At 55.5% G+C, this 57671-nt stretch carries 49 protein-coding genes (1 of these 49 running past the window's edge); 20 read left to right on the plus strand and 29 right to left on the minus strand.

Going from position 1 to position 57671, the window contains the following annotated elements; translation table 11 throughout:
* Nucleotides 1-465 precede the first annotated feature (465 nt).
* The 6 genes from LZ634_RS02180 to LZ634_RS02205 all read left to right on the plus strand — a co-directional run bounded on the left by LZ634_RS02180 (nucleotide 466) and on the right by LZ634_RS02205 (nucleotide 8349).
* On the plus strand, nucleotides 466-741 hold the full coding sequence (locus LZ634_RS02180; RefSeq protein ID WP_234502095.1) for a YtcA family lipoprotein: 276 nt from the start codon (nucleotides 466-468) through the stop codon (nucleotides 739-741).
* 19 nt (nucleotides 742-760) lie between these two features.
* Complete coding sequence (gene mdtN, locus LZ634_RS02185) at nucleotides 761-1792, plus strand: multidrug transporter subunit MdtN (RefSeq protein WP_234502096.1); 1032 nt, start codon at nucleotides 761-763, stop codon at nucleotides 1790-1792.
* Nucleotides 1792-3774, plus strand: a complete 1983-nt coding sequence (gene mdtO, locus LZ634_RS02190) for a multidrug efflux transporter permease subunit MdtO (protein ID WP_234502097.1) — start codon at nucleotides 1792-1794, stop codon at nucleotides 3772-3774. The genes mdtN and mdtO overlap by 1 nt, the downstream gene beginning before the upstream one ends.
* Complete coding sequence (locus tag LZ634_RS02195) at nucleotides 3771-5228, plus strand: MdtP family multidrug efflux transporter outer membrane subunit (protein ID WP_234502098.1); 1458 nt, start codon at nucleotides 3771-3773, stop codon at nucleotides 5226-5228. Before mdtO ends, LZ634_RS02195 begins: the two co-directional genes overlap by 4 nt.
* Nucleotides 5229-5425: 197 nt before the next feature.
* Nucleotides 5426-7573: a formate dehydrogenase subunit alpha gene (gene fdhF / locus LZ634_RS02200; protein ID WP_234502099.1), complete on the plus strand. Its 2148-nt coding sequence runs from the start codon at nucleotides 5426-5428 to the stop codon at nucleotides 7571-7573.
* 92 nt (nucleotides 7574-7665) lie between these two features.
* Entirely contained in the window at nucleotides 7666-8349 is a 684-nt protein-coding gene (locus LZ634_RS02205; protein ID WP_234502100.1) for a tetratricopeptide repeat protein, read from the plus strand.
* A gap of 232 nt (nucleotides 8350-8581) precedes the next feature.
* Here the strand turns inward: LZ634_RS02205 and gltP are convergent, their stop codons facing one another.
* Nucleotides 8582-9895, minus strand: coding sequence for a glutamate/aspartate:proton symporter GltP (gene gltP / locus LZ634_RS02210; RefSeq protein WP_234502101.1), 1314 nt, complete (start codon nucleotides 9893-9895; stop codon nucleotides 8582-8584).
* Between the two features lie 414 nt (nucleotides 9896-10309).
* Here gltP and acs point away from each other — a divergent pair, with 414 nt between their 5' ends.
* The 3 genes from acs (at nucleotide 10310) to actP (ending at nucleotide 14393) form a co-directional block, all read left to right on the plus strand.
* A complete protein-coding gene (gene acs, locus LZ634_RS02215; protein WP_234502102.1) occupies nucleotides 10310-12268 on the plus strand; it encodes an acetate--CoA ligase in 1959 nt (652 codons plus the stop codon).
* Between the two features lie 164 nt (nucleotides 12269-12432).
* Nucleotides 12433-12747 carry a DUF485 domain-containing protein gene (locus LZ634_RS02220; RefSeq protein ID WP_234502103.1) on the plus strand — a complete coding sequence of 105 codons (315 nt, stop codon included), beginning with the start codon at nucleotides 12433-12435 and terminating at the stop codon, nucleotides 12745-12747.
* Nucleotides 12744-14393 (plus strand): cation/acetate symporter ActP, encoded by a 1650-nt coding sequence (gene actP, locus LZ634_RS02225; protein ID WP_234502104.1) that lies wholly within the window; start codon nucleotides 12744-12746, stop codon nucleotides 14391-14393. Before LZ634_RS02220 ends, actP begins: the two co-directional genes overlap by 4 nt.
* A 210-nt stretch (nucleotides 14394-14603) precedes the next feature.
* On the opposite strand, the gene LZ634_RS02230 is transcribed toward actP, so the two are convergent.
* On the minus strand, nucleotides 14604-16181 hold the full coding sequence (locus LZ634_RS02230; protein WP_234502105.1) for a hypothetical protein: 1578 nt from the start codon (nucleotides 16179-16181) through the stop codon (nucleotides 14604-14606).
* Nucleotides 16182-16228: 47 nt separating this feature from the next.
* Between LZ634_RS02230 and LZ634_RS02235 the strand changes: the two genes are divergently transcribed.
* The gene (locus tag LZ634_RS02235; protein WP_234502106.1) at nucleotides 16229-17524 is read left to right on the plus strand and encodes a Gfo/Idh/MocA family protein; all 1296 of its coding nucleotides are present in this window, start codon (nucleotides 16229-16231) and stop codon (nucleotides 17522-17524) included.
* A gap of 108 nt (nucleotides 17525-17632) precedes the next feature.
* Complete coding sequence (locus LZ634_RS02240) at nucleotides 17633-18910, plus strand: ABC transporter substrate-binding protein (protein WP_234502107.1); 1278 nt, start codon at nucleotides 17633-17635, stop codon at nucleotides 18908-18910.
* Between the two features lie 42 nt (nucleotides 18911-18952).
* Here the strand turns inward: LZ634_RS02240 and LZ634_RS02245 are convergent, their stop codons facing one another.
* A complete protein-coding gene (locus tag LZ634_RS02245; protein WP_052281851.1) occupies nucleotides 18953-19642 on the minus strand; it encodes an LrgB family protein in 690 nt (229 codons plus the stop codon).
* The gene (locus LZ634_RS02250) at nucleotides 19635-20045 is read right to left on the minus strand and encodes a CidA/LrgA family protein (RefSeq protein ID WP_234502108.1); all 411 of its coding nucleotides are present in this window, start codon (nucleotides 20043-20045) and stop codon (nucleotides 19635-19637) included. The genes LZ634_RS02245 and LZ634_RS02250 overlap by 8 nt, the downstream gene beginning before the upstream one ends.
* Before the next feature lie 101 nt (nucleotides 20046-20146).
* Between LZ634_RS02250 and LZ634_RS02255 the strand changes: the two genes are divergently transcribed.
* Entirely contained in the window at nucleotides 20147-21028 is an 882-nt protein-coding gene (locus LZ634_RS02255) for a LysR family transcriptional regulator (RefSeq protein ID WP_234502109.1), read from the plus strand.
* A gap of 102 nt (nucleotides 21029-21130) precedes the next feature.
* On the opposite strand, the gene LZ634_RS02260 is transcribed toward LZ634_RS02255, so the two are convergent.
* The 3 genes from LZ634_RS02260 to soxR form a co-directional block, all read right to left on the minus strand.
* The gene (locus tag LZ634_RS02260) at nucleotides 21131-22777 is read right to left on the minus strand and encodes a Na+/H+ antiporter (RefSeq protein WP_234502110.1); all 1647 of its coding nucleotides are present in this window, start codon (nucleotides 22775-22777) and stop codon (nucleotides 21131-21133) included.
* A gap of 189 nt (nucleotides 22778-22966) precedes the next feature.
* Nucleotides 22967-24316 carry an NCS2 family permease gene (locus LZ634_RS02265; RefSeq protein ID WP_234502111.1) on the minus strand — a complete coding sequence of 450 codons (1350 nt, stop codon included), beginning with the start codon at nucleotides 24314-24316 and terminating at the stop codon, nucleotides 22967-22969.
* A 407-nt stretch (nucleotides 24317-24723) separates the two neighbouring features.
* The gene (gene soxR / locus LZ634_RS02270) at nucleotides 24724-25182 is read right to left on the minus strand and encodes a redox-sensitive transcriptional activator SoxR (RefSeq protein WP_234502112.1); all 459 of its coding nucleotides are present in this window, start codon (nucleotides 25180-25182) and stop codon (nucleotides 24724-24726) included.
* Nucleotides 25183-25269: 87 nt separating this feature from the next.
* On the opposite strand from soxR, the gene soxS reads away from it, so the two are divergent.
* The 3 genes from soxS (at nucleotide 25270) to LZ634_RS02285 (ending at nucleotide 27787) form a co-directional block, all read left to right on the plus strand.
* Nucleotides 25270-25599, plus strand: coding sequence for a superoxide response transcriptional regulator SoxS (soxS, locus tag LZ634_RS02275; protein WP_052281845.1), 330 nt, complete (start codon nucleotides 25270-25272; stop codon nucleotides 25597-25599).
* A gap of 258 nt (nucleotides 25600-25857) precedes the next feature.
* Complete coding sequence (locus LZ634_RS02280) at nucleotides 25858-26139, plus strand: YjcB family protein (protein ID WP_052281844.1); 282 nt, start codon at nucleotides 25858-25860, stop codon at nucleotides 26137-26139.
* A 139-nt stretch (nucleotides 26140-26278) separates the two neighbouring features.
* Nucleotides 26279-27787, plus strand: coding sequence for a lytic transglycosylase F (locus tag LZ634_RS02285; RefSeq protein WP_234502113.1), 1509 nt, complete (start codon nucleotides 26279-26281; stop codon nucleotides 27785-27787).
* Between the two features lie 79 nt (nucleotides 27788-27866).
* Here the strand turns inward: LZ634_RS02285 and LZ634_RS02290 are convergent, their stop codons facing one another.
* The 4 genes from LZ634_RS02290 to ssb1 form a co-directional block, all read right to left on the minus strand.
* The gene (locus LZ634_RS02290; RefSeq protein ID WP_234502114.1) at nucleotides 27867-28574 is read right to left on the minus strand and encodes a GntR family transcriptional regulator; all 708 of its coding nucleotides are present in this window, start codon (nucleotides 28572-28574) and stop codon (nucleotides 27867-27869) included.
* A gap of 14 nt (nucleotides 28575-28588) precedes the next feature.
* Complete coding sequence (gene oxlT, locus LZ634_RS02295) at nucleotides 28589-29893, minus strand: oxalate/formate MFS antiporter (RefSeq protein WP_234502115.1); 1305 nt, start codon at nucleotides 29891-29893, stop codon at nucleotides 28589-28591.
* A 47-nt stretch (nucleotides 29894-29940) separates the two neighbouring features.
* The gene (locus LZ634_RS02300; protein ID WP_234502116.1) at nucleotides 29941-31548 is read right to left on the minus strand and encodes a gamma-glutamyltransferase family protein; all 1608 of its coding nucleotides are present in this window, start codon (nucleotides 31546-31548) and stop codon (nucleotides 29941-29943) included.
* A gap of 242 nt (nucleotides 31549-31790) precedes the next feature.
* Nucleotides 31791-32321, minus strand: coding sequence for a single-stranded DNA-binding protein SSB1 (gene ssb1, locus LZ634_RS02305; RefSeq protein ID WP_234502117.1), 531 nt, complete (start codon nucleotides 32319-32321; stop codon nucleotides 31791-31793).
* 252 nt (nucleotides 32322-32573) lie between these two features.
* Here ssb1 and uvrA point away from each other — a divergent pair, with 252 nt between their 5' ends.
* A complete protein-coding gene (uvrA, locus tag LZ634_RS02310) occupies nucleotides 32574-35399 on the plus strand; it encodes an excinuclease ABC subunit UvrA (protein ID WP_234502118.1) in 2826 nt (941 codons plus the stop codon).
* On the opposite strand, the gene LZ634_RS02315 is transcribed toward uvrA, so the two are convergent.
* The 5 genes from LZ634_RS02315 to dnaB form a co-directional block, all read right to left on the minus strand.
* Nucleotides 35400-35753, minus strand: coding sequence for an MmcQ/YjbR family DNA-binding protein (locus tag LZ634_RS02315; RefSeq protein WP_234502119.1), 354 nt, complete (start codon nucleotides 35751-35753; stop codon nucleotides 35400-35402).
* A 130-nt stretch (nucleotides 35754-35883) separates the two neighbouring features.
* Entirely contained in the window at nucleotides 35884-36597 is a 714-nt protein-coding gene (aphA, locus tag LZ634_RS02320) for an acid phosphatase AphA (protein ID WP_234502120.1), read from the minus strand.
* 198 nt (nucleotides 36598-36795) lie between these two features.
* On the minus strand, nucleotides 36796-37989 hold the full coding sequence (tyrB, locus tag LZ634_RS02325; RefSeq protein ID WP_061283359.1) for an aromatic amino acid transaminase: 1194 nt from the start codon (nucleotides 37987-37989) through the stop codon (nucleotides 36796-36798).
* 129 nt (nucleotides 37990-38118) lie between these two features.
* Nucleotides 38119-39198, minus strand: coding sequence for an alanine racemase (gene alr, locus LZ634_RS02330; RefSeq protein ID WP_234502121.1), 1080 nt, complete (start codon nucleotides 39196-39198; stop codon nucleotides 38119-38121).
* 47 nt (nucleotides 39199-39245) lie between these two features.
* Entirely contained in the window at nucleotides 39246-40661 is a 1416-nt protein-coding gene (gene dnaB, locus LZ634_RS02335; protein ID WP_234502122.1) for a replicative DNA helicase, read from the minus strand.
* 63 nt (nucleotides 40662-40724) lie between these two features.
* Here dnaB and LZ634_RS02340 point away from each other — a divergent pair, with 63 nt between their 5' ends.
* Nucleotides 40725-41708: a quinone oxidoreductase gene (locus tag LZ634_RS02340; RefSeq protein WP_234502123.1), complete on the plus strand. Its 984-nt coding sequence runs from the start codon at nucleotides 40725-40727 to the stop codon at nucleotides 41706-41708.
* 172 nt (nucleotides 41709-41880) lie between these two features.
* Here the strand turns inward: LZ634_RS02340 and pspG are convergent, their stop codons facing one another.
* From pspG to LZ634_RS02360, 4 genes are all read right to left on the minus strand, one after another.
* Nucleotides 41881-42120 (minus strand): envelope stress response protein PspG, encoded by a 240-nt coding sequence (gene pspG, locus LZ634_RS02345; protein WP_052281835.1) that lies wholly within the window; start codon nucleotides 42118-42120, stop codon nucleotides 41881-41883.
* Between the two features lie 139 nt (nucleotides 42121-42259).
* Nucleotides 42260-43258: a tRNA dihydrouridine(20/20a) synthase DusA gene (gene dusA, locus LZ634_RS02350; protein WP_234502124.1), complete on the minus strand. Its 999-nt coding sequence runs from the start codon at nucleotides 43256-43258 to the stop codon at nucleotides 42260-42262.
* A 122-nt stretch (nucleotides 43259-43380) separates the two neighbouring features.
* Nucleotides 43381-44628 carry a conjugal transfer protein TraF gene (locus LZ634_RS02355; RefSeq protein ID WP_234502125.1) on the minus strand — a complete coding sequence of 416 codons (1248 nt, stop codon included), beginning with the start codon at nucleotides 44626-44628 and terminating at the stop codon, nucleotides 43381-43383.
* Nucleotides 44629-44801: 173 nt separating this feature from the next.
* On the minus strand, nucleotides 44802-45290 hold the full coding sequence (locus LZ634_RS02360) for a cupin domain-containing protein (protein ID WP_234502126.1): 489 nt from the start codon (nucleotides 45288-45290) through the stop codon (nucleotides 44802-44804).
* Between the two features lie 126 nt (nucleotides 45291-45416).
* On the opposite strand from LZ634_RS02360, the gene zur reads away from it, so the two are divergent.
* Nucleotides 45417-45932 (plus strand): zinc uptake transcriptional repressor Zur, encoded by a 516-nt coding sequence (gene zur / locus LZ634_RS02365; RefSeq protein ID WP_052281831.1) that lies wholly within the window; start codon nucleotides 45417-45419, stop codon nucleotides 45930-45932.
* A gap of 47 nt (nucleotides 45933-45979) precedes the next feature.
* Here the strand turns inward: zur and LZ634_RS02370 are convergent, their stop codons facing one another.
* The 4 genes from LZ634_RS02370 to LZ634_RS02385 all read right to left on the minus strand — a co-directional run bounded on the left by LZ634_RS02370 (nucleotide 45980) and on the right by LZ634_RS02385 (nucleotide 48790).
* Nucleotides 45980-46189 carry a CsbD family protein gene (locus tag LZ634_RS02370; protein ID WP_234502158.1) on the minus strand — a complete coding sequence of 70 codons (210 nt, stop codon included), beginning with the start codon at nucleotides 46187-46189 and terminating at the stop codon, nucleotides 45980-45982.
* 136 nt (nucleotides 46190-46325) lie between these two features.
* Nucleotides 46326-47645, minus strand: coding sequence for an MATE family efflux transporter DinF (gene dinF / locus LZ634_RS02375; RefSeq protein ID WP_234502127.1), 1320 nt, complete (start codon nucleotides 47643-47645; stop codon nucleotides 46326-46328).
* 68 nt (nucleotides 47646-47713) lie between these two features.
* Complete coding sequence (gene lexA / locus LZ634_RS02380) at nucleotides 47714-48322, minus strand: transcriptional repressor LexA (RefSeq protein WP_234502128.1); 609 nt, start codon at nucleotides 48320-48322, stop codon at nucleotides 47714-47716.
* Between the two features lie 99 nt (nucleotides 48323-48421).
* Nucleotides 48422-48790 (minus strand): diacylglycerol kinase, encoded by a 369-nt coding sequence (locus LZ634_RS02385; RefSeq protein WP_234502129.1) that lies wholly within the window; start codon nucleotides 48788-48790, stop codon nucleotides 48422-48424.
* Between the two features lie 185 nt (nucleotides 48791-48975).
* Between LZ634_RS02385 and plsB the strand changes: the two genes are divergently transcribed.
* The gene (gene plsB, locus LZ634_RS02390; protein ID WP_234502130.1) at nucleotides 48976-51417 is read left to right on the plus strand and encodes a glycerol-3-phosphate 1-O-acyltransferase PlsB; all 2442 of its coding nucleotides are present in this window, start codon (nucleotides 48976-48978) and stop codon (nucleotides 51415-51417) included.
* Between the two features lie 91 nt (nucleotides 51418-51508).
* Here the strand turns inward: plsB and ubiA are convergent, their stop codons facing one another.
* From ubiA to malK, 5 genes are all read right to left on the minus strand, one after another.
* Nucleotides 51509-52381 (minus strand): 4-hydroxybenzoate octaprenyltransferase, encoded by an 873-nt coding sequence (ubiA, locus tag LZ634_RS02395; protein ID WP_234502131.1) that lies wholly within the window; start codon nucleotides 52379-52381, stop codon nucleotides 51509-51511.
* Between the two features lie 14 nt (nucleotides 52382-52395).
* Nucleotides 52396-52893, minus strand: coding sequence for a chorismate lyase (gene ubiC, locus LZ634_RS02400; protein WP_234502132.1), 498 nt, complete (start codon nucleotides 52891-52893; stop codon nucleotides 52396-52398).
* Nucleotides 52894-53138: 245 nt separating this feature from the next.
* The gene (gene malM, locus LZ634_RS02405; RefSeq protein ID WP_234502133.1) at nucleotides 53139-54077 is read right to left on the minus strand and encodes a maltose operon protein MalM; all 939 of its coding nucleotides are present in this window, start codon (nucleotides 54075-54077) and stop codon (nucleotides 53139-53141) included.
* A gap of 114 nt (nucleotides 54078-54191) precedes the next feature.
* Nucleotides 54192-55514, minus strand: a complete 1323-nt coding sequence (locus LZ634_RS02410; RefSeq protein WP_234502134.1) for a maltoporin — start codon at nucleotides 55512-55514, stop codon at nucleotides 54192-54194.
* 102 nt (nucleotides 55515-55616) lie between these two features.
* A complete protein-coding gene (gene malK, locus LZ634_RS02415) occupies nucleotides 55617-56726 on the minus strand; it encodes a maltose/maltodextrin ABC transporter ATP-binding protein MalK (protein WP_234502135.1) in 1110 nt (369 codons plus the stop codon).
* Between the two features lie 372 nt (nucleotides 56727-57098).
* Here malK and malE point away from each other — a divergent pair, with 372 nt between their 5' ends.
* Nucleotides 57099-57671, plus strand: the 5' end (the start) of a protein-coding gene (malE, locus tag LZ634_RS02420; RefSeq protein WP_234502136.1) for a maltose/maltodextrin ABC transporter substrate-binding protein MalE. 618 nt of this gene lie beyond the right edge of the window; the window shows 573 of its 1191 coding nt (coding positions 1-573); the start codon lies at nucleotides 57099-57101; the stop codon falls past the right edge of the window.

Below are 57671 nucleotides of genomic sequence, written 5' to 3' on the forward strand. Positions count from 1 at the left end.
ACCATTCCCCATAGAGAATTTTATTTCACACATTTATTACTAACAAAATAAATTCACAACATCAATATCAAGTAAGGATTCATATGTATAACTCTACCTCATTCCATTTAATCCGGGTTTTTATTGCGATTAGTGCAACATTTTTTCTTCCCAAGTCGAAACAAATGTATGTCTCATGACAATAAAAACCATATAAAACAGAGCCATAACAAACCAATGAATAAATGAAACGTATTGCCATCAAAACAATCATTGTTGACAAAAAGAGATACCATTCACTGCAGTATGTCTCTCATTCATATTAAAAATAATTCACAATGAAAAATATAACAAATAAATAAGTTATGAATGCTGTGGCGTAATAAAGTTATATTTCTTAAATTAAAAAATCGCCATACTGGGCTTTCTGTTTTTATTTCACATTCACTCCGGATATTGTTAGCAATACACAGGATGTCCTTCTTTATGCCAATAGTTAAATCCAGAATAGTGAGGCGGCTGAAAAAATGCGGCTGGCTCACGCTCGCGACGCTCTTGTCAGGATGCTCGCTTCCCCCGGCCATTCCCGTTATAGGCGCTTATTATCCCGGCTGGCTTTTTTGCATGATTGCCGGCGTCATTCTTGTGCTCATCACCCGGCGGCTCATGCTGCAAAAATATAACGTGATTTCATTCGCGGGCGTTATTTATACCGCCCTCTTTGCCCTGTACTCCATGCTGTTCTGGCTGGTGTTTTTTTAACTCAAATTGAGATGCGCCCATGGAAAGCTCGCAGAAAAAAGTTTCTCATAACAAAATCCCGGCTCTGTTTCTGGTCATACTCGCCCTGGTGGTGATGGTTTATGTCATCTGGCGTTTGGATAGCTCACCTTCGACCAACGATGCCTACGCCTCTGCCGACACAATAGATGTGGTCCCGGAAGTCAGCGGACGTATCATCGAACTGGCCGTTAAGGATAATCAGTCGGTTAAGCAGGGCGACCTGCTATTTCGCATCGACCCTCGGCCGTATGAAGCCAATCTGGCGAAAGCACAGGCCATGTTGCATGCCCTTGATGAACAGATCATGTTGACACAGCGCAGCGTTGACGCGCAGAAGCTGGCCGCCAACTCTGTTCAGGCGATGGTCGCCAAAGCACGGGCGGCAGAAAAACAGGCCAGCAGTACGCTTAACCGCACGGCACCGCTGCTGTCGCAGGGATTTGTCTCGGCGGAAGATGTTGATCGCGCGCGCACCGCGCAGCGCGCCAGCGCAGCCGATCTCAATGCCGCGCTGTTACAGGCTCAGCAGGCCGCTACCGCCGTGAGCGGCGTTGATGCGCTGGTCGCTCAACGTGTTGCGATTCAGGCAGATATCGCCCTCACCCAGCTGCATCTGGAAATGGCCACCGTCCGTGCGCCGTTTGATGGTCGCGTGGTGTCACTAAAAACCTCGATCGGTCAGTTCGCTTCGGCAATGCGCCCTATCTTTACCCTGATCGATACGCGCCACTGGTACGTCATCGCCAACTTCCGCGAAACCGAGCTGAAAAATATCCACTCCGGCTCGCCAACCACCCTGTACCTGATGAGCGACAGCGGTAAAACCTTTAGCGGCAAAGTGGACTCCATTGGCTACGGCGTGATGCCTGAAGACGGCGGCCTGGTACTGGGCGGCCTGCCGCATGTCGCGCGTTCAATTAACTGGGTACACGTCGCCCAGCGCTTCCCGGTCAAAATTATGGTCGATAAACCGGACCCGGAGATGTTCCGTATCGGTGCCTCGGCGGTTGCCACCCTTGAGTCACAATAATGAACGCACTCAATTATCTGCCGCTGCCGGTGGTTCGACTCCTGGCATTTTTCCATAGAGAACTGAGCGAAAAGCGTCCCGGACGACAGTCGCAAATGCTTCAGCTGTGGGTGGGTTGCCTGCTGGTGACGCTGATTTCCATGACCTTTGAGGTCCCTTTTTTGGGCATCTCGCTGACGGTACTGTTTTACGGCGTACAGTCGAATGCGTTTTACACCAAATTTGTGGCAATCCTGTTTATCGCCGCGACGATAATGGAAATTGGCTTTCTGTTTATGATCTACAAGTGGTCATACAGCTATCCCTTGCTCCGCATGATCATCGCCAGCCTGATTGTCTTTGGCAGCATGTTTTTGATGCGCACCTATAAGCTGGGGCTAATATTTTTTGCCCTCGCGATTGTTGGCATATACGGCCAGACCTTTCCCGGCATGATTGATTATCCCGAGGTGGTCGCGCGCCTTACCCTGTGGTGTATCGTCGTTGGACTTTACCCCACGCTGTTGATGGTCCTGCTGGGCGTCCTCTGGTTCCCGAGCCGAGCCGGGCAGCAAATACAGGAGTCATTGTGCGCGAGGTTGGATGATGCACTGAGCCATCTGGCGGTACCGACGCCAGCGCTGGCGGAAAAGTACGTTGAGCGCGAAGTGCTGGCGCTGCAAAAACTCAGCGCCTTCTGCATGCTCGACGATGCCGACTGGAAAGCGCATAGCGCCTGGTGGAAAAATTGTGTCGCCACCGTCAGCTATCTGTATACCACTCTCAACCGCTACAGCGACGAAGCCGCCAGACATCCGGCCCTGACGTATAAGCTAGAGTATGAAATCACGGCACTACAGAGCGCTATCGCACAAGGGGAGCCCTGGCAAACTCAATGGCAGCTGAGCGCCGAAGACCGCATTATTGCCCGGGAATGTGGACTGGAAGGTCTCTGTGAACGTCTGCTCCAGCTTGGTCATATGGATCCAAAAACGCCGCCAGCCCCCGCGGTGAAAGAGTCGTCGATGGTACCGGACGCCTTCAGCAATCCGGCCTACGTCCGCTACGCGCTGAAAACACTGCTGGCCTGCATGATCTGTTACATCTTCTACTCCGGCGCCGATTGGGAAGGTATCCATACCAGCATGCTGACCTGCATCATCGTCGCCAACCCCAGCATTGGCTCAACCGGCCAGAAAATGGCGCTCCGTTTTGGTGGCGCGTTCATGGGCGCAGTCCTGGCGCTGTTGGTGACCATTTGTATCATGCCGTGGCTGGATAATATCGTTGAGCTGCTGTGCGTGCTGTCGCCTGTTTTCCTGCTCGGCGCATGGATAGCCACCGGATCGGAGCGATCCTCCTATATTGGAACGCAGATCATCGTGACCTTCTCACTGGCAACCCTCGAAAACGTATTTGGCCCGGTTTACGATTTAGTCGAGATCCGCGATCGTGCGGTTGGCATCCTGATCGGTACGGCCGTCTCGGCGGTGATCTTCACCTTTATCTGGCCGGAAAGTGAAGCCAATACTCTGCCGCGTAAGCTGGCGAGTACGCTGAACATGCTGGGTAAGCTGCTGCGCATTCCGCAGCAGGATCCTGTCGATCGGCGAGCCTATCTCCAGCTGCGTGTCGGCTGCCATACCGCCTTTAACGCTTGCGAAGAGATGTGTGCACGCGTGGCGCTGGAACGGCAGCTTGATGATGATAAACGCGAGCATCTTCTCGCACTCAGCCGCGACACGCTTCAACACAGCCGGGAGATCCTCTACGGCTGCGACAGCGCCACGGCGCCACTTCCTGCCTTCGCACAAGCGTTGGAACAATACGCCGCAGGGCTGGAAAACGGCGAGGCTACGCCCGTATCGCTATCCAGTGAAATATCCCCCACCTTACCCGCACAAACGCAGCGCGTTATACAGCAGATAGTCAGTTTACCCGACTGGACCCGTCCAGCGACCACCGTCGCTGAGGCCCAGGCGCAAGGAGCCACATTACAATGACCCGTAACTTTTTCCGCATTCTCCTGTGCGGCCTTATCGGCAGCGCCACGACGCTTTCCGGCTGCGCATTGATCCGCAACGACTCTGCTGCCCATTCCCAGCTACAGCCCACGCAAATCAAGCTGGCGGACGATATTCACCTGGCGAGCCAGGGGTGGCCCCAGGCGCAGTGGTGGCGGCAGCTTAACGACCCTCAACTCAGTTCGCTTATCGACAAAGCGCTGTCCGGCTCCCATACCCTTGCCGAAGCAAAAATGCGTGAAGAGAAAGCCCAGTCGCAGGCCGATCTGCTGGAAGCAGGATCGCAGCTCCAGATGGCGGCGCTCGGAATGATTAACCGGCAGCGTGCATCCGCCAACGGTTTCCTCGGCCCTTACGCGCTGGACGCTCCCAGACTCGGAATGGACGGCCCTTACTACACCGAAGCGACCGTCGGTCTGGTTGCTGGGTTGGATCTCGATCTGTGGGGCGCTCATCGCTCCGCCGTTGCGGCAGCGATCGGCGCACAAAACGCGGCACTCGCTGAAACGGCGGCGGTGGAACTGGCTCTCTCAACCGGCGTGGCGCAGCTCTATTACAGCATGCAGGCAAACTATCAGATGCTCGACCTGCTTGAGCAAACCCGTAGCGTAATTGATTACGCGGTTCAGGCGCACCTGAGCAAAGAGTCTCGTGGATTAGAAGCGAAGATCCCTTACCACGGCACGCGGGCGCAGTTGCTGGCGGTAGATAAACAAATTGCCGCAGCGCAAGGGCAAATTAAAGAGACGCGCGAATCGCTGCGCGCGCTCATCGGAGCCAACGGCAACGAACTGGCAGAGATCAAACCGGTCGCGCTGCCGCAGGTACAGACGGGCATTCCTTCAACGCTTTCCTACGATCTGCTCGCCCGCCGCCCGGATCTGCAGGCGATGCGCTGGTATGTGCAGGCTTCGCTCGATCAGGTCGATGCCGCGAAAGCGCTGTTTTATCCAAGCTTCGATATCAAAGCATTCTTCGGCCTGGATGCCATTCACATTGACGATCTGTTCAAAGCCCCCAGCAAGCAGATTAACTTTATCCCCGGCCTGCGCCTGCCGCTGTTCGACGGTGGTCGTCTGAACGCCAACCTGAAAAATACCCGCGCCACCAGCAACATGCTGATTGAACACTATAACCAGTCGGTGCTGAACGCCGTACGCGATGTGGCGATTAACGGTACGCGTTTGCAAACCCTGAACGAAGAACGCGAACTGCAGCTTGAGCGCGTCGATGCGAGCCGCTTTAGCCAAAGCGCCGCCGAAGCCGCGTTTAATCGCGGACTCGGTAGTCGGCTACAGGCCACAGAATCCAGCCTGCCGGTGCTTTCCGAGCAGATGTCGCTGCTGGTGCTGGACACTCAGCGCGTCATTCAAAGCATTCAACTCATCAAAACGCTCGGCGGCGGTTATCAGGCGCCGGTGTCCTCTCACTAATCTTCTCGCCGCGTGATAAATGTCACGCGGCTTATCATTTCGACACGTCAAATATGACGATGGCCTGTTTTTCGTCAGGGTTTTGACCAAATTTTGCCCGTAACATCAGGGAATGCCCACAATAAAAAAGTGGCATAAAAGATGCATACTGAGGGCGACAGCGCGTATGCGCGATTTGATTAACTGGAGCGAGACCGATGAAAAAAGTCGTCACGGTTTGCCCGTATTGCGCATCAGGTTGCAAAATCAACCTGGTGGTCGATAACGGTAAAATCGTCCGGGCTGAGGCGGCGCAGGGGAAAACCAACCAGGGTACTCTGTGTCTGAAGGGCTATTATGGCTGGGACTTCATTAACGATACCCAGATCCTGACCCCGCGCCTGAAGACCCCAATGATCCGTCGCCAGCGCGGCGGCAAACTGGAATCCGTTTCCTGGGATGAAGCGCTAAATTACGTTGCTGACCGCCTGAGCGCGATCAAAGCGAAATACGGCCCGGATGCTATTCAGACTACCGGTTCCTCACGCGGGACGGGTAATGAAACCAACTATGTAATGCAGAAATTTGCGCGCGCCGTTATTGGTACCAATAACGTTGACTGCTGCGCTCGCGTCTGACACGGCCCTTCGGTTGCAGGTCTGCACCAATCGGTCGGTAACGGCGCAATGAGTAATGCGATTAACGAAATTGATAACACCGATTTAGTGTTTATCTTCGGGTACAACCCGGCGGATTCCCACCCTATCGTGGCGAATCACGTGATTAACGCTAAACGTAACGGGGCGAAAATCATCGTCTGCGATCCGCGCAAAATTGAAACCGCGCGCATTGCTGACATGCACATCGCGTTGAAAAACGGCTCAAACATCGCGCTGCTCAACGCCATGGGGCACGTCATTATTGAAGAAAACCTGTACGACAAAGCGTTCGTCGCTGCCCGTACCGAAGGTTATGAAGAGTACCGTAAGATTGTCGAAGGCTATACGCCGGAGTCCGTTGAAGCGATTACCGGCGTTAGCGCGCAGGAAATTCGCCAGGCCGCCCGTATGTATGCCTCGGCAAACAACGCCGCCATCCTGTGGGGCATGGGTGTCACCCAGTTCTATCAGGGCGTGGAAACCGTGCGTTCACTGACCAGCCTCGCGATGCTCACCGGCAACCTCGGTAAGCCAAGCGTTGGCGTTAACCCAGTCCGCGGCCAGAACAACGTTCAGGGCGCCTGTGATATGGGTGCGCTGCCGGATACCTATCCGGGCTATCAGTACGTGAAGTTCCCGGAAAACCGCGAGAAATTCGCCAAAGCCTGGGGCGTAGACAGTCTGCCTGAGCATACCGGCTATCGCATCAGCGAGCTGCCGCACCGCGCGGCGCATGGCGAAGTGCGCGCGGCGTATATCATGGGTGAAGATCCGTTACAGACCGATGCCGAACTCTCTGCGGTTCGTAAAGGCTTCGAAGATCTGGAACTGGTTATCGTCCAGGATATCTTCATGACCAAAACCGCTGCGGCCGCAGACGTTATTTTACCGTCTACGTCATGGGGCGAACATGAAGGCGTCTTTACCGCCGCTGACCGTGGCTTCCAGCGCTTCTTTAAAGCCGTTGAGCCGAAGTGGGACCTGAAAACGGACTGGCAGATCATCAGTGAAATCGCCACCCGTATGGGCTACAAAATGCACTACAACAACACTCAGGAAATCTGGGATGAGTTGCGCAGCCTGTGCCCTGATTTCTACGGTGCCACCTACGACAAAATGGGCGAGCTGGGCTATGTGATGTGGCCATGCCGCGATGAGTCTGACGCAGACCAGGGGACGTCTTACCTCTTTAAAGAGAAGTTCGACACGCCAAACGGTCTGGCGCAGTTCTTCACCTGCGACTGGGTTGCGCCTATCGACAAACTCACCGAAGAGTACCCGATGGTACTGTCAACGGTGCGTGAAGTCGGCCACTACTCTTGCCGTTCGATGACCGGCAACTGTGCGGCGCTGGCCGCGCTGGCGGACGAGCCGGGCTATGCCCAGATCAACACCGCCGATGCCGCCCGTTTAGGCATTGAAGATGAAGCGCTGGTGTGGGTGAACTCCCGTAAAGGTAAAGTCATTACCCGCGCCGCCGTCAGCGATCGCCCGAACAAAGGTGCAATTTACATGACCTATCAATGGTGGATTGGGGCATGTAATGAGCTGGTAACCGAGAACCTGAGCCCGATTACCAAAACGCCTGAGTACAAGTACTGCGCCGTGAACGTTGAGCCGATTGCCGACCAACGCGCCGCCGAGCAGTATGTGATTGATGAGTATACGAAGCTGAAGGCCAGTCTGCGCGAAAGCGCGATGGGCTAAGCGGACTCGTTTCAACGCCCCCATTCGGGGGCGTTTTTTTATCCTCGCTTTATCTTTATACTGCCCACTTCCTCGGTCACCTACACAATAAAATGAAACACATTTTTGCATTGCTATGGCTGGTTGCGCTGTTCGCCCATGCGGATGAGCCGGGTAGCCAATATTTGAAAGCCGCAGAGGCCGGAGACGCCCGCGCGCAATACTATCTGGCGGATACCTGGTTTAGCTCACGCGATTTGAGCAAAGCCGAGTTCTGGGCGCAGAAATCCGCTGACGGCGGTGATGCAGATGCCTATGCCCTTCTGGCGCAGATTAAAATTACCAACCCGGTGGATCTGGATTATCCTGCCGCCAAAGCGCTGGCGGAAAAAGCCGTGAAGGCGGGAAGCCGGGCGGGTGAAGTGATCCTCGCGCGCGTGCTTATCAACAGCCAGTCGGGGCAAACCGACTACCCACGCGCGGTGACGCTGCTTGAGCAGGCATCTGCCAACGCAGAAAGCGATTTTGCCGTCGATGCGCAGATGCTGCTAGGGCTGATTTACGCCAACGGCACCGGTGTGAAAGAAGACGATGAAAAGGCGACGGACTACTTTAAAAACAGTTCAGCGCTGTCGCGTACCGGCTATGCCGAACACTGGGCCGGCATGATGTTCCTGAACGGTGAGAAAGGCTTTATTACGCCGAATAAACAGAAGGCGCTGCAGTGGCTGAACCTGAGCTGTACCGAAGGGTTTGATACCGGCTGCGAAGAGTTTGATAAGGTGAGCGCGGAGTAACAGCTCGCTGCTCCACCCTCACCCCAACCCTCTCCCTCAAAGGGAGAGGGTTGGGGTGAGCTATATGTATGGCTGGGTGCCAAAGCGGTTAGCCAGGCCAGCGCTAAACCGCCGCGAATCGCACCATTCGGTCCCCTCGCCCCTTTGGGGAGAGGGCTAGGGTGAGGGGAAAATCAGTTCGGTGCCCCAAAAACAACAACGCCGGGAAATCCCGGCGTTGTTTTTCTTTCTATTATTGGTCGGCTGTTTTATCAAACTTGCCGAGCATCTCACGCTCATAGGCTCGCGCTTTTTTAACGTCGAACTTGTGTTCCCACTTAGCGATGACCAGCACCGCCAGCGCGTTACCCACCACGTTCAGCGCGGTACGCGCCATATCGAGGATACGATCGACACCGGCAATAAACGCCAGACCTTCCAGCGGTATCCCCACGCTACCTAATGTCGCCAGCAGAACCACGAAGGAGACGCCAGGTACGCCCGCGATACCTTTCGAGGTCACCATCAGCGTCAGTACCAGCACGATTTCCTGCCAGAGAGACAGGTCGATACCGTACAGCTGGGCAATAAAGATAGCGGCAATACTCTGGTACAGCGTTGAACCATCGAGGTTAAAGGAGTAGCCGGTCGGCACCACGAAGCTGGTGATCGACGCCGGTGCGCCGTAGGCTTCCATCTTCTCGATAATACGCGGCAGCACGCTCTCGGAGCTGGCGGTGGAGTACGCCAGAATCAGCTCGTCTTTAAGGATGCGAATCAGGATCCAGATGCTCAGCCCGCAGATGCGCGCCACAATCCCCAGCACCACCAGCGCGAAGAACAGAATCGCGAAGTGCACCAGCAGCACCAGCTTCGCCAGCGGCCATAGGGAGGCAAAACCAAAGTTCGCCACCGTCACCGCAATCAGCGCGAACACCCCAACCGGCGCGTAGCGCATCACCATGTGGGTCACTTTAAACATGGTTTCGGAGATAGAGCGGAACACTGTCACCAGCGGTTCACGATGCGTAGCGGGCAGCGAGGAGAGGCCGAGGCCGAACAGTACCGAGAAGAAGATAATCGGCAGCATTTCGCCTTTTGCCATCGACGCCACGATATTGGTCGGCACCAGAGATAGGATTGTCCCCATCAGCCCATGGGCGTGACTTTGTACTTCCGCAGTGGTGCTTTGGTATTTCGAAATGTCCGCCGTCGCCAGCTGAGACATGTCGATCCCAGCCCCTGGCTGGAAGACATTCGCCATGGTGATACCGATAATTATCGCTATCGTGGTGATCACTTCGAAATAAAGAATGGTTTTAGCGCCAATTCGCCCAAGCTGTTTTGCGTCACCGACGCCGGCTATTCCCACGACCAGCGTAGAAATAACAATCGGCACGACGATCATTTTAATCAGATGGATGAAAATATCGCCAGCAGGAGACAGAAGATTCATAACCAGCCATTCGCGGCTATCGCTATGATAATGAAGATAACTACCCAGAATAATACCTAGCACCAGGGCAATGAGAATTTGCCACGCCAGGCTGATTCGTGTTTTTTTCATAACTGCAGACTTCCTCAATGAAAAATACCATACCGAACGGGAATGATATCCACTTGAAAGGGGGTGATTTGTGTTGCGTTTACTTTTAGAGGTTTTTAACGCGCAATATCAGTATCATCTGTACGGTGTCCCGCGCAACCCTTTCAGTTCAGGGCTTTTCACCACAGAAATCGATATTACTACTAATTTCTACCAGTAATTATTTATAAGTTTTTGTTATAAAAACAAAAAATTTCCGCCATTTTCTATAAATCCCCTTCCGCAATTATTTCTGTTCAAAGAATCAAATGAACGTTATTTGAACAATTCCACTAATGCGTGATCTGCCGCGCAAATAGTAAACAAAGCTTCCCCTCCCTCTGTTATTAACTTTTGTGCGACATATTATTAACATCCTACATGGAGAAAAAAAGCATGAGCCAAATTCACAAACATTCTATTCCTGCAAATATTGCAGAACGCTGCCTGATTAATCCGGAACAATACAAGACCAAATACCAGCAGTCCGTCACCAGTCCTGATACGTTTTGGGCGGAAGAGGGTAAAATCCTCGACTGGATGCGGCCTTACAGCAAAGTCAAAAACACCTCTTTTGCCCCTGGCAACGTCTCCATTAAGTGGTACGAAGACGGCACCCTGAACCTGGCCGCCAACTGTCTTGACCGCCACCTGCAGGAACGCGGCGATCAGACCGCCATCATCTGGGAAGGCGACGACGCCACTCAAAGCAAACACATTACCTATCGCGAACTGCATCGCGACGTTTGCCGTTTCGCAAACACCCTGCTCTCTTTAGGCGTGAAGAAAGGCGACGTGGTGGCTATCTATATGCCGATGGTACCGGAAGCGGCCGTGGCGATGCTGGCCTGCGCCCGCATTGGCGCTATCCATTCCGTTATCTTCGGCGGTTTCTCGCCGGAAGCCGTTGCTGGCCGTATCATCGACTCCAGCGCGCGTCTGGTAATCACATCTGATGAAGGCGTTCGCGCCGGACGTAACGTGCCGCTGAAGAAAAACGTCGACGATGCGCTGAAAAATCCGAACGTTAAAACCATTGAAAACGTGGTAGTACTCAAGCGCACCGGCGGCAAAATTGACTGGCAGGAAGGCCGCGACCTGTGGTGGCACGACCTGCAAGAAAACGCCAGCGACCAGCATCAGCCGGAAGAGATGAACGCAGAAGACCCGCTGTTTATCCTCTATACCTCCGGTTCCACCGGCAAGCCAAAGGGTGTATTGCACACCACCGGCGGCTATCTGGTGTATGCCGCGACCACCTTTAAATATGTCTTCGACTACCATCCGGGCGACATCTACTGGTGTACCGCCGATGTCGGCTGGGTTACTGGTCACAGCTATTTGCTGTACGGTCCGCTGGCCTGCGGCGCGACCACGCTGATGTTCGAAGGCGTGCCAAACTGGCCAACGCCAGCACGCATGTGTCAGGTGGTTGATAAACATAAAGTTAACATTCTGTATACCGCACCGACGGCGATTCGCGCATTGATGGCTGAAGGCGACAAAGCCACGACCGGAACCGATCGTTCCTCCCTGCGCATTCTTGGCTCCGTGGGCGAACCTATCAACCCGGAAGCCTGGGAGTGGTACTGGCAGAAAATTGGCAACGAGAAATGTCCGGTGATGGACACCTGGTGGCAAACGGAAACCGGTGGTTTCATGATTACTCCACTGCCGGGCGCCATCGAGCTGAAAGCAGGCTCTGCCAGCCGTCCATTCTTCGGCGTTCAGCCCGCGCTGGTCGATAACGAAGGCCATCCGCAGGAAGGCGCCACCGAGGGCAACCTGGTGATCACCGACTCCTGGCCGGGCCAGGCGCGTACGCTGTTTGGCGATCACGAACGCTTTGAGCAGACCTACTTCTCGACCTTCAAAAACATGTACTTCAGCGGTGATGGCGCGCGTCGTGACGAAGACGGCTATTACTGGATAACCGGTCGCGTTGATGACGTGCTGAACGTCTCCGGCCACCGTTTAGGCACCGCGGAAATTGAATCGGCGCTGGTTTCCCATCCGAAGATTGCCGAAGCTGCGGTTGTCGGCATCCCGCACAGCATTAAAGGCCAGGCAATTTACGCCTACGTCACGCTGAACCACGGTGAAGAGCCAACGCCTGCGCTCTATACCGAGGTGCGTAACTGGGTGCGTAAAGAGATTGGCCCGCTGGCGACACCGGACGTGCTGCACTGGACAGATTCGCTGCCAAAAACCCGTTCAGGCAAGATCATGCGCCGCATTCTGCGCAAGATCGCCGCTGGCGACACCAGCAACCTGGGCGATACCTCGACCCTCGCCGATCCGGGCGTGGTGGAGAAACTGCTGGAAGAGAAGCAGTCCATCGCGATGCCGTCATAAGCGAAGACTTCCCCCTCTCCTGTTACCGGGAGAGGGCCGGGGTGAGGGTGTCACTACCGTACACCGCCCCTCGCCCTATCCTTCTACCCTCGGAAGAAGGAAGCGTACGGTGTTCTGATTTGCACAAAAAACACTACCAATAAAAAACCTCTGGAGACTCTGTGATGAATGATCAAATTTGTCAGCAGATAGAAGATAGTGCGCATTTCAGGGAGCTGGTTGAAAAACGGCAACGGCTTGCCACCTTCTTATCGCTGATCATGTTAGTGGTTTACGTCGGTTTTATTTTACTCATCGCTTTTGCCCCGGGCTGGCTGGGCACGCCGCTGCATGCGGGCACTAGCGTTACGCGCGGTATCCCAATCGGGATCGGCATTATCGTTATTTCTTTTGTCCTGACCGGCATTTATGTCTGGCGGGCTAACAGCGAATTTGATCGCCTGAACAAGGCCGTACTGCGCGAGGTAAAAGCATCATGAAGAAAGTCCTGACGGCGCTCGCCGCCACACTTCCTTTAGCCGCCAACGCGGCAGACGCTATCAGCGGCCACGTTGAGCGCCAGCCAACCAACTGGCAGGCGATTATCATGTTCCTGATTTTCGTCCTCTTGACGCTGTACATCACCTACTGGGCCTCAAAGCGGGTGCGCTCGCGCAGCGACTACTACACCGCAGGCGGCAACATTACCGGTTTCCAGAACGGGCTGGCGATTGCCGGTGACTTTATGTCGGCGGCGTCGTTCCTCGGCATCTCTGCGCTGGTGTACACATCGGGCTACGATGGGCTGATTTACTCGCTCGGCTTCCTCGTCGGCTGGCCGATTATTCTGTTCCTGATTGCCGAACGCTTGCGTAACCTCGGCCGCTATACCTTTGCCGACGTGGCGTCCTATCGCCTCAAGCAGGGGCCAATTCGTCTGCTCTCCGCCTGCGGTTCACTGGTGGTGGTGGCGCTTTACCTGATTGCGCAGATGGTGGGTGCCGGTAAGCTTATCGAGCTGCTGTTCGGTCTCAACTACCACGTCGCCGTGGTGCTGGTTGGCGTACTGATGGTGATGTACGTGCTGTTTGGCGGCATGCTCGCCACCACGTGGGTACAGATTATCAAAGCGGTTCTGCTGCTGTTCGGCGCCAGCTTTATGGCCTTCATGGTAATGAAGCACGTCGGCTTTAGCTTCAACAACCTGTTCACCGAAGCGATGGCGGTACACCCGAAAGGCGCGGCCATCATGAGCCCTGGTGGGCTAGTGAAAGACCCAATATCCGCGCTGTCGCTCGGTCTTGGCTTGATGTTTGGTACTGCCGGTCTGCCGCACATTCTGATGCGTTTCTTCACCGTAAGTGACGCCAAAGAAGCGCGTAAAAGCGTGTTCTACGCCACCGGGTTTATGGGTTACTTCTACATCCTGACCTTCATCATCGGCTTTGGTGCCATCATGCTGGTCGGCGCAAATCCGCAGTTTAAAGATGCGGCGGGTGCGCTTATTGGTGGTAACAACATGGCGGCGGTACATCTGGCCGATGCGGTCGGCGGCAACCTGTTCCTCGGCTTTATCTCTGCGGTCGCCTTCGCCACCATTCTGGCGGTGGTCGCGGGTCTGACGCTGGCAGGGGCTTCGGCGGTCTCTCACGATCTCTACGCTAACGTGTTTAAGAAAGGCGCCACCGAACGTCAGGAGCTGAAGGTTTCCAAAATCACCGTACTGGTGCTGGGCGTGGTGGCTATTCTGCTGGGCATCCTGTTTGAGAATCAGAACATCGCCTTCATGGTGGGTCTGGCGTTCTCGATCGCGGCCAGCTGTAACTTCCCGATTATTCTGCTCTCCATGTACTGGTCGAAATTGACCACGCGTGGCGCAATGGTCGGCGGCTGGCTGGGCCTGCTGACGGCGGTGGTGCTGATGATCCTTGGCCCAACCATCTGGGTCACCATCCTCGGCCACGAAAAGGCGATTTTCCCGTATGAGTATCCGGCACTGTTCTCTATCGCCGTCGCCTTTATCGGTATCTGGTTCTTCTCCGCCACCGATAACTCTGAAGCAGGCAACCTCGAACGTGACCAGTTCCGCGCGCAGTTTATCCGCTCGCAGACCGGTCTGGGCATCGACCAGGGCCGTGCGCACTAAAATCCCCTCCCCGGCCGCTGGTCGGGGATCACATTTTTTGCCCCTTCAGGTGATGTTTATCACGTCATTTAAATGAAAAAAGCCAACGCGCATCACAAGTTTTATCTGTGATTCGCGTTGGCTGTCACGCTTTTCCGCTTTCCACGCCAATCCTCGGTTTTACCTCTACGACGTTTGCAGACAATCCCCGCCGCAGTTTTTATTCTTTACTCACAGCGAGTGATTCAGGCTGCTGGCAAAACGAGCCAAACGCTCTGGGCTTAGCAGCAACGGCAGAAACAGCGGGCCGCTAGCTGGCGGATTGACCAACCAACGCTCCAGGGTGTCGGTATAGCGCAGCAGATGCTGTTGGTGCTTTTGCAGCACGTCTGCCGGCAGACTTTGCGGGCCGTAGCGATCGATCCACAGAACATCGGTCATCGCGGCGGCCACCCGGGAAAACATCTGGCTGTAGATTTCCGCGCTACGCCAGGCGGCCAGCAGGATCTCCAGCGAATCGTTGGGGCAAGTGATACGCGGCATCAGCTCACGCAGGTTTTGTACCGTGCGTGAAGCTAAAAAGCAGGCGGCCTCTTTTTCCAGCGCCACCCGCTCGCGCTGCTCTTTGCCCAAACCCGGATCGTCGGTGGGCATCAGCGGTTGCCAGGCATGCATCCAGTTTGCGCTGCGGGTATCCATGTGCAGAAGCTGCTGCGCCTGAGCCACGCTTTCCGGGATCTGGCTTTGATAGTGCAGGCGGCGGCCCAGAAAGTTCGGCGTTTTGCACAGCCAGTCGTAGCTGGCATGCATGATTGCCGACAGCTGGTGTTTGTCCTGCATTGAGCGAAAGCCAATCTGCTGATTCTCCGCCCAGCGCTCAAAGGCGGAAGGCTGAGATTCCTCCGCAGTCTGGTTGGCCGCGGAGAGGCCGAACAGGTTAACGGCATTGGCGGAGTCCATCACCCGGCTATCGGGCAGCCACTGCCAGCTGACGCGCGAAGTGACGGCTTCAATCTCGTTTTCGGCGGCACTCAACGCCCAGCTTAACCGGCCGCTGATTTCATCGGCCAGATAGCACGGCAGCGCGGTCCAGCCGTAGCCGGTGCCAAAAAGATCGTACTCGATCCACTTTTTATGCCCCGGCAACGTAGCAATGTGCGGGTGGTTGGCAAACCCGGGGTGATAGTCCAGCTCGGTGGCTTTTATCGAGGCACGCACATCGTCGGGAAGCGTCGCCAGCAGGTTGGAAAGCTGCTGCCGGGGCCAGCTGTCATCAATGTAGTCGCGCAGCACCAGCTTTTTACCCTGGGCGCGCAACAGGCTCCAGACATCATGCAGGCTTTGCTGCCAGCGGGTGGTCTGAAATTCCGGGGTGGTCAGGCTCAAAATGAGGCCGCTGAGATGCGGCAGCGCATGAAGTAGTGGATGCAATATTGCGGCATAAAAATGCTGCCAGAAATCCGGTGAGCTTTTTTCATCGAACGTCAGTTCGGGAAATTTACGCTTAATTATATCGTCGCTCGGCGCGGCTTCGCCCTGCAGCCAAAACGATAAATTATTTTCCGCCAGATATTGGTCGACGCGTTTTAAATATTGCAGGGCGTAATTTTGTTGATGAATCAGGTTCTCGACGTTGAGCTTTTGGCTTAACGGCGAGGGCGTAGCAAGAAAAGAAAGCAGTTCCTGTTGGTGCAGGATGATGCCGGTGAAACCGTGCTGTTTCGCGCTTTTAACGCCCTGAATAAACCAGGGCCAGTGCCAAATAAAAGTGCTATTCAGCTCCATCAATTGATGCGGAATACGTTTCATTGCGTCGCCTTGCTGATATTTGAATTTATATCTTAATCGAGGATGCCATGAAAAAATATGCTCTGGTCGGTACCGGGGGTCGTGCGGGTTTATATATTTCCGCGATTGGTGGAACCTGGCGTGATAATGCCAAAATGGTCGCGTTTTGCGATACCAATCAGACCCGAATGAATTACGCCAACACGTTATTGCAGAAAGAAGGCGCAGAGCCGGTATCCACCTGGAAAGCGGCACAGTTCGAAGAGATGATCCGCGAAACACACCCGGATATCGTCATCGTCACCACCATGGACCGCACCCACGATGATTACATCGTCCGGGCGCTGCAGGCGGGCTGCGATGTGATCACCGAAAAACCGATGACCATTGATGAAAAACGCGCGCTGCGTATTCTCGATGCCATCGAAGAGACCGGCCATACCGTGCGCGTGGCGTTTAACTATCGCTACGCGCCGCACCACAGCAAAGTGCGCGAACTGCTGATGCAGGGCGTGATTGGCAACGTCACTTCCGTTCACTTTGAGTGGCTGCTCAACACCGAGCATGGCGCGGATTACTTCCGTCGCTGGCACCGTGAAAAACGCAACAGCGGCGGCCTGCTGGTGCACAAATCCACCCACCACTTCGACCTGATGAACTTCTGGCTGGCCAGCTATCCAGAGCGCGTTTACGCCGAAGGCAGCCTGCAATTCTACGGCAAAGAAAATGCAGAAAAGCGCGGTGTCTCGCAGTTCTACCCGCGCACCCATGGCTATGCCGAAGCCAAAAACGATCCCTTCGCGCTGAATATGGCGGACAACGAACAGCTTAAAGCGCTGTACCTCGACGCCGAGCATGAAGACAACTATTTCCGCGACCAGAGCGTGTTTAGCGACGGCATCACCATCGAAGACACCCTGTCGGTGCTGGTGAAATACCAAAACCAAGTTCAGCTCACCTACTCACTCAATGCCTATCTGCCGTGGGAAGGACTGAACGTGGTGTTTAACGGCACCGAAGGCCGTCTGGAGATGAAAATCATCGAGAAATCCTACGTCAATGCCGGCGGTGAACGCGAAAACGAAGGCAGCCTGGAGCAGTGTGATATCACCGTCTTCCCGATGTTTGCCGAGCCGTGGAAAGCGGAGTTCAACTTGGGTGAAGGCGGACACGGCGGCGGTGACAACGCCATGCTGGCGGATTTGTTCGGCGAACCGGGCAACGACCCACTGCAGCGTGCAGCCGACCACCGTGCCGGCGCGATGTCTATTCTCACCGGGATTGCGGGCAATATCTCCATGCAGCAGCAGCGCCCGGTGAATTTTAAGGAGTTCGAGCTGGTTTCCCGCCTGGCGAAACGCTAAGCCCCTCGTTCCGGCGCGGCAGGAGGCTGCGCCGGGAAAGACGGTCAGTATTATGCTGTTACTCACCTGTTTAATAACAATATTTCTGCCTCTCCCCGGAGACAAGTAATGAACAAAATCGCATCAGGTGTCATCGCATCACTGTTACTTTCCTGTACCACTGCCTGGGCGCAGCAGCCCGTTGAATTACGCATGTCATGGTGGGGTGGCAACAGCCGCCACCAGTCAACGCTCAAGGCGCTGGAAGCCTTTGAGAAAACGTATCCCGAGATCAAAGTGAAGGCGGAATATACCGGCTGGGATGGGCATCTTTCACGCCTGACCACCCAAATGGCCAGCGGCACCGAGCCGGACGTAATGCAAACCAACTGGCCGTGGCTGATTATTTTTTCCAAAAATGGCGAGGGATATTACGACCTGAATAAGCTCAAAAATGAGCTGGATTTGAACCAGTATCAGGCCAAAGATTTACAGTCCACCACCATCAACGGCAAGCTCAACGGCCTGCCTATCTCGGTCAACGCGCCGGTGTTCTATTACAACGACGTCACCTGGAAAAAGGCCGGGCTGGCGTACCCGAAAACCTGGGATGAACTTTTTGCAGCCGGGAAAAGCTTCCAGCAGAAACTGGGCAAAAACTACTATCCGTACAGCATGGTCGATCAGGATGTCATCCTGCTGCTCAACGCCTACATGATGCAGAAATATCAGAAACCGATGTTCGACAGCCGCGGTAAATTTACCTGGAACGATGCGCAGTGGCAGGAAGCGTTCCGCTTTGTGAAACGCCTTAGCGATGACCACGTGGTGCCGTCGCCAAAAACGCTCTCTTCTTACGGCAAGGGCAATCTGTATGAAATGAAGCCGTGGATCAACGGTGAATGGGGCGGGACTTTTACCTGGAATATTTCCATTCGCATGTACATCAACAACCTCACGCCACCGGCCAAACTGGTGCTGGGCGATTACGTGATGCTGCCGGGCGTGACGGAGTCCGGCGTGTACTTCAAGACCGCGCAGATGTTCTCGGTGGCGAAGTCGAGCAAACACCCCAAAGAAGCGGCCATGCTGGTGAACTTCTTACTCAACGATCCGCAGGCTATTGAGGCGCTGGGCCTTGAGCGCGGCATTCCATTGAGTAAAACCGCCGAGACGCTGTTAACGCAAAAAGGCGTGATTGACCCTAACGATCCGGTTGTTGCCGGTTTACGACAGGCGCAATCGCTGCCCACCACCGTGGTCGCGACGCCCTATATTGAAGATTTGCAGGTGGTCGATCAATTTATGTCCGCGCGTGAAAAGCTCGATCAGGGTAAGCCTATCGCCCAGGTTGTCAGCGATTTTCGCCAGCAGGTTGAACGTATTGTTCGTCGTTTGAATCGTTAAGCCGTTCGTTGCTGGGTCGCGTTGCGCTGACCCAGCAGCAACCTAAAACATCAGCCAGCCAACCATCGGCGCGACCAGCACCATCACCACGCCAGACAACATCATCACCAGGCTCGCCACCACACCTTCCTGCGGGCCGAGTTCATACGAGCGCGCCGTCCCGGCACCGTGCGAGGCGGCACCAAAACCGGCGCCTTTTGCCATCCCTTCACGAATCGACAAACGCAGGAACAACACATCACCAATCGCCATGCCGAACACCCCGGTCACCACCACGAACAGCGCCACCAGCTCCGGTTGCCCACCGAGTGATTTTGCCGCCGCCAGCGCAAACGGCGTGGTGATGGAACGAACCGCCAGGCTGCGCTGAATCTCATCAGGCAGAGTAAACAACCGCGCTAGCCACACTGAGCTCGTTACCGCCACCACCGTGGCGGTAATCACGCCGGCGGAAAGTGACATCCAGTGGCGTTTAATAATCGCCAGGTTATCGTAAACCGGCACGGCAAACGCGATGGTCGCAGGGCCCAGCAGCCACAGCAGCCAGTGCGCCTCGCCCATATAGTTCTGATAGGAGATATGACCAAATACCAGCAGCAATACCAGCAGCACCGGGGTCAGTACCAGCGGCATTAGCGGCAGTTTACGAAAGCGGCGATACAGACGTTTATTGGCGAAATAGAGCACTAGCGTGATAACCAGACATGCCACGCTCAGCTGAAAGTTAGTCATGGTGCATCCGTTTCATCTCATAGCGATACACCTTGTCGACGACCCAGGCGGTCGCGCCCAACACCATCATCGTGCTCAACGCGATCACCAGGAAAATCCGCCAGCCGTCAATCATCAGCAGCTGCGCGTAATTCACCACCGCCACCACTGCCGGAACGAAAAACAACAGCATTTCCGCCAGCAGCCAGCGCGACCCGGCGCGAACCCATTTTAGCGGCACGATATGGCAGACAATCAGCGCCAGCAGCAGGATCATCCCCACGAGGTTGGCAGGCAGCGGCAGATTCCACCAGCTCACCAGATATTCAGCAAACACAAACAGTCCGGCGTACAGCAATACCTGCACCGGAATCTGAAGACGGTTTAAAACGGAGGGCACAACGCGCCCTAAGGCCTCAGCCATGGAGGGATGTCCAAAAAAATCACAGGCGCACAGTATAGTGAGACAACGATGATGACAGAAATGAATTAAACTCATCGGTAGCATAGTTTAGAGGCATAATCATGGACATAAGAACGCTACGCTACTTTGTCGAAGTCGTTCGTCAGCAGAGCTTTACCCGCGCCGCGGAGAAGCTGTTTGTGACGCAACCGACCATCAGCAAGATGCTCAAAAATCTGGAAGATGAGCTGAACTGCACCCTGCTCATTCGCGACGGCCGTAAGCTGTTAATGACCGATACCGGGCAGGTGGTGTTCGAGCGCGGGTTGGCGATTCTGGGCGAATTCCGGCAGCTGGAAGCTGAACTCAGCGATATCAATCACCTCAATAAAGGCGTGCTGCGGCTGGGTATTCCGCCGATGGTCGGTATGCTGATGGCGGGGCCCATTGGCCTGTTTCGCCAGCGCTACCCTGGCGTAGAGCTCAAGATTTCCGAATTTGGCGGCCTGACCGTGCAGCAGGCGGTAATCAACGGCGAGCTGGATTTAGCCATCACCGCGCTGCCGGTGGAAGAAGAGAGCGCCCTCACCACTCAGCCGCTGTTCAGCCATCCGCTGTGCGTGCTGGTACCGCGTTCCGGCGATTGGCTGGAGCAAACCTCGGTGTCACCGCAGCAGTTAGCGGCCCATCCGCTCCTGATTTATAACGAAGATTTCGCCCTTAGCCGCCAGCTCATGCAGCTGTTTACGCGGCACGACGTGAAGCCGCGGATTGCGGTACGCAGCGGACAATGGGATTTTCTCGCCGCCATGGTGCAGGCCGGCGTCGGTGTTGCCATTTTGCCGGAGCCTATTTGCCGCCGTTTGGATGCGAAAACCCTGCTTTGGCTGCCGCTGGAAAGCAAGCTGCGCTGGCAGTTAGGGATGATTTGGCGGGAAGGGGTGTATATGTCGCACAGCGCCCAGGCGTGGCTGAAGTGCTGCGAGGGATTTACGCTACCGTAATGCCCATTACCTGAGGGTTCTGGGCTTACCCGGCCAACGGAGAATGAACGATGGGCGGGTAAGGTGCAGCCGCTATTCGGCGGCCGCACAAGAACTCACTGACTAGGCATCTTCAATCAGCAAAGCTTCCAGCAGGTCGAGGTCATGCAGCAGCTTCTGCAAGGTCTCGTTGCTGATCTGCCGCGTGGCGCGCAGGTGGTACAGCTCACCGCGTTCAGAACGTAATGCGGCAAGACGGAAGCGGCGCTCCAGCTGCTCTTCCAGCATCGACGTTTCGACATCATTACGCCCATCAACCCGACGACGCAGGTTGCCGATGACGCGCGAACTGACCTCGGTCAGCAGCTGGTTATCGATATTCTCATCGGTATCCGCCGCCAGACGCTCTTCCATTTTCTGGATAGCGACAATCGCCACATCTGCCGTCGCCGCCCGCGCCAGCTGTTCTTCTTTGCGTTGCTGAACGTTGTCGGTCGACTCGATATGACGCAGCAGAATCGGCAGCGCAATCACACCAACGAACAGCGAGAACAGAATCACCCCGGCAGCAAGGAACACCAGCTCATAGCGCGCCGGAAATACATCGCCGGACGGTAATAGCAGCGGGATAGAGAGCACACCGGCAAGGGTAATCGCCCCGCGCACCCCGGCCACAGAAGAAATCAGCAGCTCGCGAGTGGTCCAGGAACCAAACTCCATCGGTTTCTTTTTCAGGAAGCGCTGGCTTAATTTGCGCATCGTCCACAGCCAGCCAAAACGCACCAGCATCAGCGCCGCGTAAATCAGGATGATATCGGTAAACAGCATCCAGGTTTCGACGTTCGGGTCGGCTTCAGCGGCCACCAGCGAGCTCTGGAGAATATCCGGCAGCTGCAGGCCCAACAGCAGGAATACCATGCCGTTAAACACAAACTCAAGCATCGCCCAGGTGCTGTTGGCGCGCAGGCGCATCGCCAGCGGCGCGGTGCGCATCACGCCGGAGCGGGTAATGGTCATCCCCGCAGCAACGGCCGCCAGGATACCGGATACGCCGATATGTTCGGCAATCAGATATGAAGCAAACGGCAGCAGGAACAGCAGCACAATCTGCGTGGCCGGCTCATCGCCGCCCCAGCGGCTGAGGAAACGCATTGAGCGCCCGTACAGCCAGCTGACCACGAAGCCCGCCAGGATGCCGCCAATGGCGACTTTCAGGAACTCGACCGTAGCACCGCCAACGGTAAAGACCATGGTTCCCATCGCTACCGCAACGGCAAATTTCAGCGATACCAGGCCGGAGGCGTCGTTCATCAACGCTTCGCCCTGCAAAATACCCATGATTTTTTTCGGGATGCGCCCTTCGCCGACAATCCCGGAGAGCGCGACCGCATCGGTCGGTGACAGCACCGCTGCCAGCGCAAAGGCCGGAATAAGCGGGATGCCCGGTACTATCCAGTAAATCAGGAAGCCAATCCCCACCACCGTCACCAGCACTAACGCCAGCGCCAGCCCGAGGATCTCCCTGCCGTGCTCGATAAATTCGCGCGTTGGCGTCTTCCAGCCGTCGGCAAACAGCAGCGGCGGGATGAACAGCACGAGAAACAGTTCAGGGTCAAATTCAACGTGCAAACCGAAGGTGGGCCACGCGAGCAGCGCGCCGATAGCAATTTGCATTAACGGAAGTGGGACCTGGAATGGCAGTACGCGTGTAACCACCCCAGACAGCGAAACCACGAGGGTCATGATGAGTATGGTGAAGAATATTTCCATGCGTTCCCTGTTTACAGCGTTGTCTTATTATTCAAAACATGAAGCGTCGTGCTTCTGATTATACGGTTTCCAGAGTAACGCAAAAGGAAACGAGGTGCGGCTGAAAATGGAAAAAAAGTCCCATTTTTCAGCCTGACTACCAACAAAAAACCCGCCAGCAGGCGGGTTTTTATGATGACGATGACGAGATTAAATCGCCCAGCCACCGGCGTAGAAGATAACCAGCGCCGCGGCGATCACCACGGTACCGATGTTCAGCTTGCGCCATTCGCCGGAGACCACGCGGCCGATGACCAGCGTCGCGAAGCCAATCATGATGCCGGTCACGATGTTACAGGTCAGGACGATCATCACCGCGGTGATAAGGCCAGACATCGCATCAACGAAATCGTTGAAATCGATACGCGCTACGTTGCTCAGCATCAGCAGACCCACGTACATCAGCGCCGGAGCGGTGGCATAACCTGGGACCAGGTAGGACAGCGGAGAGAGGAACAGAATCAGCAGGAACAGGATGCCGACGGTCACGGCGGTTAAACCGGTTTTACCGCCTGCCGCCGTACCCGCTGCGGATTCAATATAGACCGCCGCCGGAGCCGCACCTACCACTGCTGAGAACACGCTGCTCAGGGAGTCGGTGGTCAGCGCTTTACCGCCGTTGATGATCTGGCCGTCTTTATCCAGCAGGTTTGCCTGACCGGCTACCGCACGGATAGTCCCGGTGGCATCAAACACCGCGGTCATCACCAGCGCCAGAACGCTTGGCAGAACCACAGGATTCAGTGCGCCCATAATATCCAGGCTGCCGATCAGCGAGTGACCGTTCTCATCGCTCAGTGACGGCATCGCGAAGATACCGGAGAAGTGCACGTTCGGATCGAAAATCAGGCCCACAATGGAGACACCGATGATGGTCAGCAGAATCCCGCCTGGAACCTTCATTTTTTCCAGACCGATAATCATCGCCAGACCAATCAGCGTCATGATCACCGGGAAGCTGTCAAACTGACCCAGCGCCACCGGCAAACCGTCGATTGGGTTCTTAACTACCATGCCCACGCCGTTTGCCGCGATCAGCAGCAGGAACAGGCCAATACCGATGCCGGTACCGTGCGCAATGCCCTGCGGCAGATTGCGCAAAATCCAGCTACGAATCCCGGAAGCGGAGATGACGGTGAACAGCACCCCCATCAGGAATACGGCGCCCAGGGCAACCGGAATACTGATCTGCTGGCCTAGAACCAGGCTAAACGCGGTGAAGGCGGTCAGTGAAATGGCGCAGCCAATGGCCAAAGGCAGGTTCGCCCACAGCCCCATCACGATAGAACCCACACCGGCAACCAGACAGGTTGCCACGAAGACTGCCGCTGGCGGGAAACCGGCTTTACCCAGCATTCCTGGAACCACGATAACCGAGTAAACCATCGCCAGGAAAGTCGTAAGACCGGCGACAACCTCCTGACGAACGGAGCTACCACGTGCAGAAATTTTAAACCAGGCGTCTAACGAACCGCCGGTACGCGCTGAAGGCGTAGACATAGAAAACATCCCCTGAGAGTTTTTATCATTCGTTGGTCTGCGTGGTGGAACATCCACTGCCAGTTAAGCGTCATCTCCATGTGCTACGTTGCGGCAATAGGGGAGCCACAAAAAAGCAAACGATTAACTCCGCGCAGACAAAACGAGAATCGGATTCCTCATTTACGCGACTGCGCAATGAGGTGAGCCAGGTCATTTTCGGCGTAAGATGCGTCCGAAAATTCGAGGCAAACGATTATCTGGCTTTTATACCCTCTTTTTCAACAGAAGTTTGCCCTGCTTTATCAAAATTAACGATTGCCGATGAAGAAATGGTCAAGCCATGCGCAAACGTTATCGTGAATGCGCAATCTGGCAACAATTCTATGGCAAAAATGTCGCAATCCCCGGATGGGGATCGCGGCGGGTTATTCTTCTTCCAACAGGCGGGCGCCGGTGCCCTCTTCGCCCAACTTATCGCCAGGGTTACGCAACGGACAATCGCGCAGCGACATGCAGCCGCAGCCGATACAACCGTTCAACTGATCGCGCAGCGCTTCCATCGCGTGAATACGTTTATCCAGCTCTTCGCGCCACTGGGTGGTGAAATGCTTCCAGTCTTTCGGCCCCAGAGTATGGTTTTCCGGCAGGACGCTAAAAGAGTCGCCGATGGTCGACAGTGGAATGCCCAGCCGCTGAGCGATTTTTATGATCGCCACGTAGCGCAGAACATCGCGCTTATAGCGCCGCTGATTACCACTATTTCTTGTGCTGCGAATAAGCCCTTTGCTTTCATAAAAATGTAACGCTGATACCGCAACGCCAGTTCGTTTCGCTACATCGCCGGGTGAAAGCAGCGTTTTTATACGCGTCGATTTTTTTTCCATAATCCGCTTTACCTCAAGTTAACTTGAGGAATTATACTCGCCAGCAGAACAGAAATCGACGCAAAAATAGACAACGGGGAGAGCCTTATGTCCCATCGGGAAATTATTCAGACGCTAATTGAATGGATTGATGAACATATCGAGCAACCGCTTAACATCGATATCGTGGCGAAAAAATCAGGTTATTCGAAGTGGTACCTGCAGCGGATGTTCCGCACCGTGATGCATCAGACGCTGGGAGATTACATTCGCCAACGCCGTCTGCTGCTGGCAGCAGAAGCGCTACGCACCACCCAGCGCCCGATCTTTGATATCGCTATGGACCTTGGCTATGTCTCGCAGCAGACTTTCTCGCGCGTATTCCGCCGCGAGTTCGACCGTACGCCAACGGACTATCGTCACCAAATCTCCGCTTAACGCCCTTAGATTGCTGTCGCTGCGCCTGCGCGACAGCAACAAAACCATACAATAAATATGGTTAATGTGTTGACAAAAATCCCGCGCCTGCCTCTGGTGAATAAAACGACAAATGTGATATAGTTCACACTATCGATTGAAACAGGAACGCTGTTTCATCTCCGTTTTGAATGCCTTCAGATAGCCAGAGCGCCTCGGGCCTCAATAAACAATGCGCTGTCAGGGCAATGTCTTGTTTATTTTTGAGGATAAGGTCTCATGGTTTCCATTACCGCGGGCGTCGCGCTGTTACGCTGGCCGTTAACCAGCGCGGTACTGATGTTTATCGCCAGTACCCTGAAAATTCAACTTCGTAAATCAGACTACGCCGGGCTGGCGGTCATCAGCGGTATGCTGGGTGTCGCAGCGGCCTGTTGGTTTGCAACGGGGTTGTTGGGTATTACGCTGGTCGATATCAGCACCATCCTGAACAATATCAAAGATGTGATGGTTGAAGTCATGAGCCACGCGCCGCCGGAATGGCCTGTCGCGATGTACTAAGCGCCGACCACCGTGCATAAACCCCTATTTTTCGGGGTTTTTTATTGCCTGAATCCCGCGAGAAAAAGCCCTGGCAACCCCAGGCTTTTTACTCCCGCTCGACTAAAATTAAGGGATGCGCCCTGCGGAGTGCCGCACCATGAACGCCATCCCTTTTCATCGTTTCATTATCCCCTGTCTTAGCGCCCTGCTGCTGGCCTTTCCTGCCTATGCCGCCCAGGAAACAAAAGCGGCCGCCGACACCTTAGAGGTGAACACCGAGACCATCATGCAACCCTGGAAAGGCGACCTCCCAGGCATGCTCGACAGGCGGGTGATCCGAGTACTAACGACCTACAGCAAGACGTTCTTTTTCATCAACAAAGGCCAACAGCGCGGGGCAACCCACGATATATTTGCGGCCTATGAGCGCAGCCTGAACGCGCAATTAGCCAAAGATAAAAAGCTCAAACAGCGGCATCTAAAAGTGCGCATTATCTTCGTACCAGTGACGCGGGATACGCTGTTTACCGCGCTTAATGAGGGTAAAGGGGATATCGCCGCGGCCAACCTGACCATCACATCCGCGCGCCAAAAAGAGGTCGCCTTCACCGACCCGCTCTACAGTGGAATTCAGGAACTGCTGATCTCCGGCCCCAGCTCGCCGACGGTGAAAAGCGTGGACGATCTCGCCGGTAAAACGGTATTTGTGCGTCAGTCATCAAGCTATTACGAGAGCCTGCTCGCCCTGAACGCGCGTTTCAGCAAAGAAAAACGGCCCCCGGTGATTATCAAACCCGCCCCTGAAGCGCTGGAAGATGAAGACCTGCTGGAGATGCTCAACGCCGGGCTGATTCCGTTGACCGTGGTCGATCGCCACAAAGCGCTATTCTGGAAACAGGTTTTCCCGAAAATTACGGTGCATGAGGATGTGGTACTGCGCGATGACGGCAGCATTGCCTGGGCCGTCCGCAAAGACAATCCGTTGCTGCTGACCGAGCTCAATCACTTTGTGAAAGACCATCGCCAGGGCAGCACGCTGGGCAACACGCTGCTGCTGCGCTATCTAAAAAGCGCCAAATACGTCAAAAATGCCGCCGCCGAAAAAGAGCGGCGCAAGTTTTTGAAAATGGTCGAGGTGTTCAGGAAATACGGCGATCGTTACGACGTCGACTGGCTGCTGATGGCCGCCCAGGGCTACCAGGAGTCGAGGCTCGATCAGTCGGTGCGCAGCCATGTCGGTGCTATCGGCGTGATGCAGGTGATGCCAAAAACCGGTAAAGAACTGAAGGTTGGCGATATCAAGCAGCTCGACCCGAACATTCACGCTGGGGTGAAATATATGCGCTGGATGATCGACCGCTACTACGGCGACCAGCCAATGACCCAGCTGGACAAAGCCTTATTCTCGTTCGCCTCCTACAACGCCGGCCCTGCGCGTATCGCTCGCCTTCGGGCCGAAACCCAAAAACGCGGCTTTGACCCCAACATCTGGTTTGGCAACGTGGAGAATCTCGCCGCCGAAAAGATTGGCGCCGAAACGGTAACCTACGTCAGTAATATCTATAAATACTACATCGCCTACCGACTGATTCTCGACGAAATGAACCGTAAGCGAGCGGCAACGGGCAAACCGCCCATTATCCCGGCGGCCGATAAAAGTGCCTGACCGACCATCCTGATAAGCGCTGCGCCATCCGGCATTTTCAGCTCCGCCGGATGGCAGCAAAACGGCTGCCCTGCCGCGCTTAACGTATCTGCTGTGCGCGAACGCCCTGCAAACGGCGCAGCGTAATGGTGCTGGCACCTTTGTATGCATCCTTGATGTGCGCAGAAATCAGCGCCACGGCCCGTTCCTCATCCCGCTGCTCAATGGCGTCCAGCAGTTCCGCGTGTTCCTTGTAGGTTTGCGCGATTCGCGTTTCATATTCAAAGTCGAGCCGACGCATGATGCGGATGCGGTTGGTGATGTTGGTCAGGATCGTGGCCAATTCCCGGTTGCCCGCCGCCTCGGTCAGGGCGATGTGAAACTGCTCATCTAAAGAGGCGATATTATCGCACTCCAGAAGTTGAGCTTCCGGCGTAACCACCCAAATAGCCTTGAGGCTCGCCAGTACATCCCGGTTGACCTTCGGTGATGGCGAGCTGCACAGGCTTCTGACCGAATTCATCTCGATCAGCGCGCGCGTCTCATAGAGATCCTCATACACGTCGAAATCTATCGGGAAGACCTCCCAGCCGTTACGCAAGCAGCGCCGTACCAGACCTTCATTTTGCAGCAGCAGCAGCGCTTCACGTACCGGCGTGCGGGAGCATCCCAGGCGACGGGCAATGTCCACCTCGGTAAAGCGGTCGCCGGGCAGGAGAACGAATTGGTAAATTTCCTGCCGCAGCTGCAGGTAGACACGTTCCGAATGTGCCAGCAGCGGCGTGGGTTCAGATGTCATTGCCGTCATGGGATACTCCGCAATTAGCTATGCTGGCGGATAAACCGCGCACGCCAGGGTTTTAATACACACAGTGCCAGCCCGGCAGTGATGAAATCAAGGGCTATCGCACAGCCAAAGACCACGTGCCAACCCTGCGTGTGTTGATACAGCAGCGCCGCCAGCGGCCCACCAAAAATGGAGCCAATGCCCTGTGAAATATACAGCCAGCCGTAGTTAGAGGCGGCATGTTCGCTGCCAAAGGTATCGGTTAACGTCGATGGGAACAGGGAGAAAATTTCACCCCAGCCGAAAAATACCACGCCGGAGAGCAGCACAAACAGCAGTGGATCTTCGCGGCAGGCCAGCCACAACGTCATGGCGCAGCCTTCCAGCGCAAAGGCGATAAACATGGTTTTCTCGCGGCCGTAGCGGTCGGAAATAAACCCAAACAGCGGGCGCGTTAAGCCGTTGGTGAAACGATCGATGGTCAGCGCCAGCGGCAGCGCCGCCATGCCGAACACCACCGCTTTGCTGATACCAAAGTCCTCCGCAAACACCGCCATTTGTGACGTCACCATCAAGCCGGAAGTCGACATCATCGCCATCATCGCAAACATCAGCCAGAACAGCGGCTGGCGTAGCATCTCCCGCGAATTGAACTGACGAGTGCTTTGCGCAACTTTGCGGCTGACCGGCATCGCCGCCATGCTCGGCGGTAGACTTAACCCCTGGCTTGCCAGCAGGCCAACGGCGGCAAAAATCAGACCGAACACCGTCATCGTCTGCTCAAGGCCATAGCTGCCCAGCGAAATCGCAATGGGGAAAGTGGTTAAAATCGCCCCCATTCCGTACCCAGCCGCGACGGCGCCGGCGGCAAAGCCGCGGTTTTGCGGGAACCATTTCACCATCAGCCCCACCACGCCGATATAGACAATCCCGGTGCCCAAGCCGCCAATACAGCCATACACCAGATACAGCGCCATCAGGCCGTTAATATGCGCGGAAAGCACCCAGCTCAAACCGGCCATCACGGTACCGATAGAGATCAGCAGACGCGGGCCAAAGCGCTCTACCAGACGCCCCTGGAACGGCGAAAAGAAGGTCTGCAGAATAATCAGCAGCGAGAACGTCACCTGCAGTTCCGGTAATCCTACGCCCAGCTTTTCGGTCAGCGGTTTGGTCAACAATGTCCAGACATACTGCGGGCTGGAGATGGATGCCATGCAGATAAGGCCGAGGATCAGCTGCGTCCATTTGCCAAATTTTGGCGCTACCAAAGGTTCTCTAAGAACGGTCATATTACGCTCCAATAGACGAAAAAAAGTTGCCAGAAAGCGGGCGCGCATCGCGCACCTCATCATTCCTGCAATGTTTCTTTTGGAAAATGCTGGGGTTACCAGCGGGCTACGCCACCGTCACTGCGTGGGTCGCTGCCGCCTTCCAGCATGCCGTTGCGATGCCGGAGAATAGCTCCGGCATGCCCCATGAGGTCGTCATAAGGGGGGTAGATCTCGACGTCATGGCCGTACTGTTTGAGGGTGTCGGTAGTCGCCGCTCTATGACGGCTTTCAATCTTGAGAGTGTCGCTGCTTTCACCCCAGGTGCGGCCGAGGAGCCAGCGCGGGGCGGTGATGGCCGCCTGAGGCGTCATATTCTGGTAGACAATACGGTCAAAGACCGCCGCCAGCGTTTGCGGTTGCCCGTCGCCGCCCATGCTGCCGTAAACCAGCACCCCGCCGTCGGCAAGCCGTGCCAGCGCGGGGTTGAGGGTATGAAACGGGAGTCGCCCCGGTTGCAGTGGGTTGGTCGCGTTGGGATCCAGCGAGAAGCTGCTGCCGCGGTTTTGCCAGATGACGCCGCTGTCCGGTAGGATCACCGCACTGCCAAATTCGTGGTAAATGCTCTGGATAAAGCTGACGGCGGTCCCCGAGCCATCGATAACACCCATCCAGATGGTATCGGCCGGGCCGCGTCCTTTGCCCCACGGCAACGCGCGATCGACGACGATCTGCGCGCTCAGCTCACGAATACTGTCGGCGGTCAGTAAGGACTGCGGATCGAGTGTCATGTGGGCGGGATCGGTGATATGGCTATCGCGCAAGTTAAAGGCCAGCTTGGTGGCCTCCACGCACTGATGAATAAAGTCGGCCTCGTCAGTTATCACGCCCTTTTTACGCTGCTGTTCAAGAATGCCGGTGATGAGCAATGACACCAGCCCCTGCGACGGCGGCGGCAGGTTATAGACCGTTCCCACATCGGTTTGCAGCGCCAGCGGTTTCACCTGCGAGGCGCAGAAGCGGTCGAAGTCAGTAAAACGCAGCAGGCTGCCTGCGGCCTCCAGCTCAGCGCTCATCAACCGCGCGGTTTCACCGTGGTAGAAATCCGCCAATCCATTGGTCGCCAATCGCTCAAGCGTGTTTGCCAGTGCGGGTTGCAGGAGCAGTTCATTTACATCTAACGCTTCGCCAGTTGAGGCAAACAGGCTGCAAAAACCGGGATGCTGACGCAGCTGATCCAGCCGCGAGGTGATTTGCTGATGCAGGCCGGGCGAAACCGGTACGCCCCGGCGCGCGTAGTGGATGGCATCTTTTAACAGCCGAGGCAAAGGAAGAGATTTATTCGCCGTATTTTGCTCAGCCCACGCCAGCGCCTGTTCCCAGCCGGATACCGTACCAGCCACGGTGTTGGCTGCCAGCGGCCCACGCACGGGAATGTGCTGATAGCCTGCCTGGCGGTAAAAATCGAGGCTCGCTTTTTCTGCCGCAAACCCACAGGCCTGAATCGCCACCGGCTCTTGCCCCGGTGTGGAAATCAACCAAAAGCCGTCACCGCCAATGCCATTCATGTGCGGGTAGACCACGGCAATGGTGGCAGCCGCCGCGACCATCGCTTCAACCGCGTTGCCGCCATCGCGCAGCACCGCTACCGCGCTTTCCGCAGCCAGCGAGTGCGGCGCCACGGCCATCCCCTGCATACATTTTGCTGATTGGTAATGAGTCATTGCCGGTCACCTTGCCTACATGAGTGTATACATCAATGTAGGCACAAACCGTGCCAGTTATCATTTTCTTTATTTATCTGAATGTTACGAGATTAAGTCGCTTTGGGTGACTTTTTTTGGCGGGCAATGCACGCACCGAAACGGTGCCGATGTGGGTTCATGGTGCGCAATTCAGCGGGAGGGATAAACAAAAAACCCTGCCGAAGCAGGGTTTCATATTCCAGGTTAGCGAAGCGCTAATCTTAGAATGGGATGTCGTCGTCGAAGTCCATTGGCGGTTCGTTAGACGGTGCCGGAGCGGACTGCTGCTGCGGACGGGACTGCGCGCCGCCGCTGAACTGGTTGCCGCCCTGTGGCTGCTGAGGCTGACCCCAACCGCCCTGCTGCTGCTGGCCGCCACCTGCTGGTGCTGCGCCGCCGCCCTGACGGCCACCGAGCATCTGCATGGTGCCGCCGACGTTAACCACCACTTCAGTAGTGTATTTTTCTGCGCCGGCCTGATCGGTCCATTTGCGAGTACGCAGCTGGCCTTCAATATAAACCTGAGAGCCTTTACGCAGGTATTCACCCGCAACTTCCGCCAGCTTGCCAAACAGCACAACGCGGTGCCATTCGGTCTGCTCTTTCATTTCACCGGTCGCTTTATCACGCCAGGATTCGGAAGTAGCCAGCGTAATGTTGGCAACTGCGCCACCATTCGGCATGTAGCGCACTTCCGGGTCCTGGCCCAGGTTACCGACGAGAATCACCTTGTTTACGCCTCTGCTGGCCATGTTTGTCTCTCCTGAAAATGTATCTTGATTAAGTGTAAACGCGCCAGTGTATCATTTCCAGACCGTATTTTAATAGCCGCGATGCATATTCCAGTAAACATCTCGTCACTCTACAATTTTTCATCGACCACCCGAATCGGCATTCTAATACTGTATATTCATTCAGGTTAAGTTGTGTCATAATTAGCCGTTTCTGCCGTTTGTCCTTCGAACAAACCAGGCAATCCGTGTATCTTCTACCGGGAAAGGTGAATGGATAAGATCGAAGTTCGGGGCGCCCGCACCCATAATCTCAAAAACATCAACCTCGTCATCCCTCGCGACAAACTGATTGTCGTGACCGGGCTGTCTGGGTCTGGTAAATCTTCATTGGCTTTCGACACCCTCTACGCCGAGGGGCAGCGTCGCTATGTGGAATCGCTTTCTGCCTATGCGCGTCAGTTCCTGTCGCTGATGGAAAAGCCGGACGTCGATCATATTGAAGGGCTGTCGCCGGCTATCTCCATTGAGCAGAAGTCGACCTCGCACAACCCGCGTTCTACCGTCGGTACCATCACCGAAATCCACGACTATTTGCGTCTGCTGTACGCTCGCGTCGGTGAACCGCGCTGTCCGGATCACGACGTGCCGCTGGCGGCGCAAACCGTCAGCCAGATGGTCGATAACGTGCTGTCGCAGCCGGAAGGCAAGCGCCTGATGCTGCTGGCACCTATCATCAAAGAGCGTAAGGGCGAGCACACCAAAACGCTGGAAAACCTGGCAAGCCAGGGCTATATCCGCGCACGCATTGATGGCGAAGTCTGCGATCTGTCCGATCCGCCGAAGCTGGAACTGCAAAAGAAACACACCATTGAAGTGGTTATCGACCGCTTCAAAGTGCGCGATGATTTGTCACAGCGCCTGGCGGAATCGTTTGAAACCGCGCTGGACCTCTCCGGCGGCACGGCGGTAGTCTCCGACATGGACGACCCGAAAGCGGAAGAACTGCTATTCTCCGCCAACTTCGCCTGCCCAATCTGCGGCTACAGCATGCGCGAGCTCGAACCGCGCCTGTTCTCGTTCAACAACCCGGCCGGCGCCTGCCCAACCTGTGACGGCCTGGGCGTACAGCAGTATTTCGACCCCGACCGCGTTATCCAGAATCCAGAGCTGTCGCTTGCCGGTGGCGCGATTCGCGGCTGGGATCGCCGTAACTTCTATTATTTCCAGATGCTGAAATCGCTGGCGGAACACTACCAGTTTGATGTGGAAGCGCCATGGGACAGCCTGGGCGCGGTCGCACAAAAGGCCATTCTGTACGGTTCAGGCAAAGAGTCGATTGAATTCAAATACATCAACGACCGTGGCGACACCTCCGTGCGCCGCCATCCGTTCGAAGGCGTGCTGCATAACATGGAGCGCCGCTATAAAGAGACGGAATCGAGCGCGGTCCGCGAAGAGCTGGCGAAATTCATCAGCAACCGCTCCTGCACCAGCTGTGACGGGACGCGTCTGCGCCGCGAAGCGCGCCACGTGTATGTAGAAAACACACCGCTGCCTACCATCTCCGACATGAGCATCGGCCACGCGCTGGACTTTTTCACCAACCTGAAGCTGGCCGGTCAACGGGCTAAAATTGCCGAAAAAGTGCTGAAAGAGATTGGCGATCGCCTGAAGTTCCTGGTGAACGTCGGCCTGAACTACCTGACCCTTTCCCGCTCCGCAGAAACCCTGTCCGGCGGTGAAGCGCAGCGTATTCGTCTGGCTAGCCAAATTGGCGCCGGGCTGGTAGGCGTGATGTACGTGCTGGATGAACCGTCCATCGGCCTGCACCAGCGCGATAACGAACGTTTGCTGGGAACGCTGGTTCACCTGCGTAACCTCGGTAATACGGTGATTGTGGTCGAACACGACGAAGACGCCATTCGCGCCGCCGACCACGTTATCGATATCGGTCCGGGCGCGGGCGTGCACGGTGGCCAGGTGGTTGCCGAAGGGACGCTGGACGACATCATGGCGGTGCCAGAGTCGTTAACCGGGCAGTTCATGAGCGGCAAACGCAAAATTGAAGTGCCAAAAAACCGCGTTCCGGCCGATCCGGAAAAAGTCCTTAAGCTGACCGGCGCCTCGGGTAACAACCTGAAAGACGTGACCCTTACGCTGCCTGTCGGTCTGTTTACCTGCATCACCGGCGTTTCCGGCTCAGGTAAATCAACGCTGATTAACGACACGCTGTTCCCGATTGCGCAGACCCAGTTGAACGGCGCAACCATTGCCGAACCGGCGCCGTATCGCGACGTTCAGGGGCTGGAACATTTCGATAAAGTTATTGATATCGACCAGAGTCCAATCGGCCGTACGCCACGCTCTAACCCAGCGACCTACACCGGCGTCTTTACACCGGTGCGCGAGCTGTTTGCCGGCGTGCCTGAGTCACGTTCGCGCGGCTACACGCCGGGACGCTTTAGCTTTAACGTCCGCGGCGGGCGCTGTGAAGCCTGTCAGGGCGATGGGGTTATCAAAGTTGAAATGCACTTCCTGCCGGATATCTACGTGCCGTGCGACCAGTGCAAAGGCAAACGCTATAACCGCGAAACGCTGGAGATTAAGTACAAAGGCAAAACTATCCACGAAGTGCTGGATATGACCATTGAAGAAGCCCGTGAGTTCTTCGATGCGGTGCCAGCGCTGGCGCGTAAGCTGCAAACCCTGATGGACGTGGGTCTGACCTACATCCGTCTTGGTCAGTCGGCGACTACGCTGTCCGGCGGCGAAGCACAGCGCGTGAAGCTGGCACGCGAGCTGTCAAAACGCGGTACCGGCCAAACGCTGTACATTCTGGATGAGCCGACCACTGGTCTGCACTTTGCCGATATCCAACAGCTGCTGGAAGTCCTGCATCAGCTTCGGGATCAGGGCAATACCATCGTGGTGATTGAGCACAACCTGGACGTCATTAAGACGGCCGACTGGATTGTCGACCTCGGCCCAGAGGGCGGTAGCGGCGGCGGTGAAATCCTCGTTTCCGGCACCCCGGAAACGGTGGCTAACTGCGAAGCATCGCACACCGCGCGCTTCCTGAAGCCGCTGCTGTCGTAATTACGAGTACATCTGCTGTCGGAGCGTTTCCGGCAGCAGTTCTACCGCCAGCTTATACGAAGCATCAACCAGATAGTAAATCTGTGAATTAGGCAGCGAACCGTCGAGATAAACCGTACTCCAGTGCGCTTTATTAAGATGGCGGCTGGGACGTACATCGCTATGCTGCTGACGCAGCAGGTCTGCCAGTTCGGGGCTGGTTTTCAGCGACACCGCCGGGCGGTCTTCCACATCCTTTACCATCGCGAAAAGCACATCGGCCACTTTAATCTGAGTTGCCTTCCAGTCGCTGTGCACGCTCTGTTCCGCGCCACGCTTAGCCATGCAGTACAGCAGAAGATCCGAGCTGGTCATCGTTATACTCCTTTGTGTTACCGCCATCTGTGCAAAAAATCATCACCTTCAGTGTGCAACAAGACGCCGAAAGGTTAAACCTTCCGACGCATTATTTTGCCTAAAAAAGCATCATTTTTTGGTAGGGCGCTCAGTACTCGGAGTTAACGATCACTTCTTCATTGAAAGCGCCAGCCTGCGGCAGCGGTCGGTAAGTAGAGTTGGAGGCGCGCAGCACGCGGATCCCTCGGGCACCGGCTTCACGCGCGGCGGTGATGTCGTTGTCTGAATCACCATAAAACACCCGAATATTCTTCTCTTTTAGCCACTGCGTTTTGCTGTTCTGCCCCGGATGGTCGCCGGCAAAAATCACCGGATTCATGCTCGCAGCCGGGATCAGGAAATCATCCTGCAGCGTTTTGGAGACGGTTTCGGTTTTGGTCGGGCTACGTCCGGTGACAAAGTAGATGCTGTCGCCGCGCTTCACGTGCATCGCAATCAGTGAACGCGCGACCTCTTTAGGAATGCTGAACGCATCCCAGCCGTTGTTCATCTTTTCCCAAAACTCAGGGTTCTTCAGATAGTCCTGGCTGTCCGGTGAATAGGTTCTTTGCCCGCGCCAAAAGCCAGGACTGGAGAACAGCACGGTATCGTCGATATCAAAACCGACGGCCATCGGCGGATGACCAAGCAGACTATTTTCAATCTGTGCCACAGAAACCCAGTGGATAGGCGCTTGCTCAGCAAGTTTCGCGATATCGGTCCCTGGGTATAGTGGAGAGGGTGACGACGCATGGGCCGTCACCGAAGCATTCAGTGCAAATAACAAGCAGACGGCACTGAGAGCCTGCGTAATCTTGCGCATGTTTTCCCTTAATTCGTCGATTCGTTATTGTTTTAGAGTCAGTCGTGCTTTAAACAAAGCACTGCGACCTTACCGTCTGAGGTCGACGAAAGGAAGGAATATCTAAGAATAATCCCAGAAAAAGTAAGGAGATCACGTTTTGATTTCGGGAAAACACTCTGGCTCAGCGCTTACCTTAGAGCCAGAGTGAGCACATACTTACATCACAGCAGCAAAGGCTTTGGCAACCCGCTGAACGTTCCGGCTGTTGAGCCCTGCCACGCACATACGACCGCTGGCGATCAGGTAAACGCCGAACTCGTCGCGCAGTCTATCAACCTGTTGCGCGCTCAGGCCGGTGTAGCTAAACATCCCGCGCTGCTTGAGCAGATAGTCGAAATTACCGTTCGGCATCTCTTCTTTCAGCACGTTGACCAGCGCCTGACGCATTTCCAGAATACGCGTACGCATCCCTTCCACTTCCGCCAGCCAGTTGGCTTTCAGCTCCGCGTCGCCCAGCACCGCTGCCACTACCTGCGCCCCAAAGTTCGGCGGGCTGGAATAGTTACGGCGCACCGTCGCTTTCAGCTGGCCCAGCACGCGCAGCGCGGTTTCGTTATCTTCACAGATAATCGACAGACCGCCGACGCGCTCGCCGTACAGCGAGAAGATTTTGGAGAACGAGTTGCTGACCAGTGCAGGCAGCCCGGCCGCGGCAATCGCGCGGATCGCGTAGGCGTCCTCATCCATACCCGCGCCAAAACCTTGATAAGCGATATCGAGGAATGGAATCAGCTCACGGGCCTTGAGCACCTCAACCACCGCGTCCCACTGCGCAGGCGTGAGATCGGCACCGGTTGGGTTATGGCAGCACGGATGCAGCAACACGATGCTGCGTGCAGGCAGCGTGTTGAGTTTTTCCAGCAGCGCATCCACGCGCACGCCGTTGGTTTCGCTGTCAAACCACGGGTAGGTACCGACGGTAAAGCCCGCACCTTCAAAAATCGCGATATGGTTTTCCCAGGTCGGGTCGCTGACCCACACACCGGAGTCCGGGAAGTAGCGCTTGAGGAAATCCGCGCCAACCTTCAGCGCGCCGGAGCCGCCGAGGGTTTGAATGGTCGCCACGCGCTGTTGCTGGAGAACCGGGTTGTCCGCGCCAAACAGCAGCGGCGCCACGGTGTGACGGTAGCTGTTAAGCCCTTCCATCGGCAGATACAACGACGCGCCGTGCGGCTGCGCGTTCAGACGCGCTTCGGCTTTCGCCACCGCCTGCAGCTGCGGAATGATGCCGTCTTCGTTGTAGTACAGGCCGATGCTGAGGTTAACTTTGTCGCTGCGCGGATCTTCTTTGAAGCGTTCCATTAACGAAAGAATGGGGTCGCCCGCATAGGCGTCAACTTTTTGAAACACGCGATGGTTCTCCAGGTTTACAGAAAGGCAGGAAATAACACAATAAACCGGATGCAGTGGAAGGTCGAGAGGTAGTTGCGGGTTTTGCCCGGCATCGCATAACGACGCCGGGCGGTGTGGCGTTAACGCTTAATCAATATACTTCATCGCCACGCGCGACGTCAGCCGCGTAATAAGTTCGTAAGCACTTACTTTCGTGATTTCAGCGATGCGTTCAACCGGCAGTCCCTGACCCCACATAATGACCGTATCACCGGTTTTGTCTTCCGCTTCTGGCCCTAAGTCGACGCAAATCATATCCATCGCCACGCGGCCAACAATCGGCACTTCACGACCGTTCACCAGCACCGGCGTTCCGGATGGTGCGGCGCGAGGATAACCATCGCCATAACCCATCGCCACCACGCCCAGGCGGGTGTCACGCTCGCTGATCCAGGTACCGCCGTAGCCAACCGCTTCACCGGCTTTGTGCTCGCGTACCGCAATCAGGCTGGAAGTCAGCGACATCACCGGCTGCATGCCAAAATCCGGGCCCCACGGCTTTTGCTCAAGCGGCGATACGCCGTAGAGAATAATGCCCGGGCGCGCCCAGTCGAAATGCGATTGTGGCCACAGCAGAATACCGCCGGAAGCCGCAATGGAGCGCAGCCCCGGTTTGCCGGCGGTAAAGGTGTTGAAGATATCCAGCTGGCGTTCCGTGGCCCCACAATCCGGCTCGTCGGCACGGGCAAAGTGACTGACAATATTCACCGGCTGGCGGACGTTTTTGCACTGGCTCAGGCGCTGATAAAAAGCTTCGGCTTCTTCCGGGCGAACGCCCAGGCGATGCATGCCGGTATCGAGCTTCATCCACACGGTGACCGGCTCACTGATTTCGGCGGCTTCCAGCGCTTCAAGCTGCTCTACGTTGTGCACTGCGGTATGCAGCTGCTGCATCGAGATGGTCGGCAGGTCAGTGGCGTTGAAGAAGCCTTCCAGCAGCAGGATCGGCTGGGTGATACCGCCGTCGCGCAGACGCAGCGCCTCTTCAAGGCGGGCAACGCCAAAAGCATCGGCGTCGGGGAGCGTTCGCGCGGTCTCGAGGAGGCCGTGTCCGTAAGCGTTCGCTTTCACCACCGCAACCAGCTTGCTGGCAGGTGCCAGTTCACGCAGACGTTGCAGGTTGTGTCGCAGAGCGCGGCGGTTAATGACTACAGTTGCCGCTTGCATTTGTGTTCCTTGATAAGTGTTTGCTTGAATGACCTGATTTAGTGTTGTTATTCGTCGTCGTACTGCGGGCCAGCGTAGTTATCGAAACGCGACCACTGACCGTTAAAGGTCAGGCGTACCGTACCGATTGGGCCGTTACGCTGTTTACCGATAATAATCTCGGCGATGCCTTTTAAGTCACTGTTTTCGTGATAAACCTCATCACGATAAATGAACATGATTAAGTCGGCATCCTGCTCGATGGAGCCGGATTCACGCAGGTCGGAGTTGACCGGGCGTTTATCCGCGCGTTGTTCCAGGGAGCGGTTAAGCTGCGACAGCGCCACCACCGGCACATGTAACTCTTTGGCTAACGCCTTGAGAGAGCGGGAAATTTCCGCAATTTCCAGCGTACGGTTATCGGAAAGCGACGGCACCCGCATCAGCTGGAGGTAGTCGATCATGATAAGACCAATACCGCCGTGCTCACGGGCGATACGACGCGCGCGCGAACGCACTTCCGTCGGCGTCAGGCCGGAGGAGTCATCAATGTAGATATTCCGTTTTTCCAGCAGGATCCCCATGGTGCCGGAGATACGCGCCCAATCCTCATCGTCAAGCTGGCCGGTACGAATACGGGTCTGGTCAACGCGCGACAGCGACGCCAGGGAACGCATCATAATCTGCTCTGATGGCATCTCGAGACTGAAGATCAGTACCGGCTTATCCTGCAACATCGCCGCGTTTTCGACGAGGTTCATCGCAAATGTCGTTTTACCCATCGATGGACGAGCGGCAACGATAATCAAGTCCGACGGCTGTAAACCTGCGGTCTTTTTATTGAGGTCATCGTAGCCGGTATTCACCCCGGTGACGCCGTCGTGCGGCTGCTGGAAAAGCTGCTCAATACGCGCCACGGTGGCGTCGAGCACTTCGGTGATGTTTCGCGGGCCTTCGTCTTTGTTAGCGCGGCTTTCGGCGATTTTAAATACCCGGGACTCAGCCAAATCCAACAGGTCTTCGCTGGTACGCCCCTGCGGGTCGAAACCGGCTTCGGCGATTTCATTGGCGACCGCAATCATCTCGCGAACAACGGCACGTTCGCGGACGATATCGGCGTAAGCGCTAATGTTCGCCGCACTTGGCGTATTTTTTGATAGCTCGGCCAGATAGGCAAAACCACCGACGCTGTCCAGTTGGCCCTGTCGCTCCAGCGATTCCGCGAGCGTTATCAGGTCAATCGGGCTACCGCCTTCCTGCAGGCGACCCATCTCCGTGAAGATGTGGCGGTGCGGACGCGTATAGAAATCATCGGAGACCACGCGCTCGGCGACATCGTCCCAGCGCTCGTTATCCAACATTAAACCGCCCAACACCGATTGTTCCGCTTCAATCGAGTGCGGCGGTACTTTCAGACCTGCCACCTGAAAATCGCGTTCGCGAGCTTCGGTTTGAGGTTTGTTGAAGGGTTTATTTGCTGCCATAGTGAATGGTATTACCGAGATAAAGAGTGGGTCGAAAGATTACCACATTGTTCTGGAGGAAGCATGGCAACCCGTATTGAATTTAGCAAACATGGCGGCCCCGAAGTGCTCAACGCCGTCGAATTCACCCCCAACGCCCCTGCGGAAAATGAAGTGCAGGTGGAAAACAAAGCTATCGGCATTAACTATATCGATACCTATATTCGCAGCGGCCTTTACCCGCCGCCGTCGATGCCAAGCGGTTTGGGCACAGAAGCTGCGGGCGTAGTCAGCCAGGTAGGCGGCAACGTTAAGCATATCAAGGCGGGCGATCGCGTGGTCTACGCGCAGTCAGGGCTTGGCGCCTACAGTTCGGTGCATAACGTCGCGGCGGATAAAGTCGCCCTGCTCCCGGCGGCCATTTCTTACGAACAGGCCGCGGCCTCGTTCCTCAAAGGTCTAACAGTCTTTTATCTGCTGCGCAAAACCTATGAAATCAAACCCGGCGAACCGTTCCTGTTCCATGCGGCCGCAGGCGGCGTCGGTCTGATTGCCTGCCAGTGGGCCAAGGCACTAGGTGCGAAGCTGATTGGTACCGTGGGTAGCGCAGAAAAAGCGCAGCGTGCGCTACAGGCCGGTGCCTGGCAGGTGATTAACTACCGTGATGAAAATATTGCCGAGCGGGTGAAGGCTATCACCGGCGGCAAGAAACTGCCGGTCGTCTACGATTCGGTCGGGAAAGACACCTGGGAAGCGTCGCTCGACTGCTTGCAGCGCCGTGGCCTGATGGTCAGTTTTGGTAACTCGTCCGGGCCGGTAACCGGTGTTAACCTCGGCATCCTCAACCAAAAAGGCTCGCTGTTCGTCACCCGCCCTTCTCTCAATGGCTACGTCACGACCTATGACGAACTGAAAGAAGCCAGCCACGAGCTGTTCTCACTGATTGCCAGCGGGATCATTAAGGTGGATGTCGCAGAGAGCCAGAAGTATCCGTTGAAAGAAGCACGACGCGCGCATGAGATTCTGGAGAGTCGGGCAACTCAGGGCTCAAGCCTGCTTATCCCGTAGAGATTCTGCGGCACAAAAGACTAGGGCTTCCCGTAGGAAGCCCTTTCTTTTTTTAGTTCGGCTGTATGTAGGGTACAGCTCGATGAGTTCGTTAACGCCAGCCATAGTGACAGATTTTTTACGCGAATCCTACGGCGTTTTATGCAAAACTTTTGAGGTTGTGACGAATCCCTCAATACCTCCGGTAGTTGTCGCGCCAGGTCTGTTTTTTCGGTGAATTAATCGCCCGAACGATCCACACCACCACCACCGCCAACAGCAGCCACGGTAGAAGTTTTATCATCAGCGCAAACAGCCCGCCGACAAACATCAGCACCGTTGCCACCACCAGTGCAGCGATAATCCCGAGCAGCGAAATGCCCGTGACCAGCAGCATGACAAAAAATCCAATCACAAATAATAGTTCCAGCATCGTTGCTCTCCCAGAATGCACACGTATCTGTCAGAACTATTACAAAAATCGTGCCAGAACTAAATTATTGAATATAAACAAAAACGCTCCGCAACACTGTGCGGAGCGTGGTGAATTTGACCAGGTTTTAGCGAAATAATTAACGCTTATCGGCAACCAGTTTTAATGCGTGCTCGAGCACGTCAATTCCCGCGCCGGCCTTGTGCGCATTTTCACTCAGATAACGACGCCACTGACGAGCCCCCGGAATGCCCTGGAACAAGCCCAGCATATGGCGCGTCACGTGGCCCAGATAGGTCCCGTTACTCAGTTCACGTTCGATGTACGGATACATCGCGCGGACGATCGCCACCGGGTCAGCATCGACATCGCTCGCGCCGAAGATCTCACGGTCCACCGACGCCAGGATACCTGGATTCTGATAGGCTTCGCGCCCGACCATCACGCCGTCCATATGCGCCAGATGCCCTTTGGCCTCTTCCAGCGATTTAATGCCGCCGTTGATAGACATGGTCAGATGCGGGAAATCACGCTTGAGCTGGTATACGCGCGGGTAGTCCAGCGGCGGGATCTCGCGGTTTTCTTTCGGGCTAAGCCCGGAAAGCCAGGCTTTACGCGCATGAATAATAAACATCTCGCACTCGCCGCGCCCGGAGACCGTATCAATAAAATCGCAGAGGAATTCGTAGCTGTCCTGGTCATCAATACCAATACGCGTTTTGACCGTGACCGGAATCGACACCACGTCGCGCATCGCCTTCACGCAATCCGCGACCAGCTGCGCATTACCCATCAGGCAAGCACCAAACATGCCGTTCTGTACGCGGTCAGACGGGCAGCCGACGTTGAGGTTAATTTCGTCATAACCCCGCTCCTGCGCCAGCTTCGCACAGTGCGCAAGTTGAGCCGGATCGCTGCCGCCAAGCTGGAGAGCAACCGGATGCTCTTCCTCGCTGTAGGCCAGATAATCGCCTTTACCGTGAATAATCGCCCCGGTAGTCACCATTTCGGTATACAGCAGGGTGTGCTGCGACAGCAGACGCAGGAAGTAGCGGCAGTGTCTATCCGTCCAGTCGAGCATCGGCGCGATGGAGAAACGGTGAGCAGGGAAAGCGGCGGTCGAGGATTCTGACAACATGGCGATTATTTAAGCATCCGGAAAAAAGGGGCGGCTACTATAGCATAAAGCCTGAGCAGAAACGTAATGCTAGAGGGGAATCCCCCGGCGGCGCTAAGCTTAGCCGGAGGATGTGATACGGCTTAGAACGTGACGCTAACCTGCGCCCCGGCCCCCCAGGTTTGATCTTCCCCGTACAGCCCCATCAGGTCGAGGTGTACCCGGTTGAACGGCGCAAAACCCACGCCGCCGGTGAAGACGTTGCTGTCGTTGTTTTTCAAATCCGCACGATAGCCTGCGCGTACCGCCAGCCAATCGAGCGGACGTACTTCCGCACCGACGCCCACGTACTGTGAACTCTCCTCGCTCTTAAAGCCTTTGGTTTCGGTCAGATCGCCGTCGGCGCTCAAGGTCAGCATATCGGTGTGCCACGCCACGCCTGCGGTCACTAATGGGTGAATCTGGTAGGTGTCGCGCACCCCCGCCACCTCTTTGGTGTCGATATCGCGGGAGAACAGGTTCTGTCCGCTCAGCCCCACCGTCCAGCTATCGCCAAAATCGGCGGTCATCCCTGCGTCGACGTTAAAACCGGTATCGTCGTTACGATAGCGGCTACTGTTGATAGCATCGCTGCTGAAGTTGTATATCGACACGGTGTAGTTGTAGAGCCAGGTCTGTTGCAGTTTTGGCGTCACGCCAAATGATACCGGCACACCACCAAAATCGAACTGCCGTGCAATGGCGACACCGTAGTCAGAAACAATGGCCGCTCGCCCATAACCTTTCGATTTCAAATCTCTAGCTTTGACACTCAATACGTTGGATGGTGTGGCCTCAATACCGCGCAGAATATCGATATCACCTTGGTCGATATAGGAGCTGAGCCGTGCTCGGGCATCAGCCTTCGCGACAAACGCAACCGCCAGCACATCGTTTGGAATAGTAATCGCCAGACCCGCTCCGGCTTTCGTTCGCGCGGTCTTTCCTTTGACCGACGAAAGCTGATCGGCCAAATCGCCGGCCGCCGAAGAAACGCGCCGATAGCCGGGGCTGCCAGGATTAGTAAGGTCGGAAAGATTAATATTGTTCAACGAACTGATGTAGTCCTGTATATCATCGCTAATATCGTCGATCTTAGTGCGCAAATTATCCTTATCGGAAATCTGCGCACCAATCGTCGGTAGGATTAACGTAATATCATCATCAGGTTTGGCTTTCGCCAGTAATGCCGGGTTAATCAACACACCGCTGCCATAGTGTGCTGAAGCCACCCCTGTACCACCCATTGCGTCGTTCCGGGCCTCCGCCCAGCCATTTGCGGCTTCAGCCGGAGCTGCCACCAGAAAAGAGACAGCGATCCCTATCAGAGAAAATTTCTCATTTTGTTTCATAGTTTGCCCATCTTATTGTCTGTTATGGAACAACCCCCCATCCGTTATCGCCTGGATGGAGACAAACTATTGCTGCGAATAACAGGCCAAAAAATGGCCAATTCCCTGAAATGAAATTTTCGATAGGTTTATTATTATTAATAAGCGCTCTAACTTCTTATAGAAGAAGATATTTAGTTTCGCCCAGGTTTTCCGTCATGCGGTCCAAAAAATTGCGGCGGATGATCCACCCAACGATCTTCGCGGGTGACGGCATACGAGGCGTTTAACGGGTAATAGATACGGTTGGATCGTTTATTCGCCTCCCCGACCACCAGCAGCCGCACCTCTTCCGACGTATTGTTAATAAAAGTGTGACAAACCCCGGTCCCCGCCGGAAAACCGACGCTATCACCGGGCTGAAGTTTCCACAGATAGCCGTTAATCCAGGCCTGTGGATACCCTTCCAGCACGTAGATAAACTCCTCTTCATCGCTCTCCGCATGCGGATAGGACGTCCGCCGCCCCGGCGGTAAACGTTCATGGTGAATGCCAATGTGTCGGAGTCCCAGCGCGCGGGCCAGCGGCGCACCGATAGAGAAACGCTCCTCGCTATCGGGATAGGTGGAATTGTCGGGCCCTTCGACGTCATGCCAATGGCGAATGCAATCGGGTCTTTTCATTGTTTTTCGTCCTGAGTGTGAAGTACACCTGCTATAACACACCTATAGCACACCGGTGGAAACTCGGCGTTTCTGCCATAACATGATAAAGTATGTGTTTGTTTCACCCGTAACCCGAGGACGCCAATGGATAAGACCACTACGCAAGAACTGCTAGCGCAGGCTGAAAAGCTGTGTGCGCAACGCGGCGTGCGCCTGACTCCTCAACGTCTGGAAGTGTTGCGCCTGATGAGTCTGCAGGAAGGGGCAATCAGCGCCTACGATCTGCTCGACCTGCTGCGCGTCAAAGAACCGCAGGCTAAACCGCCGACGGTATACCGTGCTCTGGAGTTTCTGCTCGAGCAGGGTTTTGTTCACAAAGTCGAATCCGCTAACAGTTACGTGCTGTGCCATCTGTTTGATCAACCGACTCACACCTCCGCCATGTTTATCTGCGACCGCTGTGGCGTGGTGAAAGAAGAGTGTGCGGAAGGGGTTGAAGACATCATGCATGCGCTGGCGGCGAAGATGGGCTTTGCCCTGCGCCACAACGTGATTGAAGCGCACGGTCTGTGCTCAGCCTGCGTTGAAGTCGAAGCCTGCAAGGCGCATGAACACTGCCAGCACGACCATACGATTCAAATTAAGAAAAAATCCCGCTAGCAGGCGCTAAGCGGGATAGTGTACTTCCCTGTACGCGCTCGCTGGGTTTACCAGCGGTGGTTATGACGTTTATCCCAGCTATCGACCTCTTTTTCGGCCTGATCCTTCGCGTAGCCATAGCGCTCCTGAATTTTACCGACCAGCTGATCGCGTTTCCCTTCGATCACCGTCATATCATCGTCGGTCAGTTTGCCCCATTGCTCTTTCACTTTGCCTTTAAGCTGTTTCCAGTTGCCGCCGACTTCGTCTTTATTCATCATCAAATCCTCGGGAGTCAGTGAGTGAATAGCGAAAGTGTCTCTACAGAACACACATCTTTTTCGCTAAGCGTGAGGTTAATTGTAGTCAGTCATTCCGACATCAATTCACTATTCGGAATCTTTAACCATCACGTCAGGCAAACCAGCTGTTGTTTCGCCAGTGACGACGCCAGATAAACGCCAGCGATAGGCCGCGCAGCGCCAGGAAGACGGCAAGCGCCAGCCACAGCCCGTGGTTGCCAAGCACCGGTAGCGCTAACAGCGTGAGCGCAAACCCCGCCGCCGCAACGGCCATGCTGTTACGCATCTCGGCGCCGCGCGTCGCACCGATAAACATGCCATCAAGCAGATAACACCACACGCCGATTATCGGGAGCACCATCTGCCAGATCACGTAGCGGTCAGCAAGCTCGCGTAGCTCGGGAATGGACGTCAGCAGCGCCACGATATGTTCCCCCAAAACGGCATAAACCAACGCAAAGGCCAGTGCGACCACACCGGCCTGACGGCATGCCGCTCGCCAGACCTCCAGTAGTTTACTGCCGTCGCGCGCGCCGTAGGCCTGACCAGAATGGGCTTCAACCGCATAGGCGAAGCCGTCCAGCGCGTAGGCGGTGAAGGTAAGCATGGTCATCAGCACGGCATTCACCGCGACAATATCGCTGCCAAGACGAGCACCAAAAACGGTTACCGCACCAAAGCACAGTTGCAGCAGCAGCGAGCGCAGCATGATGTCACGGTTCAACGCCAGCAGACGCCGGAAGTTGCCGTGCCAGGCCATTTTCAGCATCGCCCAGGAAATCCCGCGCATCACCAGTACCTTACGTACCATCCCTAAACCGACCAGCAAGGTCGCGTACTCGGCGATGGCCGTCGCTAACGCCGCCCCCTGCACGTTCATATGCAGCCCCATCACCAGCCACAGGTCGAGGACGATATTGAGTACGTTGCCCACCACCAGCAGCACGACCGGCGCGCGGGCATACTGAACGCCCAACAGCCAGCCCAGCAGCACCAGATTTGCCAGCGAAGCCGGGGCGCTTAGCCAACGGATGGAGAGAAAGCGTTGCGCCTGCTCCAGCACTTCACCGCTGCCACCGACGATAGACAGCGCGAGATGAATCAGCGGATTTTTAAACAAGATGATCAGTAGACCAGCACCTAGCGCCAGCAGCAGCGGTTGTACCAGCGCACGGGCCAGCGCCTGCGGGTCTTTGGCGCCAAACGCCTGCGCCGTCAGGCCGGTGGTGCTCATACGCAAGAACAGCAGCAGCATAAACAGGAAGCTGGTTGCGGTCGCGCCAATGGCCACGCCACCCAGATAGACCGGGCTGTCGAGATGGCCAATCACGGCGGTATCTACCAACCCCAGCAGGGGCACGGTGATATTTGAGAAGATCATTGGTAGCGCAAGGCGCCACAGGGCCTTATCGGCGGAAGTCAGTAGCGGCATGAGTGAGAACCAGAAAGAAAAAAGGCTGTGATAACGGAAGTATCACAGCCATTTGAGAGAAGGGAGTGTTACAGCCACTCGCCGTTGCGGATAACGCCAACGGCCAGCCCTTCGATGGAGAAACTCTGCTGACGCAGATCGACCACGATAGGGGAAAACTCGCTGTTTTCCGGCAGCAGTTCGACGACGTTACCTTGTTTTTTCAGGCGTTTCACCGTCACTTCTTCATCGATACGCGCGACGACAACCTGACCGTTACGCACATCCTGGGTTTTATGCACCGCGAGCAGATCGCCATCCATAATACCGATATCTTTCATCGACATGCCGCTGACGCGCAGCAGGAAGTCGGCGCTCGGTTTAAACAGCGATGGATCGACCTGGTAATGGCCTTCAATGTGCTGCTGCGCCAGCAGCGGCTCGCCCGCCGCAACGCGGCCAATCAGCGGTAGGCCCACTTCTTCTTCCACCAGCAGGCGGATACCACGAGAGGCTCCGGAGACAATCTCAAGAACTCCTTTGCGCGCCAGCGCTTTCAGGTGTTCTTCAGCCGCATTCGGGGAACGGAACCCCAAGCGCTGAGCAATTTCCGCACGCGTCGGCGGCATGCCCGTCTGGCTGATATGATCCCGGATGAGATCAAACACCTCTTGCTGCCTGGTCGTTAACGCTTTCATTCCGCCCCCTGGGTGTATATACAGTTATGCTGTGAGTATATACAGCTAGTGCCTATTTTGGAACCATAAAACGCAGGAAATCAGGCAGTTTTCACAGCTTTAGTGGAAATGAGCCCACAGCAGGATAGCCCAGGTGATCAGCGCGACAAAAATCGACAGCAGCACGGCGGCTGAGCCCATATCTTTCGCTCGCCCTGACAGCTCGTGATATTCCGAGCCAATACGGTCGACGACCGCTTCCAGTGCACTATTGAGAATTTCCACTATCATCACCAACAGAACGGAGCCGATAAGCAGCACGCGGGTGATAGGGTCAACATCCAGCCAGCAGGCAATGATAATCGCCAATACGGATGCAACCCCCTCCTGGCGAAATGCGGCTTCGTTGATCCATGCCGCGCGAAATCCTTTCCAGGAATATCCAGCTGCTTTGATAATTCGGGTGAGCCCAGTGGTATTATTGGCCATCTCAAGAACCTTTTACGTTATGACGTCAATGACAATGCGTACTTCACGTTGCTGCTGGGTTTACCGCCTTGCCGCCGCGCGAATCACTTAGTGTATTATTAAGAACCGGTAGAACAGAAATTCTGCCGACTTTCTGATATTCTTGCCGCGCATTTGCATGATTAACCAGAGGCTTTACATCGTTTATGTCCGGCTGGCCACGAATTTACTACAAATTACTGAATTTACCATTAAGTGTTCTGGTAAAGAGCAAGTCTATTCCGGCAGAACCTGCCCAGGAATTGGGGCTTGATACATCACGTCCAATTATGTACGTCCTGCCTTACAACTCTAAGGCCGACTTACTGACTCTGCGCGCCCAGTGCCTTGCGCACGACCTGCCCGATCCGCTTGAACCGTTAGAAATCGACGGCACCCTGCTGCCGCGCTACGTGTTCATTCACGGCGGCCCGCGCGTGTTCACCTACTACACGCCGAAAGAAGAGTCGATCAAACTGTTCCACGACTACCTCGACTTGCACCGCAGCAATCCGGATCTGGATGTGCAAATGGTGCCGGTGTCGGTGATGTTTGGGCGTTCTCCGGGTCGCGAGAAAGGTGAAGTCAATCCGCCACTGCGGATGCTGAACGGCTTCCAGAAATTCTTCGCCGTTTCCTGGCTGGGTCGCGATAGCTTCGTGCGTTTTTCTCCGTCCGTTTCTCTGCGCCGCATGGCCGATGAACACGGCACGGACAAAACTATCGCCCAGAAGCTGGCCCGCGTTGCCCGTATGCACTTTGCTCGCCAGCGTCTGGCGGCAGTCGGCCCACGCCTGCCTGCCCGTCACGACCTGTTCAAAAAACTGCTGGCATCCAAAGCCATCGCCAAAGCGGTGGAAGATGAAGCGCGCAGCAAAAAAATCTCCCACGAAAAAGCGCAGCAGAACGCGATTGCGCTGATGGAAGAGATTGCCGCGAACTTCTCCTACGAGATGATCCGCCTGACCGACCGTATCCTGAGCTTCACCTGGAACCGTCTGTATCAGGGGATTAACGTCAATAACGCCGAGCGCGTACGCCAGCTGGCGCACGATGGGCACGAGATTGTTTATGTTCCCTGTCACCGCAGCCACATGGACTACCTGTTGCTCTCTTACGTGCTTTACCACCAGGGGCTGGTGCCGCCGCATATCGCCGCCGGTATTAACCTGAACTTCTGGCCAGCAGGCCCGATTTTCCGCCGCCTGGGCGCGTTCTTCATTCGCCGTACCTTTAAGGGTAACAAGCTGTACTCCACCGTATTCCGTGAATACCTCGGCGAGTTGTTCAGCCGCGGTTACTCCGTGGAGTACTTTGTGGAAGGCGGTCGTTCCCGTACCGGTCGTCTACTGGATCCGAAAACCGGCACATTGTCGATGACCATCCAGGCGATGCTGCGCGGCGGTACCCGTCCAATCACCCTGGTGCCGATTTATATTGGCTACGAGCACGTGATGGAAGTGGGCACCTACGCGAAAGAACTGCGCGGCGCGACCAAAGAGAAAGAGAGCCTGCCGCAGATGCTGAAGGGTCTGAGCAAGCTGCGTAATCTCGGTCAGGGCTACGTCAACTTCGGCGAACCGATGCCGCTGATGACCTACCTGAACCACCACGTGCCGGAGTGGCGCGAGTCTATCGACCCGATTGAAGCCGTACGTCCAGCGTGGCTGACGCCAACCGTCAATAAAATGGCGGCAGAGCTGATGGTGCGTATCAACAATGCCGGTGCGGCCAACGCCATGAACCTGTGCTGTACCGCGCTGCTGGCCTCTCGTCAGCGCTCGTTGACCCGTGAGCAGTTAACGCAGCAGCTGGATTGTTATCTGGCCCTGATGCATAACGCGCCTTATGCGCCGGATGCCACCGCACCGAAAGCCTCTGCCAGCGAGCTCATCGACCACGCGCTGCAGATGAACAAGTTCGAAGTCGAGAAAGATACCATCGGCGATATCATCATTCTGCCGCGCGAGCAGGCAGTACTGATGACCTACTACCGCAACAACATTGCGCACATGCTGATTATGCCTTCGCTGCTGGCGTCGATTATGACCCAACATCGGGAGATCACCCGTGGGCAGGTTGCGGACTATATCGACACTCTGTACCCAATGCTGAAAGCCGAGCTGTTCCTGCGCTGGGAGCGTGAGGAGCTGCCGACGGTTATCGATACGCTGATTGCCGAGATGGAACGTCAGGAGCTGATTACCGTAAGCGGCGATGAACTGCGCATCAACGCTTCGCACTCCCGTACGCTGCAACTGCTGGCGGCCGGGGCGCGCGAAACGCTGCAACGCTACGCCATCACCTTCTGGCTACTGAGCGGTAACCCGTCGATGAACCGCAGCACGCTGGAGAAAGAGAGCCGTACGCTGGCACAACGTCTGTCCGTGCTGCACGGCATCAACTCGCCGGAGTTCTTCGATAAAGCGGTATTCTCATCGCTGGTGTTAACCCTGCGCGATGAAGGCTATATCAGCGACAGCGGCGATGCCGAACCAGAAGAGACGATGAAGGTTTACCAGATGATGGCAAGCCTGATTACCTCGGACGTGCGCCTGACGATTGAAAGCGTGACGCAAGACGAAGAACCTACGCCAAAAGATGCCTGATAGCGCGTCGCTTGGTTGAGTGTATGTCGTGCGACATCACTCTGCGCACGACACAAAAAAGCCGGATAATTATCCGGCTTTTTTTATCGCATCAGAACTGCCAGTAACTCATCGCCAGCCCAATAAACAGCACCAGACCGACGTAGTTATTGTTGAGGAATGCCTGGAAGCATGGCCCACGCTCGCGGTTGCGGATCAGCTTTTGTTGATAGACAAACAGCGCCCCGGCAATCAGGATTGACCAGTAGAATTCCCAGTGCAGCCCGTTCAGCCAGCCAATAACCGCCATCAGCCCCAGCACGCATGCCTGGAGAATACCAATAATTAAGCGGTCGTTTTCACCGAACAGAATCGCCGTCGATTTGATACCGATTTTCACGTCGTCATCACGATCAACCATCGCGTATTGAGTATCGTAGGCCACCGCCCACAGGATGTTCGCCAGCAGCATCAGCCAGCAGCTGAGCGGCAGCGATTCGCTGACCGCCGCGAACGCCATCGGAATCGACCAGCCAAACGCCGCCCCCAGCACCACCTGCGGCAGATGGGTATAACGCTTCATAAACGGATAAACCCAGGCCAGCGCCAGACCGGCAACCGACAGCAGGATAGTCATGGTATTGAGCGTCAGTACCAGCAGGAATGACAGCAGCACCAGCACGGCGAACAGGATCCGCGCCTCTTTCTCACTGACGGCACCGCTTGGCAACGGGCGATTGGCCGTGCGTTTTACATGGCCATCAAATTTGCGATCCGCGTAGTCATTCACCACACAGCCTGCGGCGCGCATCAGCCAGACGCCAGCCACGAACACCGCCAGGATCCACAGCGGCGGCACGCCCGGTGCTGCGATCCAAAGCGCCCATAGGGTTGGCCACAGCAGCAGCAGCGCGCCGATCGGTTTGTCCGTGCGCATCAGTTGATGATAAGCCAGCAGCTTGTTCGGCCTAAGACTCCTCTCCATTTTTCTTCTTCCTCTTAGTACAACGGCGATGCCGGTAAAAACAGCTCTGTCAGCAGCAGCGGTTTTCCACTCAAGCGGAGGCGGGAACGACGCCCCCACAGCGCATCATGACGGCCAATTTCGATAAAATCGCGGGTCAACTGGGAGGACGTAAACAGATACCGGCCCAACGGCGTCTGCCCCAGTTGCTGTAGCGCCAGCTCAGGCCCGCACAGGGTCGATTCCGGCACCACGGTACGCCCGGCAAGCCACGGCTCACCCCCGACGCACAATAATATTTCTCGCAGCCAATAGCGAGGTTCATCCGCAAGCAAATGCTGTTCATCGACCAGCGCATCGCGACAGATAAATTCTTCGTTTAATAGCGTAACGCTAACCGGTTTCCCGTATTGCTCAAACCGTTTGGTCATCGAGTCTTCCAGCATCAGCCAGTCGCGCTGAGCCGGTTCAAGCGGGGGAACGACGTCAAAATAGCGCAAAGCACGCAGCTGCGTCAGTGCAGAGTGCGACATGCCTGTCTCTCCAATACATAGCGTTGGGTTATTGTATCGCAGAAAGGCGCGTGAGGGGGTGCAGGAATGGTCAAATACGATCAAGAGCGCAACAGCACTGCAACAGTCGCCGTGACGCGCCAGGCACACCTCATCAGGAATATCTCCAACGCCGAAGTCGCCTGAAGAGTGAGGTGTATAAAAAAGGTGCGCCCCTAAGGGCACACCGAAAGGCTTCGCCTAAACATCGGCGCTGTGGGGAGAACTTACCCCTTGCCTTTTACAGCGCCGATAAAGGTGGAACGAGCAGATTTGGAGCCCAGGCGTTCGGCTTCATTCATCAGCTTCAGGGCCTTGTCGATATCCCCTTTCGCCACGGCCTGTTTAATACCGTTATTGAAGTAGCTTTCCGTATCGTTGAGCATCGGCTCGGCTTTCGCCGCCGGAGCCGGAGCTGCCACCGGCGCGGCGACAGGCGCTGCGTAGGCTGGTGCAGCAGTATTACCCACGGTTACCGGTGCTGGGCCGGAGGAGCCGAACAGCGGGCCAACCAATACGCTGGAGCTGCTGTTGGTTTTCACCTTCAGCTTCACCAGGCCATCGGTAGTGTGTTTCGCCACCGGGTCAGGAATATCCGGCACCGCGTTGCCGATACCTTTGGCATAGGCTTTGGCCGGATCCAGCAACGTAGTGGTCTGCTGGAGATCTTTAGCGGTCGTGAAGACCAGCACGTAGAGTTTTTGCTGGCCCAGCGCCGGCGTCAGGCGCATTTCACCTTCCAGACGGTCAGCGCTCATCACGCCCGGTGCCTGATAGGTAAAGTAGCTGCTTGGGAAGTAGGCCGAAGGAGTCATATTCTGGTCAAGAATCAACACATTCGGCGCAAAGACGTTAGTTTGTTTATTCACTTCGCTGGTCAGGGTCAGCGTTAGCTCGCCAATATTAGCCGGCACGCTGTAGGCGACCACTTTACCGGTAATGCCCGGGACGTTAAGCGTTTGCCCGCCCACGGCAATCTGCGTGGACTGCACTTTAGATTGATCGACCGGCGTCCAGGTAAGCTGTTGCAGGTCGCTGGTTGGGATGGTTGGCGCAGCGCTGGTATTTTGCGGCACATAGTTGACGTCGGCGAGGCTGATACCCGGGACGCTCGCCAGCAATCCAGCGGATAAGCACAGAGCAACGAGACTTTTTTTCATTTTCATTATGATGACCTCAGAAATCGTCAGTCTAGCGGTGGCCAGGCAATAGCGCGCTAAACCTTACGGAACAGAGGGGCTTGCGCCCCTCGTCGGTTGTTACATCAGGCTAGTACTGAATTACCACCAGATTTCCATCTGTGCACCGAAGGACCATTCGTCGTTATCACCACGGCTGTAGGTTTTCGCGCTGGTATCTTTGTATGCGATACCGTTGTCATAACCCCATTTCTCATCCCACTTCGCATAGGTTGCGAAGACACGGATTGCCGGACGGGACCAGATGCTATCGCCCGCCTGCCATTGCTGTGCCAGGGTGATTTTATACTGGTTGTTGGTGTCGCCGGTTTTCTGGGACTTCACGTTGTCATAGCCCACTTCCATCAGGGTGCTCATGATTGGTGTCCATTTGTACATAGGACGAACACCAACGGTCCACCACTTGGTACCGTTACCGTCATCACGATCGATGTTCTGGTACATACCAACGTACATCAGGTCAACTTTCTCACCCAGAGAGATTGCGCCGTGGTCAAGAACACGCCACAGGTCACCGTTGTTATTGATTCTGTTATCTACAGCACCAATTTCAGCGTCTTTGTCGTAGTCGTTGCCGGTGAAGGAGCCCTGAGACAGGCCTTTACCCTGAGTGGTCATTGCATCAGTGGCGTACTGAACAACAAACTTGTTGTAGCCCTTCAGCATGCTCTGGGTGTGTTCAGCGGTGAACATCCAGCCATCTTTAGATGCGCCATCTGCAAAGCTATAGCCGTCAGTTTTGTTCGCACGACCATAGTCAACGCCAAGCTCCAACACGCCGTCTGGGTTAGTTTCCAGACCCGCTAAACGTACGTCGAATACGTCGTTCGCCGTGTCTTTGTATTTGCTATAGATATCGTTGCTAGTGAAGATGTAAGAACCGCCAGCTTCCTGAGAACGGGTCGCTGCCAGAGACAGTTTACCGAAGCCCAGATCGACGTTTTCGATACCTGCACCAGGACCTGAAATATCCCAGTAGTAGAAGTCGATCATGTGAACGTCATGACGCTGGTAGAAGCGCTTACCGGCCCAGATGGTGGAGCCTGGCAGCCATTCAATCAGGTTTTTACCCTGCACGTTCGCTTCACGGAACGCTGGGTCAGTCGCTTCCCAGTCATTCTGCTGGGCGACGGAGTAAGCCACGTTAGTGTCGAAGTAGAAGCTCTTATCGCCCTCTTTCCACACTTCCTGACCTAATTTAATTTCGGCGTAGGTTTCACATTCGTTACCGAGACGGTATTTACTGCCGGCACCGGTTGCCTGGAAACACTGTTGTTCGCCACCGCTACCCGTCCAGCCAATGCCGGAACGTGCGTAGCCATGAAAATCTACAGCCATTGCCTGAGCAGACATAATGCCTGCTGCTACGGCAACCGCCACGGGGAGTTTGCGCAGAGTAATCATCTATTCTATCTCCTGAGATCATTGCTTTTCTTTAACATTCCACCCGGTAACGCCTTATCGCTGGCGGTGTAAGGGCTTCGTGCTTGTTTTGTTATGGGACTCTTAAACGCCGGGTTCTTTATGCAGCCGACGACATGCGGTGCCATCTTCACGGAACAGATGACAACGCTCTGGCGGCAAACCGATGGCGAATGTGGCACCCTCTTCTACCAACACCACGTCGTTCTGGCGGTACACCAGGTTTTGACGAATGGCGGGGATCTGGATATGAATTTGTGTTTCGTGACCAAGCTGTTCAACAACATTCACCACGCCTTCCAGCGTCACATCGGCGATGTGGCTAGGCAGCAGGTGTTCAGGGCGGATACCCAGCGACATGTTGGTTCCCACGGTGACGTTGTTGCTCTCCACCGGTAGCCAGATTTGCTGGCGGTTTGGCAGTTCAACCTGTACCTGCTCAATGGCGGTCGCCGTGACTTTAACCGGCAGGAAGTTCATCTTCGGCGAGCCGATAAAGCCCGCGACAAAACGGTCGGCCGGATAGTGATACAGCTCCAGCGGTTTACCCACCTGCGCCACGCGACCGGCATCCAGCACCACGATTTTGTCGGCCAGGGTCATCGCTTCGACCTGGTCGTGGGTGACGTAAATCATCGTGCGACCAAGGCGTTTGTGCAGACGGGAAATTTCAATACGCATCTGAACGCGCAGTGCGGCATCCAGGTTAGAAAGCGGTTCATCGAGCAGGAATACGCGAGGTTCTGCCACCAGCGTACGGCCAATAGCGACACGCTGACGCTGACCGCCGGAAAGGGCTTTTGGCTTACGTTCCAGCAGATGAGCCAACTGCAAGACTTCAGCAACCTGAGTCACACGCTGGTTGATAACTTCTTTTTTGGCACCAGCCAGCTTCAGGCCAAAGGACATGTTTTCAGCGACGGAAAGATGGGGATACAGCGCATAGGACTGGAAGACCATGCCCACGCCACGCTCGGCGGGCGGGATATCGTTCATGCGGGTTCCACCGATCATCAGATCGCCGCTGGTGATGGTTTCGAGGCCCGCGATCATACGCAGCAGGGTTGATTTACCGCAGCCCGATGGCCCGACAAACACCACGAATTCCCCTTCCTGGATATCGAGGTTGATATCTTTCGATACCACCACATCGCCCCAGGCTTTCGTTACATTGCGTAGCTGTACGTTCGCCATGCCCTTCTCCCTCGTTACAACCTGTCACCAAAAGACACAATCAAGATGGCCTGACTATGCAACAGCCATCATTTTGGTGAATCCTCCACCCCCCCGGTTTTTTATGGGGGAGGAGGCGGGAGGATGAGAAGGCATGCTCTGCCCCCGATAACATCTCGTCGGGATGAAGATCGTGATGGGGCTTGCAAAAAACGGCGCATTTTTTTGTGCGCTGGGACTCATAACCGGGGATTTTGTTACCAGGATCACACTATTAGCCCCGAGGGCGTAGACTCCAGGAGGATGGAAAGGGGTTGCTAAAAAAGGAAACTCATCGACGTTAAACCACCTCTGTGTATCCACGAGTACATCACCAAAAAAAGGACGGGATATATGAAAATCAAAACTGGCGCTCGCATCCTCGCGCTGTCCGCATTGACCACGATGATGTTTTCCGCCTCTGCCCTGGCAAAAATTGAAGAGGGAAAACTGGTTATCTGGATTAACGGCGACAAAGGCTATAACGGTCTTGCCGAGGTAGGTAAGAAATTCGAAAAAGACACCGGCATTAAAGTCACCATCGAACACCCGGACAAGCTGGAAGAGAAATTCCCGCAGGTTGCCGCCACTGGCGATGGCCCGGATATTATCTTCTGGGCGCACGACCGTTTTGGTGGTTACGCACAGTCTGGCCTGCTGGCTGAAATCACCCCGGACAAAGCGTTCCAGGACAAACTCTACCCGTTCACCTGGGATGCGGTACGCTACAACGGCAAGCTGATTGCTTATCCAATCGCGGTGGAAGCACTGTCGCTGATTTACAACAAAGACCTCGTTCCTAACCCGCCGAAAACCTGGGAAGAAATTCCTGCGCTGGATAAAACCCTGAAGGCGAAAGGCAAGTCGGCGCTGATGTTCAACCTGCAAGAACCGTACTTCACCTGGCCGCTGATTGCCGCCGACGGT

This window comes from Kluyvera intermedia (assembly GCF_021440345.1).
GTDB lineage: Bacteria > Pseudomonadota > Gammaproteobacteria > Enterobacterales > Enterobacteriaceae > Kluyvera > Kluyvera intermedia_A.

What these genes read in the sequence shown, in the direction of transcription:
- ssb1 (WP_234502117.1), bottom strand. Translation starts at nt 32,321, where the DNA reads ATGGCCAGCAGAGGCGTAAACAAGGTGATTCTCGTCGGTAACCTGGGC.
- LZ634_RS02340 (WP_234502123.1), top strand. Translation starts at nt 40,725, where the DNA reads ATGGCAACCCGTATTGAATTTAGCAAACATGGCGGCCCCGAAGTGCTC.
- pspG (WP_052281835.1), bottom strand. Translation starts at nt 42,120, where the DNA reads ATGCTGGAACTATTATTTGTGATTGGATTTTTTGTCATGCTGCTGGTC.
- LZ634_RS02265 (WP_234502111.1), bottom strand. Translation starts at nt 24,316, where the DNA reads ATGTCTACGCCTTCAGCGCGTACCGGCGGTTCGTTAGACGCCTGGTTT.
- LZ634_RS02220 (WP_234502103.1), top strand. Translation starts at nt 12,433, where the DNA reads ATGAATGATCAAATTTGTCAGCAGATAGAAGATAGTGCGCATTTCAGG.
- LZ634_RS02355 (WP_234502125.1), bottom strand. Translation starts at nt 44,628, where the DNA reads ATGAAACAAAATGAGAAATTTTCTCTGATAGGGATCGCTGTCTCTTTT.
- dnaB (WP_234502122.1), bottom strand. Translation starts at nt 40,661, where the DNA reads ATGGCAGCAAATAAACCCTTCAACAAACCTCAAACCGAAGCTCGCGAA.
- LZ634_RS02235 (WP_234502106.1), top strand. Translation starts at nt 16,229, where the DNA reads ATGAAAAAATATGCTCTGGTCGGTACCGGGGGTCGTGCGGGTTTATAT.
- lexA (WP_234502128.1), bottom strand. Translation starts at nt 48,322, where the DNA reads ATGAAAGCGTTAACGACCAGGCAGCAAGAGGTGTTTGATCTCATCCGG.
- oxlT (WP_234502115.1), bottom strand. Translation starts at nt 29,893, where the DNA reads ATGCGCGCCCGCTTTCTGGCAACTTTTTTTCGTCTATTGGAGCGTAAT.
- LZ634_RS02205 (WP_234502100.1), top strand. Translation starts at nt 7,666, where the DNA reads ATGAAACACATTTTTGCATTGCTATGGCTGGTTGCGCTGTTCGCCCAT.
- LZ634_RS02245 (WP_052281851.1), bottom strand. Translation starts at nt 19,642, where the DNA reads ATGACTAACTTTCAGCTGAGCGTGGCATGTCTGGTTATCACGCTAGTG.
- LZ634_RS02290 (WP_234502114.1), bottom strand. Translation starts at nt 28,574, where the DNA reads ATGACGGCAATGACATCTGAACCCACGCCGCTGCTGGCACATTCGGAA.
- LZ634_RS02195 (WP_234502098.1), top strand. Translation starts at nt 3,771, where the DNA reads ATGACCCGTAACTTTTTCCGCATTCTCCTGTGCGGCCTTATCGGCAGC.
- dusA (WP_234502124.1), bottom strand. Translation starts at nt 43,258, where the DNA reads ATGTTGTCAGAATCCTCGACCGCCGCTTTCCCTGCTCACCGTTTCTCC.
- LZ634_RS02300 (WP_234502116.1), bottom strand. Translation starts at nt 31,548, where the DNA reads ATGACTCATTACCAATCAGCAAAATGTATGCAGGGGATGGCCGTGGCG.
- malK (WP_234502135.1), bottom strand. Translation starts at nt 56,726, where the DNA reads ATGGCGAACGTACAGCTACGCAATGTAACGAAAGCCTGGGGCGATGTG.
- LZ634_RS02180 (WP_234502095.1), top strand. Translation starts at nt 466, where the DNA reads ATGCCAATAGTTAAATCCAGAATAGTGAGGCGGCTGAAAAAATGCGGC.
- LZ634_RS02280 (WP_052281844.1), top strand. Translation starts at nt 25,858, where the DNA reads ATGGTTTCCATTACCGCGGGCGTCGCGCTGTTACGCTGGCCGTTAACC.
- LZ634_RS02360 (WP_234502126.1), bottom strand. Translation starts at nt 45,290, where the DNA reads ATGAAAAGACCCGATTGCATTCGCCATTGGCATGACGTCGAAGGGCCC.
- alr (WP_234502121.1), bottom strand. Translation starts at nt 39,198, where the DNA reads ATGCAAGCGGCAACTGTAGTCATTAACCGCCGCGCTCTGCGACACAAC.
- plsB (WP_234502130.1), top strand. Translation starts at nt 48,976, where the DNA reads ATGTCCGGCTGGCCACGAATTTACTACAAATTACTGAATTTACCATTA.
- dinF (WP_234502127.1), bottom strand. Translation starts at nt 47,645, where the DNA reads ATGCCGCTACTGACTTCCGCCGATAAGGCCCTGTGGCGCCTTGCGCTA.
- LZ634_RS02410 (WP_234502134.1), bottom strand. Translation starts at nt 55,514, where the DNA reads ATGATTACTCTGCGCAAACTCCCCGTGGCGGTTGCCGTAGCAGCAGGC.
- LZ634_RS02315 (WP_234502119.1), bottom strand. Translation starts at nt 35,753, where the DNA reads ATGACCAGCTCGGATCTTCTGCTGTACTGCATGGCTAAGCGTGGCGCG.
- aphA (WP_234502120.1), bottom strand. Translation starts at nt 36,597, where the DNA reads ATGCGCAAGATTACGCAGGCTCTCAGTGCCGTCTGCTTGTTATTTGCA.
- soxR (WP_234502112.1), bottom strand. Translation starts at nt 25,182, where the DNA reads ATGGAAAAAAAATCGACGCGTATAAAAACGCTGCTTTCACCCGGCGAT.
- soxS (WP_052281845.1), top strand. Translation starts at nt 25,270, where the DNA reads ATGTCCCATCGGGAAATTATTCAGACGCTAATTGAATGGATTGATGAA.
- LZ634_RS02240 (WP_234502107.1), top strand. Translation starts at nt 17,633, where the DNA reads ATGAACAAAATCGCATCAGGTGTCATCGCATCACTGTTACTTTCCTGT.
- LZ634_RS02255 (WP_234502109.1), top strand. Translation starts at nt 20,147, where the DNA reads ATGGACATAAGAACGCTACGCTACTTTGTCGAAGTCGTTCGTCAGCAG.
- uvrA (WP_234502118.1), top strand. Translation starts at nt 32,574, where the DNA reads ATGGATAAGATCGAAGTTCGGGGCGCCCGCACCCATAATCTCAAAAAC.
- LZ634_RS02285 (WP_234502113.1), top strand. Translation starts at nt 26,279, where the DNA reads ATGAACGCCATCCCTTTTCATCGTTTCATTATCCCCTGTCTTAGCGCC.
- actP (WP_234502104.1), top strand. Translation starts at nt 12,744, where the DNA reads ATGAAGAAAGTCCTGACGGCGCTCGCCGCCACACTTCCTTTAGCCGCC.
- mdtO (WP_234502097.1), top strand. Translation starts at nt 1,792, where the DNA reads ATGAACGCACTCAATTATCTGCCGCTGCCGGTGGTTCGACTCCTGGCA.
- mdtN (WP_234502096.1), top strand. Translation starts at nt 761, where the DNA reads ATGGAAAGCTCGCAGAAAAAAGTTTCTCATAACAAAATCCCGGCTCTG.
- zur (WP_052281831.1), top strand. Translation starts at nt 45,417, where the DNA reads ATGGATAAGACCACTACGCAAGAACTGCTAGCGCAGGCTGAAAAGCTG.
- LZ634_RS02370 (WP_234502158.1), bottom strand. Translation starts at nt 46,189, where the DNA reads ATGAATAAAGACGAAGTCGGCGGCAACTGGAAACAGCTTAAAGGCAAA.
- gltP (WP_234502101.1), bottom strand. Translation starts at nt 9,895, where the DNA reads ATGAAAAAAACACGAATCAGCCTGGCGTGGCAAATTCTCATTGCCCTG.
- LZ634_RS02230 (WP_234502105.1), bottom strand. Translation starts at nt 16,181, where the DNA reads ATGAAACGTATTCCGCATCAATTGATGGAGCTGAATAGCACTTTTATT.
- ubiC (WP_234502132.1), bottom strand. Translation starts at nt 52,893, where the DNA reads ATGTCGCACTCTGCACTGACGCAGCTGCGTGCTTTGCGCTATTTTGAC.
- LZ634_RS02385 (WP_234502129.1), bottom strand. Translation starts at nt 48,790, where the DNA reads ATGGCCAATAATACCACTGGGCTCACCCGAATTATCAAAGCAGCTGGA.
- ubiA (WP_234502131.1), bottom strand. Translation starts at nt 52,381, where the DNA reads ATGGAGAGGAGTCTTAGGCCGAACAAGCTGCTGGCTTATCATCAACTG.
- LZ634_RS02260 (WP_234502110.1), bottom strand. Translation starts at nt 22,777, where the DNA reads ATGGAAATATTCTTCACCATACTCATCATGACCCTCGTGGTTTCGCTG.
- malM (WP_234502133.1), bottom strand. Translation starts at nt 54,077, where the DNA reads ATGAAAATGAAAAAAAGTCTCGTTGCTCTGTGCTTATCCGCTGGATTG.
- LZ634_RS02250 (WP_234502108.1), bottom strand. Translation starts at nt 20,045, where the DNA reads ATGGCTGAGGCCTTAGGGCGCGTTGTGCCCTCCGTTTTAAACCGTCTT.
- acs (WP_234502102.1), top strand. Translation starts at nt 10,310, where the DNA reads ATGAGCCAAATTCACAAACATTCTATTCCTGCAAATATTGCAGAACGC.